Source organism: Stenotrophomonas sp. CASM114, assembly GCF_049384325.1.
GTDB lineage: Bacteria > Pseudomonadota > Gammaproteobacteria > Xanthomonadales > Xanthomonadaceae > Stenotrophomonas > Stenotrophomonas muris.
In genome coordinates, this window is record NZ_JBMRGJ010000001.1 from 114,463 (window position 1) to 170,899 (window position 56,437).

At 67.1% G+C, this 56,437-nt stretch carries 52 protein-coding genes and 1 pseudogene (1 of these 53 cut by a window edge); 31 read left to right on the top strand and 22 right to left on the bottom strand.

The genetic code is table 11. The annotated features are described in order from the left end of the window. On the top strand, positions 1–292 hold the 3' portion of the coding sequence (locus tag VG566_RS00485) for a hypothetical protein (RefSeq protein WP_005416760.1). It extends 38 nt beyond the left edge of the window; the window shows 292 of its 330 coding nt (coding positions 39–330); the start codon falls outside the window, past its left edge; the stop codon is at positions 290–292. Positions 293–335: 43 nt separating this feature from the next. Here the strand turns inward: VG566_RS00485 and VG566_RS00490 are convergent, their stop codons facing one another. The 4 genes from VG566_RS00490 to VG566_RS00505 form a co-directional block, all read right to left on the bottom strand. Then, positions 336–734: an OsmC family protein gene (locus VG566_RS00490; RefSeq protein WP_049440054.1), complete on the bottom strand. Its 399-nt coding sequence runs from the start codon at positions 732–734 to the stop codon at positions 336–338. Between the two features lie 83 nt (positions 735–817). Beyond that, a complete protein-coding gene (locus tag VG566_RS00495) occupies positions 818–1,459 on the bottom strand; it encodes a hydrolase (RefSeq protein WP_423172641.1) in 642 nt (213 codons plus the stop codon). Positions 1,460–1,512: 53 nt separating this feature from the next. Continuing rightward, complete coding sequence (locus tag VG566_RS00500) at positions 1,513–2,193, bottom strand: hydrolase (protein WP_099495272.1); 681 nt, start codon at positions 2,191–2,193, stop codon at positions 1,513–1,515. Between the two features lie 72 nt (positions 2,194–2,265). After that, positions 2,266–3,132, bottom strand: a complete 867-nt coding sequence (locus tag VG566_RS00505) for a pirin family protein (protein WP_241883957.1) — start codon at positions 3,130–3,132, stop codon at positions 2,266–2,268. A 149-nt stretch (positions 3,133–3,281) separates the two neighbouring features. Between VG566_RS00505 and VG566_RS00510 the strand changes: the two genes are divergently transcribed. From VG566_RS00510 to VG566_RS00555, 10 genes are all read left to right on the top strand, one after another. Then, the gene (locus VG566_RS00510; protein ID WP_241883956.1) at positions 3,282–4,208 is read left to right on the top strand and encodes a LysR family transcriptional regulator; all 927 of its coding nucleotides are present in this window, start codon (positions 3,282–3,284) and stop codon (positions 4,206–4,208) included. A 130-nt stretch (positions 4,209–4,338) separates the two neighbouring features. Next, on the top strand, positions 4,339–4,842 hold the full coding sequence (locus VG566_RS00515) for an RNA polymerase sigma factor (protein ID WP_014647349.1): 504 nt from the start codon (positions 4,339–4,341) through the stop codon (positions 4,840–4,842). A gap of 82 nt (positions 4,843–4,924) precedes the next feature. Next, entirely contained in the window at positions 4,925–5,881 is a 957-nt protein-coding gene (locus tag VG566_RS00520) for a FecR family protein (protein WP_046430938.1), read from the top strand. Positions 5,882–6,065: 184 nt separating this feature from the next. Beyond that, a complete protein-coding gene (locus VG566_RS00525) occupies positions 6,066–9,182 on the top strand; it encodes a TonB-dependent receptor (protein WP_241883955.1) in 3,117 nt (1,038 codons plus the stop codon). A 52-nt stretch (positions 9,183–9,234) separates the two neighbouring features. Then, on the top strand, positions 9,235–9,999 hold the full coding sequence (locus tag VG566_RS00530; RefSeq protein WP_423172642.1) for a Slam-dependent surface lipoprotein: 765 nt from the start codon (positions 9,235–9,237) through the stop codon (positions 9,997–9,999). 89 nt (positions 10,000–10,088) lie between these two features. Further along, positions 10,089–11,543: a porin family protein gene (locus VG566_RS00535; protein WP_241883953.1), complete on the top strand. Its 1,455-nt coding sequence runs from the start codon at positions 10,089–10,091 to the stop codon at positions 11,541–11,543. Positions 11,544–11,679: 136 nt separating this feature from the next. Beyond that, a complete protein-coding gene (locus tag VG566_RS00540; protein WP_032962593.1) occupies positions 11,680–12,084 on the top strand; it encodes a response regulator in 405 nt (134 codons plus the stop codon). Between the two features lie 9 nt (positions 12,085–12,093). Continuing rightward, positions 12,094–13,680, top strand: a complete 1,587-nt coding sequence (locus VG566_RS00545) for a PAS domain-containing protein (protein ID WP_241883952.1) — start codon at positions 12,094–12,096, stop codon at positions 13,678–13,680. Between the two features lie 70 nt (positions 13,681–13,750). Further along, positions 13,751–14,092: a type II toxin-antitoxin system prevent-host-death family antitoxin gene (locus tag VG566_RS00550; protein WP_014647343.1), complete on the top strand. Its 342-nt coding sequence runs from the start codon at positions 13,751–13,753 to the stop codon at positions 14,090–14,092. 3 nt (positions 14,093–14,095) lie between these two features. Further along, a complete protein-coding gene (locus tag VG566_RS00555; protein ID WP_014647342.1) occupies positions 14,096–14,725 on the top strand; it encodes a hypothetical protein in 630 nt (209 codons plus the stop codon). A gap of 72 nt (positions 14,726–14,797) precedes the next feature. Here VG566_RS00555 and proP read toward each other — a convergent pair whose 3' ends face one another. After that, complete coding sequence (gene proP, locus VG566_RS00560) at positions 14,798–16,288, bottom strand: glycine betaine/L-proline transporter ProP (RefSeq protein WP_100450152.1); 1,491 nt, start codon at positions 16,286–16,288, stop codon at positions 14,798–14,800. Positions 16,289–16,857: 569 nt separating this feature from the next. Between proP and VG566_RS00565 the strand changes: the two genes are divergently transcribed. Beyond that, a complete protein-coding gene (locus VG566_RS00565) occupies positions 16,858–17,274 on the top strand; it encodes a host attachment family protein (protein ID WP_014037377.1) in 417 nt (138 codons plus the stop codon). Positions 17,275–17,279: 5 nt separating this feature from the next. After that, positions 17,280–17,603 carry a thioredoxin family protein gene (locus tag VG566_RS00570; RefSeq protein ID WP_423172643.1) on the top strand — a complete coding sequence of 108 codons (324 nt, stop codon included), beginning with the start codon at positions 17,280–17,282 and terminating at the stop codon, positions 17,601–17,603. A 59-nt stretch (positions 17,604–17,662) separates the two neighbouring features. On the opposite strand, the gene VG566_RS00575 is transcribed toward VG566_RS00570, so the two are convergent. Together VG566_RS00575 and VG566_RS00580 are read right to left on the bottom strand one after the other, a co-directional pair. Continuing rightward, positions 17,663–17,905 carry a hypothetical protein gene (locus tag VG566_RS00575; protein ID WP_032962604.1) on the bottom strand — a complete coding sequence of 81 codons (243 nt, stop codon included), beginning with the start codon at positions 17,903–17,905 and terminating at the stop codon, positions 17,663–17,665. A gap of 417 nt (positions 17,906–18,322) precedes the next feature. Then, positions 18,323–20,077: an autotransporter outer membrane beta-barrel domain-containing protein gene (locus VG566_RS00580; RefSeq protein ID WP_241883951.1), complete on the bottom strand. Its 1,755-nt coding sequence runs from the start codon at positions 20,075–20,077 to the stop codon at positions 18,323–18,325. Positions 20,078–20,980: 903 nt separating this feature from the next. On the opposite strand from VG566_RS00580, the gene VG566_RS00585 reads away from it, so the two are divergent. Then, positions 20,981–23,332 carry a GH92 family glycosyl hydrolase gene (locus VG566_RS00585; RefSeq protein WP_241883950.1) on the top strand — a complete coding sequence of 784 codons (2,352 nt, stop codon included), beginning with the start codon at positions 20,981–20,983 and terminating at the stop codon, positions 23,330–23,332. A 431-nt stretch (positions 23,333–23,763) separates the two neighbouring features. Here VG566_RS00585 and VG566_RS00590 read toward each other — a convergent pair whose 3' ends face one another. Then, positions 23,764–25,194, bottom strand: a complete 1,431-nt coding sequence (locus tag VG566_RS00590; protein ID WP_241883949.1) for a sensor histidine kinase — start codon at positions 25,192–25,194, stop codon at positions 23,764–23,766. Continuing rightward, positions 25,187–25,861 (bottom strand): response regulator, encoded by a 675-nt coding sequence (locus VG566_RS00595; protein ID WP_180844443.1) that lies wholly within the window; start codon positions 25,859–25,861, stop codon positions 25,187–25,189. Before VG566_RS00595 ends, VG566_RS00590 begins: the two co-directional genes overlap by 8 nt. Positions 25,862–25,923: 62 nt before the next feature. On the opposite strand from VG566_RS00595, the gene VG566_RS00600 reads away from it, so the two are divergent. Genes VG566_RS00600 through VG566_RS00610 form a run of 3 tightly spaced genes read left to right on the top strand, consistent with a single transcriptional unit; the run spans position 25,924 to position 31,414 of the window. Further along, entirely contained in the window at positions 25,924–27,171 is a 1,248-nt protein-coding gene (locus tag VG566_RS00600) for a TolC family protein (RefSeq protein ID WP_241883948.1), read from the top strand. Beyond that, positions 27,168–28,340: an efflux RND transporter periplasmic adaptor subunit gene (locus tag VG566_RS00605; RefSeq protein ID WP_164110028.1), complete on the top strand. Its 1,173-nt coding sequence runs from the start codon at positions 27,168–27,170 to the stop codon at positions 28,338–28,340. The genes VG566_RS00600 and VG566_RS00605 overlap by 4 nt, the downstream gene beginning before the upstream one ends. Beyond that, positions 28,337–31,414 carry a CusA/CzcA family heavy metal efflux RND transporter gene (locus VG566_RS00610; RefSeq protein WP_241883947.1) on the top strand — a complete coding sequence of 1,026 codons (3,078 nt, stop codon included), beginning with the start codon at positions 28,337–28,339 and terminating at the stop codon, positions 31,412–31,414. The genes VG566_RS00605 and VG566_RS00610 overlap by 4 nt, the downstream gene beginning before the upstream one ends. Before the next feature lie 100 nt (positions 31,415–31,514). On the opposite strand, the gene VG566_RS00615 is transcribed toward VG566_RS00610, so the two are convergent. Further along, the gene (locus VG566_RS00615) at positions 31,515–32,258 is read right to left on the bottom strand and encodes an SDR family oxidoreductase (RefSeq protein WP_032962618.1); all 744 of its coding nucleotides are present in this window, start codon (positions 32,256–32,258) and stop codon (positions 31,515–31,517) included. A gap of 106 nt (positions 32,259–32,364) precedes the next feature. Between VG566_RS00615 and VG566_RS00620 the strand changes: the two genes are divergently transcribed. After that, positions 32,365–33,318, top strand: a complete 954-nt coding sequence (locus VG566_RS00620; protein ID WP_241883946.1) for a LysR family transcriptional regulator — start codon at positions 32,365–32,367, stop codon at positions 33,316–33,318. A 67-nt stretch (positions 33,319–33,385) separates the two neighbouring features. Here VG566_RS00620 and VG566_RS00625 read toward each other — a convergent pair whose 3' ends face one another. From VG566_RS00625 to dkgB, 8 genes are all read right to left on the bottom strand, one after another. Further along, positions 33,386–34,753: a heavy metal sensor histidine kinase gene (locus VG566_RS00625; protein WP_241883945.1), complete on the bottom strand. Its 1,368-nt coding sequence runs from the start codon at positions 34,751–34,753 to the stop codon at positions 33,386–33,388. Beyond that, on the bottom strand, positions 34,750–35,448 hold the full coding sequence (locus tag VG566_RS00630; RefSeq protein ID WP_053495177.1) for a heavy metal response regulator transcription factor: 699 nt from the start codon (positions 35,446–35,448) through the stop codon (positions 34,750–34,752). Before VG566_RS00630 ends, VG566_RS00625 begins: the two co-directional genes overlap by 4 nt. Before the next feature lie 45 nt (positions 35,449–35,493). Continuing rightward, on the bottom strand, positions 35,494–36,378 hold the full coding sequence (gene copD, locus VG566_RS00635; protein WP_241883944.1) for a copper homeostasis membrane protein CopD: 885 nt from the start codon (positions 36,376–36,378) through the stop codon (positions 35,494–35,496). 10 nt (positions 36,379–36,388) lie between these two features. Beyond that, on the bottom strand, positions 36,389–36,766 hold the full coding sequence (gene copC, locus VG566_RS00640) for a copper homeostasis periplasmic binding protein CopC (protein WP_069116614.1): 378 nt from the start codon (positions 36,764–36,766) through the stop codon (positions 36,389–36,391). Positions 36,767–36,879: 113 nt separating this feature from the next. Continuing rightward, positions 36,880–37,203 carry a MoaF-related domain-containing protein gene (locus VG566_RS00645; RefSeq protein ID WP_032962628.1) on the bottom strand — a complete coding sequence of 108 codons (324 nt, stop codon included), beginning with the start codon at positions 37,201–37,203 and terminating at the stop codon, positions 36,880–36,882. Further along, positions 37,200–38,138 (bottom strand): cyclase family protein, encoded by a 939-nt coding sequence (locus VG566_RS00650; RefSeq protein ID WP_241883943.1) that lies wholly within the window; start codon positions 38,136–38,138, stop codon positions 37,200–37,202. The genes VG566_RS00645 and VG566_RS00650 overlap by 4 nt, the downstream gene beginning before the upstream one ends. A gap of 19 nt (positions 38,139–38,157) precedes the next feature. After that, positions 38,158–39,105, bottom strand: a complete 948-nt coding sequence (locus VG566_RS00655; RefSeq protein WP_241883942.1) for a TIGR03571 family LLM class oxidoreductase — start codon at positions 39,103–39,105, stop codon at positions 38,158–38,160. Between the two features lie 11 nt (positions 39,106–39,116). Next, positions 39,117–39,920 (bottom strand): 2,5-didehydrogluconate reductase DkgB, encoded by an 804-nt coding sequence (gene dkgB, locus VG566_RS00660; RefSeq protein ID WP_032962635.1) that lies wholly within the window; start codon positions 39,918–39,920, stop codon positions 39,117–39,119. A 118-nt stretch (positions 39,921–40,038) separates the two neighbouring features. On the opposite strand from dkgB, the gene VG566_RS00665 reads away from it, so the two are divergent. Further along, positions 40,039–40,941, top strand: coding sequence for a LysR substrate-binding domain-containing protein (locus tag VG566_RS00665; RefSeq protein WP_164110011.1), 903 nt, complete (start codon positions 40,039–40,041; stop codon positions 40,939–40,941). A 110-nt stretch (positions 40,942–41,051) separates the two neighbouring features. Here VG566_RS00665 and VG566_RS00670 read toward each other — a convergent pair whose 3' ends face one another. Next, the gene (locus tag VG566_RS00670) at positions 41,052–41,528 is read right to left on the bottom strand and encodes a MerC domain-containing protein (RefSeq protein ID WP_197561775.1); all 477 of its coding nucleotides are present in this window, start codon (positions 41,526–41,528) and stop codon (positions 41,052–41,054) included. Between the two features lie 32 nt (positions 41,529–41,560). On the opposite strand from VG566_RS00670, the gene VG566_RS00675 reads away from it, so the two are divergent. The 8 genes and pseudogenes from VG566_RS00675 to VG566_RS00710 all read left to right on the top strand — a co-directional run bounded on the left by VG566_RS00675 (position 41,561) and on the right by VG566_RS00710 (position 48,203). After that, a complete protein-coding gene (locus VG566_RS00675) occupies positions 41,561–42,094 on the top strand; it encodes a ZrgA family zinc uptake protein (protein ID WP_053495169.1) in 534 nt (177 codons plus the stop codon). Further along, positions 42,091–42,786 (top strand): annotated as a pseudogene (locus tag VG566_RS00680) (ATP-binding cassette domain-containing protein). Before VG566_RS00675 ends, VG566_RS00680 begins: the two are co-directional and overlap by 4 nt. Next, a complete protein-coding gene (locus VG566_RS00685) occupies positions 42,779–44,032 on the top strand; it encodes an ABC transporter permease (protein ID WP_169411106.1) in 1,254 nt (417 codons plus the stop codon). Before VG566_RS00680 ends, VG566_RS00685 begins: the two are co-directional and overlap by 8 nt. Positions 44,033–44,034: 2 nt before the next feature. Then, the gene (locus tag VG566_RS00690; protein WP_241883940.1) at positions 44,035–44,604 is read left to right on the top strand and encodes a DUF3299 domain-containing protein; all 570 of its coding nucleotides are present in this window, start codon (positions 44,035–44,037) and stop codon (positions 44,602–44,604) included. Then, entirely contained in the window at positions 44,594–45,211 is a 618-nt protein-coding gene (locus tag VG566_RS00695; RefSeq protein WP_241883939.1) for a DUF3299 domain-containing protein, read from the top strand. Before VG566_RS00690 ends, VG566_RS00695 begins: the two co-directional genes overlap by 11 nt. After that, complete coding sequence (locus VG566_RS00700) at positions 45,211–45,957, top strand: hypothetical protein (protein ID WP_241883938.1); 747 nt, start codon at positions 45,211–45,213, stop codon at positions 45,955–45,957. Before VG566_RS00695 ends, VG566_RS00700 begins: the two co-directional genes overlap by 1 nt. 151 nt (positions 45,958–46,108) lie before the next feature. Then, positions 46,109–47,641, top strand: coding sequence for an MFS transporter (locus VG566_RS00705; RefSeq protein WP_241883937.1), 1,533 nt, complete (start codon positions 46,109–46,111; stop codon positions 47,639–47,641). Between the two features lie 4 nt (positions 47,642–47,645). Next, positions 47,646–48,203 (top strand): TetR/AcrR family transcriptional regulator, encoded by a 558-nt coding sequence (locus tag VG566_RS00710; RefSeq protein ID WP_032962647.1) that lies wholly within the window; start codon positions 47,646–47,648, stop codon positions 48,201–48,203. A 679-nt stretch (positions 48,204–48,882) separates the two neighbouring features. Here VG566_RS00710 and VG566_RS00715 read toward each other — a convergent pair. After that, on the bottom strand, positions 48,883–49,764 hold the full coding sequence (locus VG566_RS00715) for an AraC family transcriptional regulator (RefSeq protein ID WP_241883936.1): 882 nt from the start codon (positions 49,762–49,764) through the stop codon (positions 48,883–48,885). Between the two features lie 106 nt (positions 49,765–49,870). Between VG566_RS00715 and VG566_RS00720 the strand changes: the two genes are divergently transcribed. Further along, positions 49,871–50,407: a peroxidase-related enzyme gene (locus VG566_RS00720; RefSeq protein WP_241883935.1), complete on the top strand. Its 537-nt coding sequence runs from the start codon at positions 49,871–49,873 to the stop codon at positions 50,405–50,407. A gap of 60 nt (positions 50,408–50,467) precedes the next feature. On the opposite strand, the gene VG566_RS00725 is transcribed toward VG566_RS00720, so the two are convergent. Next, a complete protein-coding gene (locus VG566_RS00725; RefSeq protein WP_241883934.1) occupies positions 50,468–51,916 on the bottom strand; it encodes a toll/interleukin-1 receptor domain-containing protein in 1,449 nt (482 codons plus the stop codon). Between the two features lie 56 nt (positions 51,917–51,972). Continuing rightward, complete coding sequence (fdhD, locus tag VG566_RS00730; RefSeq protein ID WP_241883933.1) at positions 51,973–52,824, bottom strand: formate dehydrogenase accessory sulfurtransferase FdhD; 852 nt, start codon at positions 52,822–52,824, stop codon at positions 51,973–51,975. A 244-nt stretch (positions 52,825–53,068) separates the two neighbouring features. Between fdhD and VG566_RS00735 the strand changes: the two genes are divergently transcribed. The 3 genes from VG566_RS00735 to VG566_RS00745 all read left to right on the top strand — a co-directional run bounded on the left by VG566_RS00735 (position 53,069) and on the right by VG566_RS00745 (position 56,375). Continuing rightward, entirely contained in the window at positions 53,069–55,354 is a 2,286-nt protein-coding gene (locus VG566_RS00735; protein ID WP_423172645.1) for an FdhF/YdeP family oxidoreductase, read from the top strand. 23 nt (positions 55,355–55,377) lie between these two features. Beyond that, a complete protein-coding gene (locus VG566_RS00740) occupies positions 55,378–55,719 on the top strand; it encodes a hypothetical protein (protein ID WP_046430909.1) in 342 nt (113 codons plus the stop codon). Positions 55,720–55,835: 116 nt separating this feature from the next. Beyond that, a complete protein-coding gene (locus VG566_RS00745; protein WP_014647305.1) occupies positions 55,836–56,375 on the top strand; it encodes a DUF411 domain-containing protein in 540 nt (179 codons plus the stop codon). The last annotated feature ends 62 nt before the right edge of the window (positions 56,376–56,437 follow it).

A 56,437-nucleotide genomic window follows, 5' to 3' on the forward strand; every position in this document is an offset into this window, starting at 1 on the left:
CAGTCGATCGCTGGGCATCGGGCCGGCCTATGTCTCGGTGGAGGGGCTGCGCCAGCACCTGGCGGAGTTCCTGCTGTATGCAGGCCGGCCGGTGGTGATCATGCGCGGGCGCAGCGAAGTGGGTTACTTCCTGCCGGCGCGCTGCTGGCGCCAGCGTGACGACGATCCGCTGGCGGCGGCCGCCGCCGACCAGCTGCTGGACGCGGCCGGGTTCCAGGCCGAGGATATCCAGCAGGTGGAGCAGGAATTCAACGCGATGCGCCAGCGCACCGTGCTGCATTCACGGCGCTGACCGGCGAGCGTCGTCTGTAGATCCACGCCATGCATGGATGGGGTTACGCCGCGGCCCCGCGCTCACTGGTGATGCGTGCACCTTCGCGCATCACCAGGGTCACCGGGGTCTTCTCCACCACCTCCAGCAACCGCTGCCACTGCGCATCACTCAGCTCGGCGCTGGCATGCAGCACGCGGTGCACGTGGAAACGTCCATCCTCGTCACGTTCCGAGCGCAGCTCGGCATGGAACTCGCCCAGCTCCCAGCCCTTGCGCTGCGCATACATGCGCAGGGTGATGGCGGTACACGCCGCCAGCGAGGCCAGGTACAGATCGAACGGTGCGAAGCCCTTGCCCTGGCCGCCCAGCGAGGCGGGCTCGTCCGCATCCACATCGAAGCTGCCGTTGCTGATGTGGTGCAGATAGTTGTCAGCGGTCGAAACAATGCGTGCGTAGGCCATCACGTTCTCCATCTGTCTGCGGCGTCAGCCATGCTCGACTGCGCCAAAAGGCGGCGCCGGCCAGGACCGGCGCCGCCACCCAATCACTCGGTACGATCGTACGAGAACTGGATGCCCGCGGTACCACCGGTTTCAATGAAGAGATTCATGAAGGCCGGCACCGTTGCCGAGCGGGCCCAGTCGCGCTGCAGTTCGCAGAACAGCTGCGGCACGCTGATCAGCTGGCCACCGGCCTGTTCGATGCGGCGCAGTGCGGCATCGTGCGCGGCCAGCGAGGTGCCGCCAACGGCGTCGACCACCACATACACCTCATAGCCTTCCTTCAACGCATCCAGGGCCGGGAAAGTCAGGCACGCCTCGGTCCACAGCGCGGTCATGATCAGCTTGCGGCGGCCGGTGGCTTCCACCGCCCTGCGGAACTCGACGTCCTCCCAGGAATTGATGGTGGTGCGGTCGTAGGTGGGGTAGTCGCCCAGCACCTTGCGCAGCTGTGGAATCGGCGGCTTGTTCAGGCCGGTCTTGACGTTGACCGTCGAATGCACGATCGACAGACCGTAAGCCACTGCGGCCCTGGCGGTGCCGACAATGTTGTTGACCAGCAACTGGCGGTCCATCGAGGCGATGGAGTTCACCTGCACCGGCTGGTAGTCGATGATGATGAAGGCGGAGTTCTGCGGGGTCAGCAGATGATCGCTGGCCGGGTCGCGGATCGGTTCACTGGACATGATGGATCTCCTGTTCAGGGGGGGAGCCGGCGGCTGGCCGGCACGAGGGCCACTCAACTGCGCTGCGAATCCAGCGGTTCATGGTTCTTCTGCACGTCCCGGGCCTTCAGGTAGCTTTCGATCAGCAGCTGGTAGTTCGGGAAGATCTTGGTGTAGACCTCGGCCCACTGCTCGGCATCGTCGCGGTTCCAGCTGCGCTGGATCTCCGAGGCGACCGCAGCGGTGTCCATCGGCACCACGCCGGCCTGCACCACGCGGGCCAGGGTGATCTCCTCGGCCATCTTCGAGTAGGTACCCGACGCGTCGATGACCGCGAACACCTGGTAGCCATCGGCAACGGCGGCAATCGACGGGAAGGCCATGCACACGCTGGTGATGGTGCCGGCAATGATCAGCTGCCTGCGGCCGGTGGCTTTCACCGCAGCAACGAAGTCCGGGTTGTCCCAGGCGTTGATCTCGCCCTTGCGTGCCACGTACTGGGCATGCGGGGCCGCGTCGTGGATCTCCGGGATCAGCGGGCCGTTCGGGCCCTGCGGCACCGAGGCGGTGGTGATCACCGGCATCTTTGCCAGCGTGGCGATCTTCGCCAGCGCGATCGCATGCGCGCGCACCGAAGTGAACGGCATGTCACCAATGGTCTGGAACAGGCCGCTCTGGTGATCGATCAGCAGCATCGCGGCGTTGTCTGGATCGATCACCGGACGGGCACCGTTGAAGTTGGCGGGGGTACTCATGGTCAGTCTCCTGGGGAGGTTGGGCGATGGCGCGATGGCTGTGGCGGGCCGCAGCCCGCCGCGTTGAAGTGTTCAGTGCGCGATCCGGCCGAAGCGACCGCTGTTGAAGTCGTTGACCGCCTGCGCGATCTCGGCCTGGCTGTTCATCACGAACGGGCCGTAGCCGACCACCGGTTCGTCGATCGGTTCGCCGCTGAGCAGCAGCACAGTGGCGTCACTGTCGGCATCGACGAACACGTCTTCGCCACTGCGGTCGAAGGTGACCAGTTGCGCCTCGCCGACCGGCGGACCGCCGTTGATCCGCACCGTACCCCTCAGCACCACCAGCGCCAGCGTGCGGCCCTCGGCGACCGGCAGGTCGGTGTGGTGGCCCTGCTGCAGGCGGATGTCCCAGACATCCATCGGCGTGTGGGTGCGCGCCGGGCCGGCATGACCGTGGAAGCGGCCGGCAATGACCCGCACGCGGCCGGCGCCATCGGGCAGATCCACCGAGGGAATCTCTGCGTCGAGCAGGGTCTGGTAGCCCGGTGCGCCCATCTTGTCGCGCGCCGGCAGGTTCACCCACAGCTGGACCATGTCCAGCGTGCCGCCGCGCCTGCTGAATTCCGGCGTGTGGAATTCCTCGTGGAGGATGCCGGAGGCAGCCGTCATCCACTGCACGTCACCCGGGCCGATGGTGCCGCCGGCCCCGGTCGAATCGCGGTGGGCGACCTCACCCTCATAGACGATGGTGACGGTCTCGAATCCGCGATGCGGATGCTGGCCGACGCCACGCGGCGTATTGCTGGGGGCGAAGGTGTACGGGCCGGCGTAATCCAGCAGCAGGAACGGGCTGAGGTGCTGGCCGTGGGTGTTGTAGGAAAACATAGAGCGGGCGGGGAATCCGTCGCCCACCCAGTGCGGGCGGGGGGCGCTGTAGGTACCGGTGACACGCTTCATGGCGATCTCCTGGCCGGGGCTGCCGGCCGCTGTTCTTCGTTGCGAAGACGATATCGCCGTGACAATAAGGCCGGTAGACGCCAATATTTGCCGTCATAGTCCTATCTGGTGAACAATGTCTGCAGGCCGTGGCCGCAGGAGATCGCCCCGTGTTCATCGCAGATATCCGCCGTTGTGACCTCAACGACCTGTTCTACTTCGCCATGGTGGTCGAGCATGGCGGCTTCTCGCAGGCCGGCCGGGCGCTGGCGATGCCGAAGTCGAAACTGAGCCGGCGCATCGCGCTGCTGGAGGAACGGTTGGGCGTGCGCCTGATCCAGCGTTCGACCCGGCGTTTCTCGGTCACCGAGGTCGGCCAGGACTACTACCGCCACTGCAAGGCCATGCTGGTCGAAGCCGAAGCGGCCGAGGAAGCCATTGCGATGTCACGTGCCGAGCCGCGCGGCACCATCCGCCTGGCGTGCCCGATCGCGATCCTGCACGCGCGCATTGGCACGATGCTGGCCGATTTCCTGGCCCTGCACCCGCAGGTGACGGTACAGCTGGACGCCACCAACCGGCGCGTCGATGTGGTGGGCGAGGGTATGGACGTGGCGATCCGCGTGCGGCCGCCGCCGCTGGAGGACAGTGACCTGGTGGTACGCGTGCTGGCGCGCCGGGTCTGGTGCACCAGTGCCAGCCCGGCGCTGCTGCAGCGGCTGGGCACGCCGCAGGTGCCGGCCGACCTGGCGATGATGCCGACCGTGGATCTGGCATCGCCCAGCCAGCAGCATGCCTGGGAATACACCGGGCCGGACGATGTGCTGGCCAGCGTGCACCACCGCCCACGGCTGGTCAGCGATGACATGATCGCGCTGCGTACCGCCGCGGTGGCCGGGGTGGGCCTGCTGATGCTGCCGCGGATGATGATCAGCGACGAGCTGGCCCGTGGCGCGCTGGTGCCGGTGCTGCCGGAGTGGGTGCCCAAGCACGGCATCGTGCACGCGGTGTTCCCGTCGCGACGCGGCCTGTTGCCTGCGGTGCGTGCGCTGATCGACTACCTCGCCGAACGCTTCGAGGCGCTGGAGGAACCGTAGATCCTCCATCCACGCCATGCGTCGATGATGCTTTCGTGGCGCGGCTTGCCGCCTGCGGCCCCGCAGCCCACAATCCACGTCCGGACCGTCGCCATCACGCCCATCATTCCCCGGTCCGGCCTTGGCACCTATGTCTCCCAATGCCCTGGCGCTGGTCGAGCTGCTGATCCGCGAGCGCCGTGCGTTGTCCCGCTTCGTCGCGCGCTACCTCGACCCGGCCAGCACCGAGGACACCCTGCAGAACCTCTACCTGAAGGCCAGCAGCGTGCCCGGTGATCCACCGATCCTGGAGCCGCGCGGTTATCTGTACCGGATGGCCTACCACCACGCGCTCAACCGCAGCCAGGCCGACGCCCGCGAGCGGCGCGCGATGGCCGAGTACGCCACCGGCATGGCCGAGGCAGGCCACGACGGCGAGGCGCAGGCGCTGGACCAGGCGCAGCTGCGCGAGATCACCCAGACCATCCTGGCCCTGCCGGCCCAGGTACGCGAGTGCTTCGTGCTCAACCGCTACCTGGGCCTGAGCGAACGCGAGATTGCCGCGCGCCTGGGGATCTCCAAGAGCCTGGTCGGCAAGCATGTGCTGCGCGCAGCGTTGCTGATCCAGCAACAGCAGCGGGGAATGGGCCGATGAGCGGCGATTGCCGTGGGCAGATCGTGCCCGCCGTTGTCACAACAGGAAAGCGCACCCATTCGCGGTGCGGCAGGCCACAACCATGACTACGTCCGAACCCTCGCCGCGTCAGGCCAGGCAGGCGTTGCGCTGGGTGATACGGTGCAGTGCAGGCCCGTTGCCGGAACGCCAGCAACGCACCCTGCAGCGCTGGCTGCAGTCCGATCCGCGCCATGCGCTGGCCTGGCGCCAGCAGCAGGCCTTCTGGCAGCGGTTGGACGCTGCTGGGCCCGAGGTGCTGGCCGCGCTGCCCGAGCTGACCGCCGACCGCCAGGGGCTGCGTCCGATCGCACCGCGCCGTCGCCTGCCGTGGCTGCTGGCATCGGCTGCGGCCGTGGTGCTGATGGTCGCGGCCGCTCCGCATGCGTTGCTGCTGGCGCGCAGTGATGTGCGCAGCAGCGATGCGCCACGAGTGGTGCAGCTGGCCGATGGCAGCACGGCGGTACTCGATGCCGGCACCGCGCTGGCACTTTCGTTCGATGACCGGCAGCGCCACCTGCGCCTGCTGCGCGGCCAGGCCTGGTTCCAAGTAGCGCACGAGGCTCGCCCGTTCCAGGTCGAGGCAGCGGGCGGCCTGGTCCGTGACATCGGCACTGCCTTCAGCGTGTCGATGCTGGATACCACGGTCACCACCCAGGTCAGCGCGGGTGTGGTCGATGTACGCCCGGGCGATGGCAGCGTGCAGCGTCTGCATGCCGGACAGGCACGCGCGTTCCGTGACGGGCACTGGCTGCAGCCGGTGCAGCTGGAAGATCCGGAGAGCATGGCGCCGTGGCGGCGTGGCGAGGTAGTGATCGATGATCGGCCGGCCGCGCAGGCCATCGCCGACCTGGCGCGCTACCGTCGTGGCCCGGTCTGGGTACTGGGCGGGCAGGGCGCACGCGTACGGGTTAGTGGCCTGTTCCACCTGCAGCAACCGGACACGGCCATCGTCGCCGTGGCCGCGCAGGCGGGACTGCGCGTGCAGCGCTTGCCCGGTGGTGCGTTGCTGCTGTGGTGAAGCACCCTCGGAACATGGACGAACCGGTCGCATGAAAAAAAACATGAAAAAACCGTGGGCAGTCGTCGCAGCCCGCTGTCTATAGAGGTATAGCCAGAGCGAAACAGCGTTTCTTCTCAAGCCAGACACACCACCGGGCACCGGACGTGTCCGTTGTCCCGCCCCGCTTGAGGAGTTCCTGTCCATGCCGTCCACGGCATCCGCCTGTCATCGTCGCGCCACCGCTCTGGCCCTGGCTGTTTCCACCGCATTGCTGCAGTTGGCCTGGGTGCCGGCCGGGCAGGCGCAACCGGCGGTCGTCGCGCCGCTGCGCCAGTACGCCATTCCGGAACAGCCCCTGGCCGACGCCGTGCGTGCCTTTGGCCGCCAGGCCGATGTGCAGGTGGTGTTCCGCAGTGACCTGGTGGAAGGCCGTCGCTCCAGCGCGGTGAGCGGCGAGTACAGCCAGATGCAGGCCCTGCAGCTGCTGCTGCGTGGCAGCGGCGTGCGCGCGCAGCGTGGCATGGACGGCACCTGGAGCCTGCGTGCCGTAGCGGAGGCGGGTGAAGGGGAAGGGGTGCGGGTGACCGAGACACTGGACGTGGCCGGTCGCCTGCAGTCGGAAGGGGGCGAGGCCCGCGATCGGCGCGGCTACGATGATGTGTTCGCGCTGGACATGGCCACGGCGTATTCGGGGCGCGACCGGGTGGAGCGCTACCGCGGCTCCAATCCGGCCGACGTGGTCAAGGATCTGGTCGGTGTGTTCAGCGGCGATGCGCGCAACAGTGGCGCGCTGGACATCAACATCCGCGGCATCCAGGGGCCGGGGCGGGTGCCGGTCAGCATCGACGGCGGCGAGCAGGCACTTACGGTCTGGCGCGGCTACAACGGCGTCAGCAACCGCAACTACATCGATCCCAACCTGATAGGTGGCATCCAGGTCATCAAGGGGCCGGGGCTGGTGCGCGATGTGCACAGCGGGATCGGTGGCGCGCTGGTGATCAAGACCATCGACGTCGATGACATCGTGGAAGCGGGTGAGCGCTTCGGCGGGGAGCTGAAGATCGAAGGCAGCAGCAATGCGGTGGCGCCACGCCTGCCGCGGCTGCATACCGGCGAGGACTACCGCACGGTGCCCGGGTTCCCGCAGGGCTCGCCCTCGGCACCGTATGCCGACAGCACGCTGCTGGTGCCGGTGAAGTCGCGCGGTTCGGAAGCCAATGTGTTCGCCGGCGAGGACCAGGCCTGGCGGCTGGCGCTGGGCCTGCGCGGCGAGCACGTGGACCTGATGGCCGCGTATGCCTGGCGCAAGCGCGGCAACTACTTCTCCGGCACCCAGGGCACGGCGTACTACGACCAGGACCCGCGCGAGCAGTTCGAGTACAAGGGCCTGGACTACATCACCACGCTGGCGCGCTACTTCAAGCCCGGCGACGAGGTGCCCAACACCTCCAGCGAGCAGGAATCGTGGCTGCTGAAGGCGAGCTGGCAGATCAACGATGACCAGCAGCTGCGCGCCACCTGGCGGCGTACGCTCTCCCACTACGGCGAGATCATGCCCTCGCGCATCCTGTCCGCGCCCGACTACGGTCGCATCCAGTGGCCGCTCAGCCGCGTCGATGCCGATGCCTGGAACCTGGAATACCACTGGCAGCCTGCCGGCAGCCGCTGGCTGGACCTGCGTGCCAACCTGTGGCGCACCGAAACCACCAGCGATACCTACACCGCTGGCGGCTTCCCCAATTTTGCCAGCAACCCCGACTGGAAACCCGGCAGCAGCCCGATCCTGCGCAATACCGCGCTGGCCAATGCCCGCAACGACCGCACCGGCCTGACCCTGAGCAACCGCTTCGCGTTGCATTCCACCCTGGACCTGACGGTGGGCGGCAACTGGCAGTTCGAGAAACTGCGCTCGGCGGACCCGTACTTTGGCGTCAGCGATGGCTGGCGCATGTACCCGCGCGCCGGGCGCCGCCAGGAAGGCGAGGGCTATCTGGTGCTGGACTGGCGGCCGGTGGATTTCCTCTCCCTGAGCGCCGGGGTGCGCTACGCGCGCTATTGGGCCATCGATGATTTCCTGCAGGAACACCCGGAGCTGATGACCACCTCTGTATTCCCCAAAGAGGCCCGCTACCGGGTCAACGAACTGCCCGAACGCCCGGCCAGCCTGCAGGGCGAGATCGACGCCATCGAGTCGCAGCGCGCGTTCTGGGACAGCATCGGCATGGGCTTCATCGTCGATGATCTGCTGAAGGGCCTGCTGAGCAGGTACGAGACGCCGGTGGCGGTGGAGCACAGCATTCCGTGGCTGCCGGATGCGGACGGCAACTACAGCCGTGCCAGCAACCCGTGCCTGAATGGTCAGGTGGCGGCCATTCCCGGGCTGTTGCCGGTGCAGGGCGCGCAGATCCTGTGCAGCATCCAGAGCGGGCGGTCGCAGACGGTGGCCGGCCGCAACGAGCGCAGGCGCGACCATGCCTGGCTGCCGACCTTCTCGGCCACCGCGCATTTCTCGCCCAATGCGCGCGCCTATGTGCGTTACAGCGAGGCGGTGCGTTTCCCCAGCATGTTCGAGAGCACCATCGCGTTCTCCAGCAGCCTGAACCCGCTGTACCCGCTCAAGCCCGAGCACGCCTATAACTACGAAGTGGGCTATGTGTACAACCTGTCCGCACTGTTCGGCAACACCGCCGATGCCGACGTGAAGCTGGCCTACTACGTGCACAAGACCCGCAACGTGATCGAGCGCGACGGCAATTTCCTGTTCGACAACCTGGACAAGCAGCGCATCCGCGGCGTGGAGTTGCAGGCGCGGTTCGACAACCGGCGCTTCTTCACCGACCTGGGCATCACCCGTACGCTGGAAAACAAGGTCTGCGACGAAAGCATGGCGGTGCAGCTCGATGCGCTGGCCGGCAAGGTGCCCAACTGCGTGCAGGACGGCTTCGTCAGTGGCTACCTGCTGACCCAGGCCATTCCCCGGTTGTCGGTGAACGTGTCGCTGGGCACCCGGCTGTTCGATGAGCGCCTGGAGCTGGGCAGCCGCATCGTGCATTACCAGCGCCACCAGAACCCGGACCTGCAGGCCTACCGTGACCGACTGTACGCCGGCAGCGGTGGCCTGATCTGGCAGAACGTGCCGTTCACCTGGGGAAACATCACCACCGTCGATGCCTACGCGCGCTGGCGCTTCAATGACCACGCCAGCGTCGAGCTGGTCGGCACCAACCTCGGCAACCGCTACTACGTCGACCCGGCCACGCGCTCCACGCTGCCGGCGCCGGGGCGCACGCTGAAGCTCGGTGTCACTGCACGCTTCTGATGACCTGCCTCGTTGTTGTACCCGTTGTTCCCTCAACCCAAGGAGTAGTTCCATGAAGATGATCTCCCGTTCCGTACTGGCCATGGCCGCCACCTTCGCCCTGGCCGGTGCCGCCCAGGCCGCCGACATCATCGGTGCGGCCAGCCCGGCCACCGATTCGCAGCTGTACGTCAAGGTCGGTGCCTCCGAAGTCAACGGCGGCCCGCACAGCGCAGGCAAGGCCGGCATCGGCGTCGGCACCGTCTCCAACGGCAAGCCGGTCGACTTCCAGGGGCTGGCGGCCTACTCGGCCCCGACCACCGTCAACGGCGTTACCGTCCGTACCCTGGCCATGCCGATCACCGGTACGCCGGGCAGCCATTCCGGCATGGGCCACTTCAACTTCGTCAAGGTGGGCAGTGGCGATGTGTTGTTCGGCGAATGGTCCAAGGACGGCGCTGCGGGTGGCTTCAACAACCGCCAGGTGTACTTCGCTGGTGACCGCGCCGGCACCACCCTGCCCAGCGGTACCGCCACCTACGCGGTGGCCGGCCTGAACAGGTTCAATGGCAGCAACCTGCTCAGCGGTACCTTCGCGGCGAACTTCGGCACTGGCAAGCTGACCGGCGGCCTGACCGGTGGTGGCCAGACCCTGGCGATCAGCGCCAACATCAACAGCGCCGATGCATCCTTCGCCGGCACCGCCGTGGCCAACGGCTCGGTCACCGGCAACAGCCAGGGCCAGTTCTTCGGCGCCAACGCGGCCACGCTCGCCGGTATCGCCACGTTCGCCGGCAACAGCCAGTACGACACCGCCTTCGGCGGCAGCAAGAACTGATCGCCACGCCCCTGACGGGGCAGGGCAGGGACAAGCCGCGATCCGCCAGTCCCTGCTTCGGCCGCTGCATGCACCACCACGGATCGACCATGCGCCATTCCACCTTCCTTGTCGTACTGCTGTTGGCTGCCGCTGATGTGCGCGCCCAGCAGGACGATCTGCGCCGCGTGCTTGAACAGGGCAGCGAACTGCGCCACCAGCAGCAGGACCGGCAGCGCCTGCAACAGGTCGAGTCGGAGCGGCCGACCATCACCATCGACGGCAGGACGCTGCGCGTGGAGCGCAGCGTCGACGATCTCGGCCAGGCCCTCTACCTGTCACTGCAGCATCAGCAATGGCGGGCCGCCGCGGCGTTCCTCGAGGAGTACATCGAACTGCCGGGGCATGACCCGCTGCTGCGCCATTACGCGCAGGGGGCGTTGGCCCGCGTGGCCGGCGACCATCGTCGCGCGGCGAAGGAGTACGAAGCGCTGCTGGCGGCGCAGCCGGATTTCCTGCCGGCCCGACTCGAGCTGGCACGTGTCTATGCGGAAGACCAGCGTGATCGCGATGCGGTCGCGCTGTTCACGGCCATCGCTGCAGGCATCAATGCTGATGATCCGGCCACGGCCGGCGTCCGCGCGCGCGTGGACGGTTACCTGGGTGCCCTGCAGGCGCGCCAGCGCTGGAAAGGCGCGCTGTCCGCCGGCCCCGCATGGAGTGACAACATCAACCGCAGCTCGGCCAGCCGCACCTGCCTGTTCGGCGTAGGCGACGCCTGCATCATCGAACGGAAACTGCCCGACGCCCAGCGCGCAGGGGGCCTCGACTACGACGCCAGCCTGGAACGGCGCTGGGTCCTCGACGGGCATCATGGGCTGTACCTGCGCGGTCTCGCCTTCGGTCAGGCATGGCGCGGGCACCGTGCCTACAACGAGCTCAATGCCAATGTGCAGGCAGGTTACAGCTGGCGCAGTGCGCGGCAGACCGTGCTGCTTGCCCCCAGCTATGACGTCCAGGGCCTGGGCAACCATGCGCTGCAGGGCGGCAGTGGCGTGCACGGCGAATGGCAGTACGCCCTGGATGCACGCAGCCTGCTCAAGCTGGAGGCCGACTGGAAGCGCCAGCGGTATCGCCAGCAGGGCCTGGCCAGCAACTATGACGGCGAGCTGGCATCGGTGTATGCCACCTGGTTCCGTGCGCTCAGTCCGCGCTGGACGGTCTTCGCCGGGCTGGATGTCACCGTCAGCAGCGCTGCCGACCCGGCCAACGGCTACCGCCAGCGCGGCTTGCGGCTGGGCGCGGCGCGGCAGTGGAGCGGCACCACGGCCACGGTGTTCGTGTCGCTGCGCCGCCGCGACTACGACGCCTGGAGTCCATTGCTGGAGGCGCGCAGGCAGGACGACGAACAGAACCTGATCGCCATCGTGCGCAGCGAGCGGCTGGCGGTGGCCGGGCTGGTGCCCAGCCTGGGCCTGCGCTACGCCCGCATCGACAGCAACGTCGGCTGGCTGTACAGCCACGACCGCAGCCTGCTCAGCCTGAAATGGGAGCGTGCGTTCTGAACGCGCCGCTGCAATGCCTGGGTGAACGGTCCGTGGCGGCGATCTTCATCGATCATCACGCGCCCTTGTAGCCCGTTTCGCGCATCCTGCAGGCGTTGCGGCAGAGGTGCGCCGCGTGTATCGAGGAGCGCGGGTCGTGCTGGAAGCGGGCAACAAGCCAGAGGGCCTGAAAGGGCTGCGGGTGCTGGTGGCGGAAGATGAATTCGCCATCGCGATGTTCCTGGTGGACTATCTGGAACTGAAGGGGGCGCAGGTGGTGGGACCGGCCGGTGACCTGCAGGCGCTGGGGCGTCTGGTCGATGAGAACCCCATCGATGTCGCCCTGCTGGACATCAACCTGGGGGGTGAACTGGTCTACCCCTTGGCCGACCGCTTGGCGGACGCCGGCACGCCGTTCATGTTGACCTCCGGCTACGATGACAATCTGCCCAGCCGCTTCGCTGGCGCGCCCCGCTGTACCAAGCCCTATCACATCGAGGCACTGGTGCAGCAGCTGGCACGGCTGGTGGCAGGCCCGCAGGCTGCTGCGGACATCGCCTGATTGCGCGGCATGTCACACCGCATCGAAGGTCTCCCGGCCGTTGAGCGCCCGGCGGGCATGCCGCCGTCGCTGCAGGCGCATGCGCGCCATGACGGCATGGCCGCCCGTATTGCCCGCCACGACTGGTCACGCACGCCACTGGGTGCGATCGAGCGATGGCCGCCGCACCTGCGCGCCACTGTCGACCTGATGCTGGCCCACGGCTTCCCGATGATCGTGCTGTGGGGCGAGCAGCTGGTGCAGCTCTACAACGATGGCTATGCCGAGATCCTCGCCGACAAGCATCCGGGCGGGCTTGGCCAGCCCACCCGCGAGTGCTGGCCTGAGGTCTGGCACATCAACGGCCCGATCTACCAGCGGGTGTGGCAGGGCGAGACCATCACCTACGAGGACAAGCTCTATCCGCTGGCGCGGCGGGGGCGGCTGGAGGATGTCTGGTTCACCATCACCTACAGCCCCATCCGCGGTGAGGAAGGGCGCATCAACGGTGTGCTTGTCACCATGTTCGAAACGACGGCCGCGCATGTCGCGCAGGCGGCCCGCGAGCGCGAGGAGCAGAAGCGCCGTGAGAGCGACCGGCGCCTGGCGCTGGCATTCAAGGTGCTGCCGGTGGGCGTCTGCATTGTCGATGCCGAAGGCCGACTGCAACTGTCCAACGACCGGATGCGGACCTATCTGCCCACCGGCAAGGTGCCGTCCACTGATCGTCCCAACCACTACCGCTGGCAGGGATGGCACCCCGACGGCTCGCGCATCGAGCCCCATGATTTCGCCATCGCCCGCGCCCTGCGGGGGGAGACGGTGGTCCCCGGCCTGGAGTTCCAGTTCATCCATGACGACGGGCGCGCCCGCTGGACACGCGTCGCCGCTGCGCCGCTGCGCGATGCAGACGGCGAGGTGACCGGGGTGTTCGCCATCGCGGTGGATATCGACGACCTCAAGCGCGCCACCGAGCGCCAGGCGGTGCTGCTGGCCGAACTGCAGCACCGGGTCCGCAACATCATGTCCACCATCCATGCCCTTGCCTGGCGGACGCGCAGCACCGTGGCCAGCGTGGACGAGTACGCCGAGCGGCTGTGCGGGCGTTTGATGTCGCTGGCGCGCACGCAGAGCCTGCTGACCCGCGGCGGCAATGCCGGGGTCTGCCTGCGCGGGATGATCGAAGAGGAAGTGTCGGCGCAGATGCCGGGCACGGGCCTGTGCGAACTGCACGGTGAGGACGTGCTGCTGCCACCGAAAGCGGCCGAGGTGCTGTCGTTGGCCATCCATGAGCTGGCGAGCAATGCGCTGCGCTACGGCGCGGCCGCGCGCGAGGCGGGGCGGATCGAGGTGTCCTGGCATCTGCAGGTGCAGGACGCCGAACCGTGGCTGGGCCTGCACTGGTGCGAGCGCCATGCCGACGTGGAGGGCTGGGAAATGCCACGCCAGCGCGGCCTGGGCCGGGCGCTGATCGAGCAGCGCGTGCCCTACGAGCTGGCTGGCAGCGGCGAGCTGCACTTTGGCCCACAGGGGCTGGATGCGTGGATCCGCTTCCCGCTGCGCGAACGCGACAGCCTGCTGCAGACCGACGCTCCGGACACCGCGCCCCTGCGGTAAAAGGGGATTTATCCCCAATTTGGCCAAATTGGGTATAGTGTCGCTCATCCCCCCCGCCTGGAGCCGTGCCATGACCCTGCCGCTGGATCTGCCTGGCCTTGAAAAGGCCCCGGCCTCGTCGGTGAAGACCCGGGGCTGGCCGAGCCTGATGCGCACCGTGCGCGAAAAGCAGGCGCTGGTCATCACCAACCACAACCACCCGGAAGCGGTGATCGTGGACATCCGCACCTACCAGGAACTGCTGGCCAAGGCCGCTGGCGGTGATGCCGGTGAGCGCAGCGAGGAGCTGCAGCGCCTGCGCAGCGAGTTCGACCAGACCCTGGCCGGGCTGCAGCGCGGGGAAGGGCTGGGCAAGGTGCTGGGCCAGCCGATCCGGCGCGGCCGCAAGGTCACCCTTGGCCGTCCGCTCTGATCGATGGGACGCATCCTGGCGTTGGCCGGTGTCAATGGCGCCGGCAAGAGTTCGCTGCTGGGCACCTGGCTGGACGCCGAAGGGCTGAGCTGGTTCAACCCGGACTCGTTCACCCGCCGCCTGGTCGACGCCGGCTGGCCGCTGCCGGACGCCAATGCCGAGGCCTGGCAGGAAGGCACCCGCCGCCTGCGCCAGGCCATGGCCGATGGCACCGACTTCGCCTTCGAGACCACGCTCGGTGGCAACACCATTCCGCGTCTGCTGCGTGAGGCCTGCGAGCGGCACCAGGTGGCGATCTGGTTCTGTGGGCTGGCCGATGTCGGGCTGCACGTCGCCCGTGTGGCCGCGCGGGTGGCCGCCGGTGGCCACGATATTCCGGTGGAGAAGATCCACGCGCGTTTCGATTCGGCGCGCGCGAACCTGCTGGAGCTGCTGCCGCACCTGGCCGAGCTGCATGTCTACGACAACAGCGCGCCGGCCGATGCCGACGGCTGCGTGGTGCCGCTGCCGGTATTGGCCATGGCTGCAGGCCAGCTGCATTACCCGGTCGCAGTGGCCGACCTGTTGCACACGCCGGGCTGGGCCAAGCCCATCGTGATGCGCGCGATGGAATTGGACACCCCGGGTGATTGATGCCGCACGGGGTGCGGAGTCGAACCCATGCTCGGCTGATCCCCTGGAAGTCAGCCGAGCGCGGGCTCGGCTCTACAACGCCGGCTTCGCCTGCTCGGGCTCGGCAACGTCCGGCAGCGGCGGCAAGGTCGGGTCCACCGTCACCGGCACATCGCTCTTCAACAGCGCGGCTGCTTCCTTGTCGCTGCCAACCGCTGGCGGTGAACCGCGCAGCGGCAGGCCGGCGGTTTCCTTCACGAACAGCATGGTTACCAGGCCGATCACCGCCGCGCCCATCAGGTAATAGGCCGGCACCAGCGGGTCGTCGGTACGCTCCACCAGCCACGCGGTCACCAGCGGCGTGGTGCCACCGAACAGCGACACCGACACATTGAAGGCGATCGACAGCGCGCTGTAGCGCACCGGGGTGTAGAACAGCGCCGGCAGCGTGGACGGCATCGAGCTGGTGAAGCACACCAGCGCCAGCCCCAGCAGCATCAGGCCGAGGAAGATCAGCCCGTCGTTGCCGCTACCGACCAGCAGCAGGCACGGAATGGCCAGCACCAGCAGCGCGATGCACGCACCGATGATCATCGGGCGCCGGCCCAGCCGGTCACTGAACAACCCGCCGACGATGTTCAGCGGCATCATCACCAGCATCACGATGATGATCAGCAGCAGGCCCTTGCTCTCGGCATAGCCCATCGTGACGCTGAGGTAGCTGGGCATGTAGGTCAGCAGCATGTAATCGGTCACGTTGAACACCAGCACCAGACCCATGCACACCAGCAGCTGGCGGCCATGCACCTGGAACAGCGCGCCCAGCCCCGGCCGCTCGTGCTCACGCTTCTCGGCTTCCTCGGCGAAGGCGCGGAACGCCGGGGTTTCCTCCAGCTTCATGCGCATGTACAGGCCGAGCAGGCCCAGCGGGCCGGCCACCAGGAACGGAATGCGCCAGCCCCAGTCCAGCATCTGCTCGCTGCTCAGCAGCATGTGCAGCGCGGTGACGGTGCCGGCGCCGGCGATGTAGCCGCCCAGCGTGCCGAACTCCAGCCAGCTGCCCATCAGGCCGCGGTTGCGGTCGGTGGAATACTCGGCGATGAAGGTGGCCGCGCCCCCGTATTCGCCGCCGGTGGAGAAGCCCTGCACCACGCGCGCCAGCAGCAACAGCACCGGTGCCCAGATGCCGATGCGCTCGTAGGCGGGAATCAGGCCGATGGCAAACGTGCCCAGCGCCATCAGGATCATGGTGAACGCCAGCACTTTCTGGCGGCCGTAGCGATCACCCAGGGGGCCGAATACCAGGCCGCCCAGTGGCCGCACCAGGAACGCCACGGTGAAGGTGGCGAACGCAGCGATCACCTGCGCGGTGGGGTTGCTGGAGGGGAAGAACACCTGGCCGATGGTGACGGCCAGATAGCCGTAGACACCGAAGTCGAACCACTCCATGGCATTGCCGAGTGCGGCCGCGCCGACGGCGCGCTTGAGCATGGGCTTGTCGACGACGGTGATCTCATCGACCTTCAGGTGGCGGCGGCGTTTGAACCAGCCGAAATGGGCATGTGCATCGGGGGTGTCCTGCATGGGGGCTCCCTTGTAGGCAGAAGAGGGGAAATGAGCGGTGAGGTAGGTCCCGGAAATCGGAAACGGCGATGCAGGCGCAGGTGGCGCAGGGGCATCGGTGAGTGGGGTGGGGGCCGGGGAATGTGTGCAGGCACGGCGCCATGCGCACGGCAAAGCACCGCCGCAACGGCGGAAACGCAGCAACGGGATCACAGCGCTCGCGCAATCAGCGGCCGGCGGTCACAGCAGCGTGGGGAGTGCAGGCCGAGGGCCTGCGGGCGTCATCCGCCAGGATCCAGCGCGAGGCGGTGGAACGGCAGGGCGGGAGCCATCGTGGCAAGCGAAGCGCCGGTCGGCAGTGCTTCCCACGTAACAGGTGCGCCCGTCACGTAGTGGGTCGTGTCGATCATCCGTTCATCATAGCGGCATCGGCGTGAGCATGCAGCGAAGCGGACTGATCTGCACGCTGTGTTCCATCGCGCCTGTTCATCCGCGCGCCATGCAATGACAAGTGTTGAACGAACTCTGGCCGCGGCGCTCACGCGACGCTGTCTACGGTAGCGCTGAACGCAATCGAGAAGGAGCATTGCATGACCCGTCGCATTCCCGAAGGCACGTTGATCATCGTCGCCGATGGCGGTTCGGCCCGCGTGTTCACCAACGTCGGCAGCGAACATCAGCTGGCGTTGAAGCAGGAAGGTGAGCTGCGCCTGCAGGACATCAGCGAGCAGGGCGTCTCCGGTCAGGGCCCGGCTGGCGCGGTGCCGAAGGACATGTCCATTTCGCAGCTCAACGAGGCGACGTTTGCCAAGCAGGTAGCGGAGCAGTTGAACGAAGATGCGCTCAACAACCGCTATGCACACCTGGTGCTGGTGGCAGACCCGACCACGCTGGGCCGTATCCGCCCGCTGCTGCACAAGGAGGTCCAGGCGCGCCTGCTGGGCGATATCGCCAAGGACCTGACCAACGCCCCGCTGGCGGATATCCAGAAAGCGCTGGCGGCGTAACCGGCATGCCGTTCATGCGTGACTACCCGGCGGCGGAGCCTGCGGGCGCGGACGTGGAAGCTCAGGCGGGCTGGCAGCTGCTGGAGTTCGGTGCACCCTGGTGTGGCCATTGCCAGGCTGCGCAGCCCGCACTCCAGGCGTTTGTGGACGCCCACGATCTTGTGCATTGGAAGATCGTGGATGGCAAGGGAAAGCCGCTGGGGCGTGCGTTCAAGGTAAAACTGTGGCCCACCGTGGTGCTGCTGCATGACGGCCAGGAAGTGGCGCGCGTGGTGAGGCCGGTCGACAGCGCCGACCTCGCCACCTTGCAGGGCGCATTGCCAGATTGAGGGCAGCGATCGCTGCGTGCGGTGCGCACGGCGTCGAGCAGGCTCGGCTGCATCGCGGTCTAGTGATAGGTCACCTTCTCCGCTTCCGCACGCAGCTTCTGCAACAGGCACCGCCCATGCTGGCTCAGCATGACCATCGCGTTGGCGATCTCTTTGGCGTTGTAGCCCATCGGTGCGGGCGGCTTCGGCTCGGGGCCGTACTGTTCGCCGATGAGGATGGCCATGCCTTCGGCGCTGTTGAGGGCGTGTTCGATGCGCTGGAAGAGCGACTCCATGGCCGGACTGAGTGGACGTTGGGTCATGCGGGAACTCCTTGGGAAGCGAGGGCCACCGCAAGGGTGGCGGGCGGTGCGAGGTTGGAACTTCGGCTGAGCTACGAGAAAAGCCGGAGGGCCATGCGGCCGCCGCACACCGCCCGCCGTAGTTACGGCAAGCAAATCTCGTAGCTCAAAACGGGGTTCCAATCCCGGCAGCGGGATGTCCGCTGCGGCGCCATCTTGTACGGGTCACGACGTGGAATGCTCATTGATGCTTTCTGCCAAACGGGCAGAATCGAAAGGTCACGTCACTCACCGCTGCAGATCCCGGCAAACAAGTGTCTGACGCGACAACCCCTGTCGCGCCCTTCACGCCGTGGCCGCGAACCCCAGTCCGGCAGCCACACCTCCCGCCTTGATATCAACCCGCAATCGAATCGATCGCGGGCTGAAGGCGACCGATTACCAGCTGTAACTGACACCCACCTGCGCACTGGTCTGGTGATAGCCACTGGCCTTCTGCAGCGACAGCCCGCCCCAGGCGCCGATGCCGTTGCTGAACTTCACCGACGCGCCGCCACTGAACTCGCCACGGCTGCGCGGCACGCGCGCATCGGCGATCTCGTCATCCATGCGGATCTGCGATTCGGCGCGGGTGTGCAGCCAGTTGGCGGCCAGGTACGGCTGCACCTCCGCCGCGCCATTGCCCCAGCGGGTCACGCCGGACAGGCGCAGGCCTGCACGCCCGAACACGCCATTGGCATTCTCGGTGCTCACCACCGTGCCGTTGGCCTCGGTGTGGCGGTTGCTGTCCCAGCGGCTGTAGCCCACCTGCAGCTGCGGCTCCAGGTAGATGCCGCCGTTGCTGGCACCGCCCACACGGAACGCGTAGCCGGTTTCCACCGCACCCTGCCAGGCACGGCTGTCGTAGCGTTCCGCGTCCAGGCCGATGCCTTGCACGCGGTTGCGGAACTGCGCGCGCTGCACCGAGCCGTCCACATAGAAGCCTGCATACGGGTCGGCACCGTTGCCGCCGCGCCAGGTGGCGTAGATGCCCAGCGCTTCGCCCTTCACCTTGCCGCGGGCGTAGTAGCCGGTCAGCGCGTTGGTGGAGGTGCTGCTGGCGTTGCCGCTGGACAGCATCACGCCCACGCTGCTGCCCGAATCGTGACGCCACAGATCGGCACCGACGGTCAGTGCCTGGCTGTTGCCACGGATGTCGAGCTGGCGGCTGATGGCATCGAAGCCGTTGCGCGAGCCATCCACGCGCGCCCAGGCGCGGCCGGCATTCTGGCCGGCATGGCGATCGTGGTAACCCAGCCGGAACATCGTCTGCGCGGCCTGCAGGTTGGCCAGGTAGGCGCCGGGCTCGGGGCGCAGCACCGGCTCCGGATCGACCGGATTGCACTCGGGCAGGCTCGGATTGACCACGCACGGGTCCGGCTGGGTCGGCAGCTGCGAGCGCAGGTACCAGTTGCCGTCGGCGCCGGTGCCTTTGTGCAGGAAGTACTCGTACTGGCCACCCACCGCACGCCCGGCCAGGTTGAACTGCCCGTTGGAAGCGCCGCCGACGGAGATCAGCTCGATGCCCTTGTCGGTCTGCGCCCCCGCGCCGCCGACATTGTTGACGCGCACGTTGGCGCTGCCGCTGGTGTCACCGCCGATGATCAGCTTGTCGGTGGCGGCGTCGTCGCCGGCCAGTACGGTGTTGAAGATGATCGTGCCATCGGCGCCGCTGAAGTTGCCGGCCACGTTGAGAGTGTGGAAGGCGGAGCCGTCGCCGAGGGAGATGGTGCCGTTACCGAGGCTTAGCGCACCGATCGTGGAATTGCCGGTCATGTTCCAGCTGGCCGAGTCCAGCGTGGCGCTGGTGACGTTGGTCATGACGCCGGTCAGTACCGCGCCATTGGAAAGCTTGGCGTGCAGCTGCGAGGTTGCATCGGCACGAAGCGTACCCTGCAGTTGTGACGCGCCGACGTTCAGATTCAGCGTACCGCCATCGACGGCTTCAGCAATCACGCCATTGCCGCCGCTTACAGTGCTGCCGTTTAGAACGTTGACAGTGGTTGGGGCGATGATCCCTGCACCACTGACAACAATGCCTGAGCCGTTTCGGCCGGAGACGCGCGACTTGTCGATGGTGAGTACGTTGTCACTGATTGGACTGGTGGGAGTTCCTCCGATGTCCTTCACAACGATGCCGTTCTCATCCCCCATGACGGAAGATCCGTTGGTGATGTTGACGCTTGAGTTCGAGAAGACTGCCAGACCGGACGAGATTTCGGACGGTAGGAGGCCGGCTCCGATGCCGGTTCCATCAATCGTCGTGTTGCTCAGGGTCAGTACGCCACCTTGAACATAGCCTCCGATTCCTTGGCCGATGATGCTCGAGTCAGTGACAGTTGCAGTGCCTGCAGCGCCACCAGAGATGCCATTGGTTACCGCCAATCCCGCGGCGCGGCTGTTCTGTATCCGGGTGCTGGCGATCGTTGCGCTGGAGGAGGCAATCTGGACGGCGGCAAACGGATCGGTGGCGGTGGCTGCTGCCCCCGTCATGGCAAGCGTGGATCCGTCGCTGATGCCTACGGATGTGGCGGCGCTGCCGGTGTTGAACGTCAGTGTGGCGCCGTGGGCAGACCAGCCTTCAATGGGGTCTCCGGCATTGACTGTTGCGCTTTCACCCGGGTTGAGGGTGCCGGCCTGGCTGGGACCGGCAACGGCAAGGCCGGCGGCAATGGCCAGCGCAAGGGAACGGCGAACAGCGATCTTCATGACGTACTCCTGTTGGAATCAGAACCTCAGGAAAGGGGACCGCGTTCACTCGTCAGCGTTAATGAGACGCCGAGATGTTGTGAAGCCCAGGTGATACCCGTGCCCTTTTCCGGCCCGCCCGACGCAAACTGCGCGAGAGATCACACAACGGCAGGAAATGTCGTCACTCGCTTTGCCGCGCCGTTTTGGGCACGGGGACAGTGTGGTGAAGGGGGATGGATCGATCCATGCAATTAATTGCAGTCTTCATTCGCCATAGGCTGTGTGATTGGAACCGTTCAGCCGCACCGCAACATGCGGTGCCAGAACGCGGGTGCTAGGATCTGACCACCACCTGAATCGATCCAAATGCCGATGCCCACGCTGGACCGTCGTCTCCTGATCGCTTTCGCCGCGACCGCCATGCTTGCCTCCGGGGCGGTGCTGGCGGCTCCGTCGACATCCGCCGCCGAACGCGCCTATGGCTCGGTCGACCCGTTCATCGGTACCGGCGGGGAAGGCCATACCTACCCGGGGGCGACGGTGCCGTTCGGCATGGTCCAGCTCAGCCCGGATACGCGTATCCAGCCGCGGGAAAAGGCCTATGGCTGGGCAGCGGGCTACCGTTACGACGACAGCAGCATCGTCGGTTTCTCGCACACGCATTTTTCCGGCACCGGGCATTCGGACCTGGGCGACATCCTGCTGATGCCGTTCACCGGCAGTCCCGGCCTGGAGCGTGGCGATCCCGAGAAGCCGCGCAGCGGCTATGCCTCCCGCTTCCGCCATGATGACGAGAAAGCGGAGCCGGGCTACTACGCGGTCACGTTGGACGATTACAAGGTGCGTGCCGAGCTGACCACCAGTAGCCGCGTGGGCGTGCATCGCTATGCGTTCCCCAAGGGCACCGACGCCAAGGTGCTGCTGGACATGCGCACCAGCATGTACGACTACCCGGGCAAGGTGTTGTGGTCGCGGGTGCGGGTGCGCGCCGACGGCACGGTGACCGGCTTCCGCGAGACGCGCGGCTGGGCGCCGGGCCGCCAGCTGTATTTCGCGATGCGCTTCTCGCGCCCGCTGGCCGGCCATGAGCTGCACAACACCGAGCAGGACATCGTCTACAAGGGCTTCCCGCCGCCGGGCGAGAAGGATCCGGCGCAGCGCGCACAGATCGAAGGCCGGCAGCTGGTCGGCACCTTCAACTTCGGCAAGCTGGACGCACCGCTGGTGGTGAAGGTAGCCATCTCGCCGGTCAGCGAGGCCGGCGCCATTGCCAACCTCGACGCGGAAGTGGCCAACTTCGATTTCGATCGCGTGCGTGCACAGGCGAAGCAGGACTGGACGCAGGCGCTGTCGGTACTCGATATCGATGCCCCCGAGCATGCGCGGCGCAGTGCCTATACCGCGCTGTACCACACGATGCTGGGGCCGACGCTGTTCATGGACGCCGATGGCCAGTACCGCGGTTCGGACAACGCGGTGCACAAGGCCGACGGCTTCACGCACTATTCGACGTTCTCGCTGTGGGACACCTACCGCGCGCTGCACCCGTTGCTGACGCTGGTGCAGCCTGAGAAGCGCAACAGCGACTTCGTCAATTCGATGCTGGCCCACCATGAGCACAGTCCGTACGGCATGCTGCCGGTGTGGTCGTTCCATGGCCTGGAAGACTGGTGCATGATCGGCTACCACGCCGTGCCGGTGATCGCCGATGCCTACGTGAAGGGCATTCGTGGCTTCGACGCCGACAAGGCATTGAAGGCGATGGTCGAGACCGCCAACTACGGCCCGTATGACGGTATCGCGCAGTACCGTGAGCTGGGCTATGTGCCGATCGACGAGGAAGGCGAAGCGGCCAGCAAGACGCTGGAGTACGCCTTTGATGACTGGACCATCGCACGCATGGCGCAGGCGATGGGCAAGGCCGATATCGCGGCCACCTTCGACAAACGCGCGGGTAACTGGCGCAACGCGTTCGACAAGGACACCGGCTTCATGCGCGCGCGCAAGCGCGATGGCAGCTTCCGTACGCCGTTCGACCCCAGCGCCAGCGGCTACGGCACCGACTACACCGAGGGCAACGCCTGGCAGTACTCGTGGTACGTGCCGCAGGACGTTGCCGGCCTGGCGGCAGCCCACGGTGGCAGCGACAAGCTGCTCGCGCGCCTGGACGAGGTGTTCAACGCCAAGGTGGATCCGTCCATCTTCGAGCACATGGAAGACATCACCGGGCTGATCGGCTGGTATGCACATGGCAACGAACCCAGCCACCATGTGGCCTACCTGTACTCGTACGCTGGCCAGCCGTGGCGCACCCAGGCGCGCCTGAAGCAGATCATGGACACCCAGTACGCCGACCGTCCGGATGGCCTGGCCGGCAACGATGACGTCGGCCAGATGTCGGCGTGGTATGTGTTCACCGCGCTGGGCTTCTACCCGGTGGCACCGGGCTCGGGCGAGTACATCCTCGGCCGCCCGTTCCTGCCGAAGACCGCGATGCGCCTGCCCAACGGCAAGACGTTCACCATCGTGGCCGATGGCCTGGATGACAGGCACACCTATGTGGGCAGCGTGAGCCTCAACGGCAAGCCGCTGCAGCGCACCTTCCTGCGCCATGACGAGATCCTGGCTGGCGGCGAACTGCGCTTCAGCATGCAGGCCGAGCCGAACAAGGACTGGCCGGGGCAGGGCGCGCAGGCGCCGTACTCGATGAGCCGGTGATGCCGGGCGGCACCGCATTGCCGCCGTCATTGCCCCGCACCTGGTAGGCGCTAACCGTGGTTGGCACGCGGAAGATCAACGGCGCCCACCAAGGTGGGCGTCTACCGGAATCCGTGGGTCGCGGTGCTTTTGGTAGGTGCCAACCTTGGTTGGCACGCAGGACGTCAACGGCGCCCACCAAGGTGGGCCTCTACCGGAACGCGTGGGTCGCGGTGCTTTTGGTAGGTGCCAACCTTGGTTGGCACGCAGGACGTCAACGGCGCCCACCAAGGTGGGCGTCTACCGGAACGCGTGGGTCGCGGCGCTTTTGGTAGGTGCCAACCTTGGTTGGCACGCGGGACATCAACGGCGCCCACCAAGGTGGGCGTCTACCGGAATGCGTGGGTCGCGGTGCTTTTGGTAGGTGCCAACCTTGGTTGGCACGCGGGACATCAACGGCGCCCACCAAGGTGGGCGTCTACCGGAATCCGTGGGTCGGGGTGCTTTCGCGAACGGAAACGCAACCCCACGCGCGCGCCACCGAGCGGCGCCGTTTCGATCATCAATATCGCGCCATGCCGCTGCGCGATCTCGGCCACGATCGCCAGCCCCAGCCCGCAGCCATCTCCCTCGCTGCTGGCCCGGTAGAACCGTTCCGTGACGCGCGCGCGCTCGGCTTCGGCGATACCTGTACCGTCATCGTCCACCCACACCTGCACGCCCTCGGCATCCCGCTGTAGTCCCAGGGTGATCACACCGGGCACGGCACCGTAGCGCAGCGCGTTGTCCAGCAGGTTGCCCAACGCTTCGCGCAGCAGCTGCGGATCGCCCTGCACCTGCACGCCGTCGTCTGGCCCCTCGTAGCCCAGGTCAACGCCCGCCGCCAACGCACGGTCGGCGTAGCGCTCCACCACCCCGCGTGCCAACGCAGCCAGGTCCACCGGTTGCAGTGGCAGTGCACTGCCATGCGGATCTTCCGAGCGGCTGAGCATCAGCAGCTGGTTGACCAGATGCTGCAAGCGGGCCAGCCCGGCCAGCGTGCCGGACAGCGCCAGCTGCTGGGCCTGCGGGTCGTGCTGGCGCAATGAACTCTCCAGTTCCACCTGCATCGCCGCCAAGGGCGTGCGCAGCTGGTGCGCGGCATTGCTGACAAAGCGCCGCTGCGCATCCTGCATCGCGTCCAGACGCTGCAGCAGCGCGTTGTAGGCCTCCACCGCCGGCCACAGTTCGCGCGGTGCCTCCTGCGCGGGGTCCAACGGTGCCAACGGATCCGGCCGCGGGCTGGCCAGCTTCCGCGCAACCAGGTTGGCATGGCGAGCGGCAGCGCCTGTACCGGACCAGGCCAGCCACGCCGCCAGTGCCAGGATCGCGGCCTGGAAGGGAACGCTGGTCAGCAGCAGCTTGCGCTCCAGCCGGTGGCGTTTGCGAAGCGTCTCAGCCACGCGCAGCCGGATGTCATGGCCCGGTCCGGCGCTGACCACCACCTCGACCATGCGCACGGCCTGACCACGCAGCCGCGCATCATAGTAGACCGCGTCGTCACTGTTGGCGGACGTCGCCGGGCGTGGCAGGGCTTCGGGCAGGTCGCCATACAGACGCCCACCCTCGGCATCGACTACCTCGCCATGCACTTCGTCGGCGGTGTCCCAGCTGAACATGCGCGAGACGGCTGGGGTGATCTCGATCGAAGCACGACCATCCTGCACCGTCACCAGCTCGGACAACGACATCGCCGAATCCAGCAGCCAGCGGTCGTAGACCTGGCCGGCATAGAACCGGGCCAGCGCAAATGAACCCACTGCGCTGCACAGCAGCAGTACCAGCAGCGGTAGCCAAAGGCGCCTGAGCAGCAGGCCACGCAGGCTGTGAACGCGCTCAGTCACCCACGGCCTCCAGCCGGTATCCAAGCCCACGCAGCATGCGGATGCCGACGCCGGCGCGCGCCTGTTCCAGTTTGCGGCGCAGGCGGCTGACATGCACCTCGATCACCGACAGGTTGGCCTCGTGGTCCCAGCTGTACAGCGCATCGAACAAGCGCTGCTTGGTGACGGTGCGACCGGGATGCTGCATCAGTGCCTCGACCAGCGACAGCTCGCGCGCGGTCAACTCGATGCGCTGGCCTTCAACCTGCACTTCATTGCGGATGCTGTCGAAGCACAACCGGCCCAATCGCTTCTGCGCCGGTGCATCGCTGCGGCGGCGCGACAGTGCACGCAGGCGGGCTTCCAGCTCACCGAGTGCGAACGGCTTGGCCAGGTAATCGTCGCCACCGCGGTCGAGGCCGAGGATGCGGTCCTCCACACCATCGCGTGCGGTCAGGATCAGCACCGGCAGGGTGACGCCGTCGTTGCGCAGGCGCGAGAGCAGGTCCAGGCCATCGACGTCGGGCAATGAAAGGTCCAGCACCATCACGTCATACGGTGCGCTGGCCAATGCCGCCGGCGCGTGCAGTCCACGCGAGAGGTGGTCGCACAGATGACCGGCACCCTGCAGGGCGCGGATCAGTCCATCGGCCAGAGCGGCGTCGTCTTCGATCAGCAGGATTCGCATTGCAAGCTTCGTGCAAGGTTGGGGCAAGTTTGGCGCAAGTGCATCACCTTACCGTGACGTGCATGAATTTCTCCTCTCGTCTTGCGGCCGTGCTGGCCACGCTTCTGTGCGCGCCTGCGGCTTCGGCGCTGTCCCTGCAGGAAGCGCAGCGCGCAATGGAAGCACACAACCCGGACCTGCGCGCGGCGGCACTGGAGCTGCGCGGTGTGCAGGGCGATGCGCAGACGGCGGCATTGCGCCCGGCCACCGAGCTGTCGATCGGCACCAGCAAGATCAGCCCCAAGCATGGTATCGGCCCTGGGCGCTGGCAGGACAAGCGGGTGGACAGCACGCTGGGCCTGGGCTGGACCTGGGAACGTGGTGGCAAGCGCGCACTGCGCATCCGCCAGGCCGACGCGCTGCTGGAAGTGGCCGGGCTGGAGATGTTCGATGCGCGGCGCCGCCAGCACGTGGCGCTGCATGAAGCCTATTTCGGCCTGAAGGGCGCGCAGGAGCGGGCGCAGATTGCCGACGCCAACCGGCAGACTTCGGCCGAGCAGATGGCGGCGGCGGACAAGCAGGTCGCGACAGGGGCGATGGCACCGGTGGATCGCGCGCGGCTGGCGGTGGACGATCTCGCCGTAGCCGACGCGGCGCGCGAGGCGGCCCTGGATCTGCGCGATGCACGGCATGCGCTGGGGCTGCTGCTCGGCCGCGACGACAGCCATGACCTCAGCGCCGATGATCCGTGGCCAGACCCCGCGGGCAGGGTGGATACGGGTGCGTTCGACCCGCAGCAGCGTGCCGATCTGCGCGCGGCACGCTCGCGCCTGGCCGCCGCCGACGCTGGCGTGGCCCTGGCACGTAGCGAGCGCCACCGCGACATCCAGCTGGGTGTGGAGGCCGAGCGCGAGCCCACCGATATCAGCGGTGTCACCTGGGGCGTGTCGTTGACCATTCCGCTGGGCGGCCCGTCGCGCGCACGCGGCGCGATCCAGCGTGCCGAGGCCGACCGGGACAGCGCCGCGCTGGAACTGCAGCTGCTGCAGCGCGAAGCACACGCTGAACTGGACCAGCTGCAGGCCAGCGCGCAGTCCGCCGCACAGCGCCGCAGCGACTACGAGGGGCTGCAGGCCGACGCTGCGCGCAAGGCGGTAGAGGGCATCGAACTGGCCTATCGCCGTGGCGCCGCCAGCCTGACCGATCTGCTCGACGCGCGCCGCAGCTGGCGCGAGTTCGAGGCCGCGCTGATTGATGCGCGTGCCGACCATGCCATTGCCCTGGCGCGCTGGGAAGCGGCCACATCCGTTGCTGAAGGAGAGTCCCGATGAAGTCCACCGTCGCCCATCGCCCGCGGGCGCGACATGCCATGCTGCCGGCCCTGCTGGCGCTGGCCCTCCTCGGCGGCTGCGGTCGCGAACCGGCGTCGTATACCGAGGATGCGCCGCAGGTCAGTGCCGGCCAGATCCTGTTTCCGGCCGGCAGCCGCCAGCTGGATGTACTGCGCAGCGAGCTGGTGACCGCCGGTGCCAGCGCCAGCCTGCAGCTGCCGGGCCGGGTGGTCTGGGACGAGACCCGCTCCAGCGCGCTGCGCACCCCGCTGGCGGGGCAGGTGGCGCGCATCGAGGCACAACCGGGGCAGAAGGTGAAGGCCGGCCAGGTGATTGCCTGGATCACCTCGCCCGAGTTCGGCCAGGCCCAGGCGGAGGGCGTGCGTGGCCGCGCCGAGCTGCAGCAGGCGCGCAAGGAGCTGGAGCGCACCCGCGAGCTGCATGCGGCGGGTGTGGCGTCGGGCCGCGAACTGGACGAGGCCGAGGCCAACTTCGCCGGCAGCCAGGCCGATCATGCGCGTGCAACCGCCTTCGCCAAGGCATATGGCAATGGCCAGCGCGTCGACCAGCGCCTGCCGCTGCGCGCGCCGATCGATGGCGTGCTGGTGGAGCGACGGATGAGCCCGGGCATGGCGGTCAGCCCGGACAGCGAACAGCCGTTGGCGGTGATTGGTGATCCGGACCGCCTGTGGTTGCTGCTGGATGTACCGGAGAGCCTGGCCGGACGCCTGAAGGCGGGCATGCAGGTGAGCGTGCCCGGCGCCGATGGACAGCCGCAGCAGGCGACCCTGCAGCACGTGGATGACTTCGTCGACAGCGAGCGCCGCGTGGTGCAGGCGCGCGCCGAACTGGACAACCGTGCGCGCGGTTTCAAGGCGGGCCAGTACGTGCGTGCGCAGGTGGCAGTGCCGGCCGAGGGCGGTGTCTCGCTGCCCGATGCTGCGGTACTGCTGATCGACGGCAAGCAGGTGGTGTTCGTGGAGGAGGCCAAGGGCCGCTTCGCGCGCCGGGCCGTGCGTGCCGAGGAGCTAGGTGATGGCCGCCTGTGGGTGCGCGAGGGCCTGGCCCAGGGCGCCAGGGTGGTGGTCGAAGGGGGCCTGTTGCTGCAGCAGCTGGTCGACAGTGCGCCCGCTGCCGCCAGCACCGGGACGGGGCATGCCGCGCCATGATCGATCGCCTGATTGCCTATTGCCTGCGCCAGCCGCTGATGGTGATGCTGGCGCTGCTGCTGTTCATCGGCGCTGGCATTGCCGCGTTCCGCGTGCTGCCGGTGGAAGCCTTTCCGGATGTGTCCGACACCCAGGTGACGGTGGTATCGCTGCACCCGGGCCGGGCCGCCGAAGAGGTGGAGCGCGAGGTGACGATGCCGCTGGAAGTGGCACTGTCCGGCATCCCGCATTCGGTGCGGGTGTTCTCGCATACGCAGTTCGGCCTGTCGATGATCATCCTGACCTTCGATGACAAGGCCGATGATTACTTCGCGCGGCAGCAGGTGCTGGAACGCCTGCAGGGCGTGGAGCTGCCCGAAGGGGTGACGCCGGAGCTGGAGGCGATGAGCTCGGCGGTGGGCGAAATCTACCGGTACGTGCTGAAAGGCCCGCACCTGACGCCGACCCAGCTGCGCACCGTGCAGGAATGGACGATGGAGCGCAGCCTGCGCACCGTGCCGGGCGTAGCCGATGTGATCAGTTTCGGTGGCTTCGCGCGTACTTTCCAGGTCAAGCCGGACCTGGACAAGCTGCGTGACCGCGGCATCAGCCTGGCTGAGTTCGCCGAGGCGCTGGAGAAGGGCAGCTCGAACGCAGGCGGCGGCTACGTGGAACGTGGCCAGCAGCAGTTTCTGATCCGCGGCGTGGGACTGATGCGTTCGCCGGCCGACATCGGCAACGTGGTGGTCGCGCAGCGCAGTGGCACGCCGATCCTGGTGCGCGACCTGGCCGGCATCGCCGATACCGGCCTGCCCCGGCAGGGCCTGGTCGGCCAGGATGAAAACGACGATGCGGTGTTCGGCATGGTGCTGATGCGCAAGGGCGAGAACCCGTCCGACGTGCTCGACGCCCTGCATGCGCGCATCGCCGAGATCGAAGCGAACCAGCTGCCGGCCGGGGTCAGCATCGAGCCGTTCTACGACCGCTCGTGGTTGGTCTCGACCACGCTGAAAACCGTCTTCAGCAACCTGCTGGAAGGCGCGGTGCTGGTGTTCCTGGTGCTGTGGCTGTTCCTGTACAACGCCCGTGCCGCGCTGATCGTGGCGGCGATGATGCCGCTTGCGCTGCTGTCGACCTTCCTTGGCCTGCATCTGTGGGGCGTGCCGGCCAACCTGCTGTCGTTGGGTGCGATGGACTTCGGCATCATCATCGATGGCGCGGTGATCGTGACCGAGCACATCGTCTCGCGATTGTCGAAGCTGCCACCTGCGGCCGATCGTAAGACACGGTTCTCGACCATTCTTTCGGCAGCGTCGGAAGTGGGCCGGCCGACGTTCTTCTCGATGCTGATCATCATCGCCGCGCACATCCCGATCTTCACCCTGCAGCGCCAGGAAGGCCGCATGTTCGCGCCGATGGCGTACTCGGTGACCTCGGCATTGATCGGCGCGCTGATCCTGGCGCTGACCGTGGTGCCGTTGTTCTGCTACTGGTGGCTGCGGCGCGACCGCATGCGCGACGGCAATCCGCTGATGGACCGCCTGACCGGCTGGTACCGGCCGGTCCTGGAGCGCGCACTGGCCCGCCCGCGTGCGGTAGTGCTGACCGCGGTTGCGCTGCTGGTCGGCACGCTGGCATTGGGCACGCGGCTGGGTTCGGAGTTCCTGCCCGAGCTGGACGAAGGATCGATCTGGCTGACGGCCACGCTCGACCCGAGCACCAGCCTAGGCGAAGCGCAGCAGCAGTCGCGGCGCATCCGTGAGCTGGTCGGCAGCTTTCCGCAGGTATCGACGGTGGTGGCCAAGCTGGGACGCCCGGAAGACGGCTCCGATGCCAAGGGCGCCAACCAGATCGAGGCGCTGGTGGCGTTGAAGCCGGAGAAGGAATGGCCGAAAGGCGTGGACAAGCGACAGCTGGTGAGCGATCTGCAGCGCACGCTGGAGCAGCGCATTCCGGGCCCCGAGTTCTCGATTTCGCAGCCGGTGCGCGACAACATCCTGGAGAGCATCTCGCAGATCAAGGGCCAGGTGGTGATCAAGGTCAGCGGCTCGGATCTGGACGTATTGAACCAGCAGGCGCAGGCGATCCTCGGCCAGGTACGCGGCGTGGAGGGCGTGGAGAGCGCCTTCATCGACCGCGACGGGTCATTGCCGCAGCTGCAGATCGAGATCGACCGCGACCGCGCCGCGCGCTATGGCCTGAACGTACGCGACGTCGACGAAGTGATCGAGACCGCACTGGGCGGGCGCCAGGTCGGCGAGTTGTGGGAGGGTGACCGCAGGTTCCCGATCACGCTGCGCTTGGACGATGCCGACCGCGACCTGCAACGGCTGCGCACGGTGCCGGTCGGCATCGGCGATGGCCACACGGTGACGTTGTCCGAGGTGGCCGACTTCCGCATGGCCAGCGGCGCGATCAACATCTCGCGCGAGAACGCACAGCGGGTGAAGGCGGTGAGCATCTTCATCGCCGGCCGCGACATGGGCAGCGTGGTGGCTGACATGCGCAAGCGCGTGGATGCCAGCGTACAGCTGCCGGAAGGCTATCGGCTGGAGTGGTCCGGCGAGTTCGAGAACCAGCAGCGTGCGATGAAGCGGCTGGGCTGGGTGATTCCGCTGTCGGTGCTGATCATCTTCGTGCTGCTGTTCGATGCCTTCAAGGACATCAGCAGCGCCGCGCTGATCCTGGCCAACGTGCCACTGGCGATGATCGGCGGCATCCTGGCCCTGTGGCTGACCGGCATTCCGCTGTCGGTGTCGGCGGCAATCGGTTTCATTGCATTGTTCGGGCAGGCGGTCTTGAACGGGGTGGTCATGCTCAGTCGCTTCGCGCAGCTGCGCGAGCAGGGCATGGACCTGCTGCAGTCGGTGGTGCAGGGCTCGCTGCAACGCCTGCGCACGGTGCTGATGACCGCACTGCTGGCGATGTTCGGCCTGCTGCCGATGGCGACCTCGCATGCCATTGGCGCCGAGACCCAGAAGCCGCTGGCGGTGGTGGTGATCGGTGGCCTGCTGTCGGCGATGCTGCTGACCCTGCTGGTACTGCCCACGCTGTACTACTGGGTGCATCACCGCCGCGAGGCCCGCACGGGCTGACGGCGATATCCGGCTCTCCGCCCGGTAGAGGCCAACCTTGGTTGGCAGACGGCGAAGCGCCCACCAAGGTGGGCGACTACCGGTGTGCGATGGCCGCGGCCTACACCATTCCGCCGTTGGCGCGCAGCACCTGGCCGTTGATCCATCCGCCATCGGCACCTGCCAGGAACCCCACCGCGCCGGCGATGTCCTCCGGCGTACCCAGCCGCTCCAGGGGGTTCATCTTCGCCAACCGCTCGATCAGCTCGGGCGATTTTCCATCCAGGAACAGATCGGTGGCGGTCGGGCCCGGCGCCACGGCGTTCACGGTGATATTGCGTCCGCGCAGCTCCTTGCTGAGGATTGCGCCCATCGTCTCCACCGCCGCCTTGCTGGCCGCATACACGCTGTAGTTCTCCAGCCGGATGCCGACCACGCTGGTGGACAGGGTGATCAGGCGGCCACCGTCGCGCACCCGTCGCGCGCTTTCGCGCAGCACGTTGAAGGCGCCCCTGAGGTTGATGCCGATCACCCGCTCGAACAGGGCGTCGTCGGTATCGGCCAGTGGTGCCAGCTGCAGCACTCCGGCGCTGTTGACCACCACGTCGATGCCGCCGAAACGGGCTTCGATGGCGTCGAAGAGCTGGCGCACCGCCTGCGGATCGGACACATCGGCCTGCAGCGCGATGGCCTGCGCGCCGGCGGCGCTGAGTTCGGCCGCCAATGCATCGGCGTCGTCGCGGCGGCCCGCATAGTTGATCGCGACCGCGTGGCCTTCAGCGGCCAGGCGGCGGGAGATGGCGGCGCCGATGCCACGGGAGCCGCCGGTGACCAGGGCGACAGAGCGGGCGGGGGAGAGGGTCATGGTGGCTTCCACTGGGGCGCGCCGAAGTGGCGCAGGGCCATCTTCGCGAGATTGTCCTTTCGAATAATCCTGCATAATCCGTCAACATCATCCGGAGAGCCGAACAATGGATCGTTTCACGGCCATGCGCGCCTTCGTCCGTATCGTCGAGCGCCGCAGCTTCACCCGGGCCTCCGAGGACCTGGGCCTGCCGCGGGCCACGGTGACCGACGCGATCAAGGCGCTGGAACAGCGGCTGGGCGTGCGCCTGCTGCACCGGACCACGCGGCTGGTGGTGCCGACGCTGGAAGGCGAGGCCTTCTATGGCCGTTGCCTGCGCCTGATCGCCGACATGGACGACGCCGAGGCCGCGTTCCGTGATGCCCCGCCACGCGGGCCGCTGCGCATTGAAGTACATGGCACGCTGGGCCGGCACCTGCTGTTTCCGCACCTGCCGGAATTCCTGCAGCGCTACCCGGAGATCGAGCTGGACGTCAGTGAAGGCGACCGCTATGTCGACCTGCTGCGCGAAGGCGTGGATGCGGCGCTGCGGGTGGGGACGCTGGCCGACAGCGATCTGGCGGCGCGCCGGTTGACGATGCTGCGCGAGGTCACGGTGGCCGCGCCGGGTTATGTGCAGGCGCACGGCCTGCCCGATACCATTGAATCGCTGGAGCAAGGCCATCAGATGATCGGCTACCGCTCCAGCGCCACCGGCCAGCTGATCCCCCTGGAGTTCCAGCAGGCGGGACAGGTGCGCTACGTGCCGCTGCAGGCGCGGGTGCGTGTTTCCGGCGCGGATGCATTCCTTGGGGCCGCGTTGGCGGGCCTGGGCATCATCCAGGCACCGCGCTACCGGATGGACCCGTATATCGCGCGCGGGCAGCTGGTCGAGCTGTTGCCTGAGACGCCGCCGACGGCAAGCCCGTTGAGCCTGGTCTACCCGCGCAACCGCACGCCGTCGCCACGCTTGCGGGTGTTCATCGACTGGGTGGCCGGGGTGTTCGAGCAGGCCGCGGTTGCCGGCCAGCGGCCGGCACTACCGAAGCAGCACGCGAAGCTGTCCGACCGCAGGGGGTAGTGCTGGCCGCTGGCCGGCAACCGCAATGCGCTTGATGTACCCCGGGGGGGCCGGCCAGCGGCCGGCACTACCGGGCGGCGGCGCCCGGCAGCACCAGCTCGAACACGGTGCCGGTGTCATCGGACGCAACACTCACGCTGCCGCCATGCGCCTGTGCAATCGCGCGGGTGATCGCCAGCCCCAGCCCCGCACCTTCGTGGCGGCCACGCTCGCCGCGGTAGAAACGATCGAACAGGCGCGGCAGCGCTTCGGCGGAAATCGGCGTGCCGACGTTGTGCACGCTGACCCTGCACACGCCATCGGCCTCGGCCAGCCGTACCCGCACCTCGCTGCTGGCAGTGGCGTGCTTCAACGCGTTCGACAGCAGGTTGGCGATCGCCCGGTGCAGCATCAGGCGGTTGCCTTCCACGCTCGCCACGCCTTCGCGATGCAGGGTCAACTGCCGGTCCTCGGCCAACAGCTCGTAGAACTCCAACAGTGAATCCACCACCCCATGCAGCGCCACCGGCTCGCGCGAAGGCAGCGCGCCCGGTGCTTCGGCCTGCGCCAGGTACAGCAGGTCGCCCACGGTCTGTGCCAGCTGCTGCAGTTCCTCGGCACACGACGCCAGCGTCTCGCGGTAGGCCTCGTTGCTGCGCGGGTGCGCCAGCACCACCTGCACCTGGGTGAGCATATTGGTGATGGGCGTGCGCAGCTCGTGGGCGAGATCACCGGAGAATTCGGTCAGCCGCGCGAAGTCCTGCTGCAGGCGTGCCAGCATGCCGTTGAGGGTCTGCGCCAGCTGCTCCAGTTCGGTCGGTGCACTGCGCGCGCTCAGGCGGCGCTGCAGCCGACCGGCGGTGATCTGCCTGGCCTCATCGGCCAGCGTGCGCAGCGGCCGCAGCGTGCGCCGCACCACGTAGCCGCCGAGCAGGCTGCTGGCCACCGCGGCGCCGATGATGGCGATTGCCAGCAGGTGGCGGAAGCGCTCCAGGAAGTCGGCGTGACGGTTGTCATCAATGGCCAGCAGGGTCACCAGCTGGCTGCCGTCGGCCAGCGTCTGGCGCAGGTGCAGGGCATGCATGCAGCGACCATCGGTGAGGATCCAGTCGTGCCGCCGTGGCGCGGTGTCGATGGGCTGGCTGCGTGCATGCTCGCGCAGCAGTGCCGGCGCAGTGGAGAACAGTACGGTTCCGCTCCCATCAACAATGTGGAAGGCGATATCCGGATGATGGCCGAGCGCCTCTGCCAACCGCGGTCCGCGCGCGGCGGCAGGCCCATTGTCAGCGAGGTCGCGGATCAACGCGACCTTGTTTTCCAGTTCGATGAAGTCCTGGGCAACAAGATCATGGCGGGCGCTGACATAGATCGCCACGCCCAATGCGGCCAGCACCAGCGTGGCCACGATGGCGAACAGCAGTGTCAGCCGTACCGCGATGGAACGACGCAGGCTCATCCGCTGTGCACGGCACCGTCGTCCGGCGCCTCCAGCACATAGCCCATGCCGCGCACGGTGACGATCAGCTTGGCATCGAAGTCATCGTCGATCTTCGCGCGCAGGCGGCGGATCGCCACGTCGATCACATTGGTGTCGCTGTCGAAGTTCATGTCCCACACCTGCGAGGCGATCAGCGAGCGTGGCAGCACTTCGCCCTGGCGACGCGCCAGCAGCTCCAGCAGGGTGTATTCCTTCTGGCTGAGGGCGATGCGCTGGCCGCCGCGTTCGACCCGGCGGCGCAGGGTATCCACCACCAGGTCGGCGATGATGATGCGCTCGGCCTGCGGCTGTGCCTGGCCGCGACGCAGCAGGGTGCGTACCCGCGCCAGCAGCTCGGCGAAGGCGAACGGCTTGGCCAGGTAGTCATCGGCGCCCAGTTCCAGGCCCTGCACGCGGTCGGCGATGCTGCTGCGCGCAGTCAGGAACAGCACCGGCACCTGCCATCCGGCGGCGCGCAGCCGCGACAGCACGTTCCATCCGTCCATGCCGGGCAGCATCACATCGAGAATGACCAGTTGGTACTCGCCGCTGCCGGCCAGGTGCAGCCCGTCCACGCCGTTGCAGGCGAGATCGACCACGTAGCCGGCCTCGATCAGGCCCTGGCGCAGGTAGTTGCCGGTCTTGGGTTCGTCTTCGACGATCAGCAGTTTCATGATGCGCCCATCATCGCAGCTTGCACGTGGGCTGGCTGCGCAGGCTCACGCCAACGGGTCCAGCGTACCAAGCACCGCCACGCAGGCCAGCACCAGCACGGCCAGCACCGACTCGCAGGCCAGGCTGTGGCGCAGGGAACGCAGCGGCCGCGGTTGCCAGCCGTCGCGGATGGAGGTGGCCAAGGCCGGCACCAATCGCCAGCGATGCAGCGCCGCCAACCCCAGCATGCCGACCACCAGGGCCAGCTTGAGCAGCAGCCAGCGCCCATGCGCGGTACCGGTCAGGGTCTGCACGGAACCGCCGAGATCGACATAGGTATAGGTGCCGGTCATTGCCAGCAGGGCGACGATGACCGTGCCCGGCAGGGCGAAGCTGTGCGCGGCCCGCCACAACTCGTAGGTGCGCTCGCGCAGGCGCAGGCCCTGTGGACGCAGCGCCAACTGCAGGATGGCGGCGATCGCGCCGACCCAGGCACCGGCGGCCAGCAGGTGCACGATGCCGGCCAGCAGCCGCAAGGTGCCGCCGAACCCATCGCCCGCAGCGGCGTGGCCGTTCCAGGACAGGCTGGCCAACGCCGTGGCAGACAAAGCGAGCAGGGCCACGCGGCGCAGGCCCTGCAGCGGCGTGGCGAATGCCAGCAGGGGCAGCATCGCCAGCACCGCCACGGTACGCAGCAGGCCGGCTTTACCCACCGGCGTACCGGTGAGGAACCAGTGCGCCGTTGCAGGGTCGATGTCGGCCGGCGCGATGCCGAGCACACCGGTCAAGCGGGTGATGGCATCGGTGGCCACCACGGCCAACGCGATCAGGGCGAGCGCCAGCGAGACGCCGCGCGGCAGCCCCGGACGGACGAACAGCATCCGCCCGAACAGCAGCATCAGCACCAGGTACAGTTCCAGCCGCAGCGCATACGGCGAGAGCTCGGCCACGACGGCAGCCTTACTTCACGGTGAAGCGGTAGCTGCCGGTGATCGGGTGGCTGTCCTGGCCCACCGCGCGCCACTGCAGTGCGTAGCTGCCTGCCGGCAAGGGCTTGGCGAAGCGTGCCCGCAGGGTGTGGCCATCTTCGGAGAGCTCCTGCGCAGTGGTGGGCATGGCCATCTTCATGCGGCCATGGTCCATGCTCAGTTCGATGCGGGTGGCACGCGGCATCACCTTCTCGCTGAACTGCAGCTCGATCTGGCTGGCCGGCGCCACGGTCGCGTCGGCGGCCGGCGTCGAGCGCACCAGGCTGGGATGGGCCAGGGCCAGCGGCGCAACCGCGAGGCCGGAAACGAGGACAACAAGGGCGGTGGAGCGGAGCAGGGGACGGGCCATGCGTGGGACACCTGTGGAAGACATGGCCCACAGGGTGGAGGGCAGCGCCTTTCGCTGCCCTGACCCCTGCATTACCGATCTGTAATGTTTCGTCCGCCGGCCGCTGGCCCGCATCACAGCGCGTGCAGCGGCCCCTGCATGCGATGGAAACTGCCATCGGTGGCGGTGAACCAGGCCAGCGAATGCCCGCCCGCGAAGTCATCGACATGCACGACCGTAGCGCCATCGGCTTCCTGCCACGAAATGGCATAGACCCCGTCGCTGATCCGCTGCCACTCACAGGCGGCTTCGCCCCGCGCACCGGCATAGGCGCCAGAGACGATGGCGTACTGCACGTGGCGGCCATCGGCGCTGTAGACATTGTCGGCGGCCAGGCCGTCATAGCTGACGCGGAAGCGGCGGCCGGCGAACACGGGAAGGTCAGCGGCGGTGTTCATCGGATTGCCACCGGGTTGATGTTGACCTGGGTCGAACCGACGTACAGCGGCTGGCCGAGCACGAACAGGAATTCCCAGGCCTTGTCGCGCACCAGGGCACGGCTGTCGATCAGCTCCAGGTTGTAGATGCCACGCTTGGCCAGCATGTACTGGTTGATCGGGAACTCCTCGGCACCGTTCGGGTTCGGGTAGACCTCCGAGGCCCAGGTGTCGCCACCGAAGGCGACGATGCCCTGGTCGGCCAGCCACTTCGCGGCCTCCATGCCGATACCCGGCTCCACTTCCAGGAACTGCGTGTTGTCCTTGCCGATCAGTTCCAGCCAACCGGTGTTGAACAGCACCACGTCGCCCTTGCGCAGGCTCAGTCCCTGCTTCTTCAGCACGGCCTGGATGTCGGCCACGGTGAACTCGGTGCCGCCGGGCACGATCGCCTTGCCGTAGTACGCGGTCATGTCCAGCACGACGCCACGGGTGACCATCGGCGGCACCTTCTCGACGCCGAGCTTGCGCACCCCGTCCACGGTGACGAAGTCGGCGGCCTTGTTGCCGTTGTAGTAGACGTTGTCGATGCCGATATGGCCGATGCCGTTGAGCTGGGTGCCAACGCCGGTCCAGGCGTTCACCAGTTCATCGTTGAAGGTGAACCTGTTGGGGCCCAGCGACTTGCCAGCCTGCTGGCCGACCTGCACGTTGTACAGGCGGAAGCTGCGGTGGCGGAACGCGGGCAGGTTCTTGTCCACCGGCACCGCCAGCGGATAGGTCTTGCCGGTCCTGACCAGCGAGACCGCGTGCTTGACCACGTCAGCGGTGAGCAGGTTGGCCGCGCCGATCTCGTCGTTGGCGCCGTAGGCAGAGGGATACCAGTCCTCGGCGGTGGCCTGGAAGGACAGCGGCAGGGTGGCCAGCGCTAGCGCGGCCAGGGTCTTCATCTTCATGGCAAAGCTCCGGTAACTGTCAGGCCGTCGCGGCGGCGCCGGCGTGGGCCGGGAAGTGCGGCAGCACGTACTCGGCGATTTCGTGGAAGGTTTCGGCCAACGGCCGTTCGTTGCGGCGGAACTGCAGACCGATGTGGTCGACACCGGCCGCCTGCATGGCGTGCAGCTCGGCCAGCAGGGCGTTGCGGCCGCCGCGCAGGCCGAAGCGCCAGCGCTGCAGAGGAGCATCGGCATCGGCCACCAGGTCCAGGTGGATGAAGCTGGCATAGGGCTTGTTGCCGGCCACGGCGCGCCAGGCCGCCACGCGTTGTACATGGTCCTGCGGCGTGCCCGGGTAGGCCAGGCAGCCATCCATGTGCTGGCCGATCCACGCCGGTTGCTGCTGGGCCAGGCCGGCCACGAACAGCGGCAGGGCCGGGCCATCCGCGGGCAGCACGTCCAGGCCCTGCGGCAGGTGCGCGGCAGCGCCTTCGCGCAGCAGTGCGATGTGCTCGCGGAAGCGGCTGCCACGGCTGTCGAAGTCGCGGCCGAACAGCGGGTACTCCACCGGGCGGTCGCCACTGGCCACGCCCAGCAGCAGGCGGTCACCGCTCAGCCGCTGCACGCTGCGTGCCGACTTCAGGGTCAGCAACGGCTCGCGGATCGGCAGCACCACCGCGCCGGTACCCAGCAGGATGTGCTCGGTGATGCCGGCCAGGTAGCCGAGGTAACTGAACACCTCGAACACCTGTGCGGCATCGCCGAAGGCCGGGTCGTACACCGGCACGTCGCGTACCCACAGCGCACGGAAGCCAAGGCGGTCGGCCAACCGTGCCAGCTCCGCATGGCGCTGCAGGTCCGGTTCGCCGGGCAGGCGTCGCGCGGCGTGTCGTGCCTGTTCGCCCAGCGGCGTCCAGTCGTTGTCCAGCGGTGCTTCGATGCCGATGCTGAAACCACCGGCCTGCAGCCGCGTCAACGCACTGCCCATGGCGAGGCTCCTCAGTCCCAGGCCGGGGCCAGGCCGGGCGGATCGACTTCGCGGCCGTTGCGGTCAAGCGCGGCGATCGCGGCCATGTCATCGGCATCCAGGTGCAGGTCCTGGGCAAGCAGGTTGCTGGCCAGGTTCTCGCGCTTGGTCGAGGACGGGATGACCGAGTAACCCCGCTGCAGCGCCCACGCCAGCGCGACCTGGGCGACGGTGGCCTGGTGCTTGTCGGCGATGGCGGCCAGCACCGGGTCCTTCAGCACCTTGCCGTAGGCCAGGGTCATGTAGGAGGTGACGGTGATGCCTTGTTCCTGCAGGAAGGCAGTCAGTGCCGGGTTCTGCAGGTAGGGGCTCAGTTCGATCTGGTTGGTGGCGATCTCGCCGGCGCCGACCACCTCGATGGCCTGCCGGGTCAGTTCGATGTTGAAGTTGGACACACCGATCTGACGGGTCAGGCCCAGCGATTTGGCTTCGGCCAGCGCGGTCATGTACTCGCGCAGTTCAACGCCATTGCCCGGCGCCGGCCAGTGGATCAGCAGCAGGTCGACGTACCCGGTGCGCAGCTTGGCCAGGCTGTCGCGCAGGCTCGGGATCAGCTTGTCGGCGGCGTAGTTGTCCACCCAGATCTTGGTGGTCAGGAACAGCTCGTCGCGCGGGACGCCGGATTCGGCGATGGCCTGGCCGACCTCGGCTTCGTTGCCGTAGATCTGCGCGGTATCGACCGCACGGTAGCCGACGTCGAGGGCGTTGCGCACCGAATCGATGACGGTCTGGCCGGTCAGGCGGAAGGTGCCGACGCCAAAGGAAGGAACGCTCATGATGGACTCCAGGGACTTCGTTGAGAGCCGGTGGGCTCGGGACAGGGCGAAGTGTGGGCGCTTTACATTTGTTGATTAAGCCGTGTATACGGGAAATGCTTTTGCGCCGAGGTAAAAAATGAAAACCACCCTGGATGAGCTGAAGGCCTTCGTGGCCGTGGTCGACAGCGGTTCGATCACTGCCGCGGCCGAAGAGCTGGAGCTCACCATCTCCGCCACCAGCCGCACCTTGGCGCGGCTGGAGGACAAGCTGCAGACCACGCTGCTGCGGCGGACCACGCGGCGGCTGGAGCTGACCGAGGAGGGAGCCGCATTCCTGGAGTACGCGCGCACGATCCTGGCCACGGTGGACGAGGCCGAGGAACAGATGGCCGCGCGGCGGCTGCAGCCGGTCGGGCGCCTGCGCGTAGACGCCGCCACGCCGTTCATGCTGCACGTCATCGTGCCGTTGCTGGAGGGCTTCCGCGAGCGCTACCCGCAGGTGGAGCTGGAGCTGAATTCCAATGAAGGCATCACCGACCTGATCGAGAAGCGCACCGACGTAGCATTCCGCATTGGCGTGCTGCGCGACTCGACCCTGCATGCGCGGCCGATCGGCCACAGCCGCATCCGCGTGGTGGCCAGCCCCGAGTACCTGCGACGGCACGGCACGCCCACGCGCGTGGAGCAGCTGCACGAACATGACCTTCTGGGCTTCACCCAGCCCAGTTCATTGAACGAATGGCCGCTGCAGGATGTTGATGGTGGGCCTTTCGTGATCGAGCCGGCGATCGCTTCATCCAGTGGCGAGACACTGCGGCAGATGGCGGTGGCCGGGCTGGGCATCGCCTGCCTGTCCGACTTCCTGACCCGCCAGGACCGGCGTGATGGCCGCCTGGTGCAGCTGTTCGCGAAGCAGACGCAGGAGGTGCGCCAGCCGATCAACGCGGTGTACTACCGCAATACCGCGCTGGCCGCGCGCATTACCTGTTTCGTCGACCACGTGACGCAGACGCTGGGGCAGCGTCCGTTCGACGAATAAGGAGGGGTAGAGCCGGCCGCTGGCCGGCTTTTGCCCTCTGCGGGATCACCGCAGCTGCCGGCCAGCGGCCGGCACTACGATGGCGCTTACCAGCCGGCCAGCGGCCGGCACTACCGGCGGTTACGCAACGCCCGCCGGTTGCCGATGTGAGCGAAAGCCAGCAGCACGCCACCACATGTCGTCGCTATGCCATGCCAGAGCAGCGATTCCTTCAGCGGCAGGTACAGCGAGGCCGACAGCAGCAGAATCGCGCCGGTGCAGGCCAGCTGCACAGGCCGCCAGCGCCCGTGCCGGTGCACCCCGGCCGAGGTACTCGCCAAGGCCAGCGACGAGGCCAGCAGCGCGAACAGCCATTCCCAGCGCGACATCATCAGCAGCAGTGTCATCGCGCCATGGCCGGGATGCTGGAACGAGCGCAGCGCCATCATCGCAGCCGGCACGAAGGCCAGCAGCAGGGGCAGGGCAATGCAGTGGGCGGCGCAGGCCAGGGACAGCCAGGCCCCGGCAAGATCGAAGCGGGGGTGCCAGCGTGCCGAAGTTGGCGGCTGGGCCAGGGCCCTTGCGGGCGTCGTGGGGATGTGGTCCATAATGTTACATAGTAACAATTGGAGCCTCCCCCATGAAGCGTTCTGCTGCTCTTTTCCTGCTGCTGGCTGCCAGTGCCGCGCAGGCCCATGACATCCGCCAGCACGCACCGCACGTGCACGGCCAGGCCACCGTCGATCTTGCGCTTGACCAGCAGACGCTGGAATTCGCCCTGCAGGCACCCGGCATCGGCATCCTTGATTACGAGCGACCGCCGGCCAATGCAGCCGAGCAGGCCGCGCTGACACGGGCTACGACAGTGCTGAAGGGCGGCAGCTGGGTCACCTTGCCCACCGCCGCGGGCTGCCGCCTTTCAGGCAACGATGCCAAGGCCGAGGGATTCGATGCGACGGCTGCCGCACCGCCATCAGGTGAGCACCGGCACGCGGGGTTCAGCGTAACGCTGCGGTACCAGTGCGCCAAGCCGGCCGAGTTGCGGGCCATCGTGGTGCGCTTGCCCGTGCTGTTCCCGGGCCTGCACGAAGTGATCGTCAACAGCGCCACCGCCCGAGGACAGAACCGCAGCGTGCTGACCCCGGACAACCTGCGCGTGGTGCTGGCACCGTGAGCATGCGACCGGTGATCGCGCTGGATGGCGTGCAGTTCGGCTATGGCCGGCGGCTGGTGCTGGACGTGCCGCGGTTGTGGATCGAGCAGGGCAGCAGCGTGCTGCTGCGCGGGATCAGTGGCGGTGGCAAGAGCACGTTGCTGGGCCTGCTGGCGGGCGTGCTGCTGCCTGGCAAGGGCCGCATCGAAGTCGCCGGCCACGCGCTGCAGGCGATGCGCGGTGCCGCGCGGGACCGCTTCCGCGCCGACCACCTGGGCGTGATCTTCCAGCAGTTCAACCTGCTGCCGTTTCTCAGCGTGCGCGACAACATCGCGCTGGGCCTGCGCTTCTCGCGCCTGCGCAGCGCACGCATCAGCGGCCCGCTGGATGCCGAGATCGCCCGCCTGGTGCAGGCCCTGCAGCTGGACCCCGGGCTGATGCAGCGCCGCGCCGGCACGCTCAGCGTTGGCCAGCAACAACGCGTGGCGGCGGCACGCGCCCTGATCGGTCGCCCCGCGCTGCTGCTGGCCGATGAGCCGACCTCATCGCTCGACCGCGACGCGGCGACCGCCTTCCTGTAGCTGATGTCCGCGCAATGCGAGGCGGCCGGCACCACGGTGCTGGTGGTCAGCCATGACGACAGCCTGCAGCCGTTGTTCGACCGCACGATTGCCCTGTCTCAGATCAACCAGGCAGGTGCCGGCCATGCTTGAGCTTGCCTGGGCCAGCCTGCGCAGCCGCGCGTTGAGCGTGGGCCTGACCGTGCTGGTCATCACCCTCAGCGTGGTGCTGTTGCTGGGGGTCGAGCGTGTGCGCACGCAGGCGCACGAAGGCTTCGCCAGCACGGTGTCGGGCACGGACCTGATTGTCGGTGCGCGTTCGGGGCCGGTGAACCTGCTGCTGTACGCGGTGTTCCATATCGGTGACCCCACCAACAACGTGTCCTGGCAGTCCTACCAGGCGCTGTCCGCAATGCCGCAGGTGAAGTGGGCGGTGCCGCTGTCGCTGGGCGATTCCTGGCGCGGCTACCGGGTAGTGGGTACCACTGGCGGCTACTTTGAACACTATCGTTATGGTTCCGGTCACGCGCTTGCTTTTGCACAGGGGCAGCCCTTTGATGATCTGTATGACGCGGTGATCGGTGCGGAGGTGGCACGCGCGCAGAAGGTCGGCCTCGGCGACGAGATCGTGCTGGCGCACGGCACCGGCGCGGTCACGCTGGCCACGCATGCCGACAAGCCGTTCCGGGTCTCCGGCATCCTGCAGCGCACCGGCACGCCAGTGGATTCGTCGCTGCTGGTCTCGCTGCCGGCGATCGAGGCCATCCACGTCGACTGGCGCTCGGGTGTGCAGCTGCGCAGCCAGAGCGTCAGTGCCGAGCAGGCGCGCCACCTCGATCTGACCCCGACCAGCATCACCGCTTTCATGCTCGGCCTGAACTCCCGCATCGCCACCTTTTCGGTGCAGCGCAGGATCAACGAGTATCCCGAAGAGGCGATGCTGGCGATCCTGCCCGGGGTGACGCTGCAGCAGCTGTGGCAGTCGCTGGGCACGGCCGAGCGCGCACTGCAGCTGATCAGCGCGATGGTGGTGTTGCTGGGCATGGTCTCGCTGGTGGCGTTGCTGGTCTCGACGCTGCAGCAGCGGCGGCGCGAGATGGCGATCCTGCGTGCGACCGGCGCGCGGCCGGGTTACATCGCCGGCCTGCTGGTAGTGGAAGCGGTGGCAACCAGTGCCGTGGCCTGCGTGCTGGCGTTGGGGCTGCTGGTGGCCGCCAGCATGGCCGGACGCGGCTGGGCCCTGGCCACGTTCGGCCTGTCCATCACCCATGTCTGGCCGGATGGCCGCGAGCTGGCCTGGGTGGCGGGTGTGTTGGCGATCAGCGCGGTGGCCGGACTGGTGCCGGCGTTGCTGGCCTACCGGCGCACCTTGGCCGATGGCCTGTCGCCGGGAGGCTGAGCATGCGCTGGATGCTGTCATTGCCGATGGTGCTGGCGCTGGCGCTGGTGCTGGCGCTGGCAGCCTGCGAGCGGCCGGTGGATACCGGTGTGCAGGCGTTGCCACCTTCGCCGGTTGTCGACCACGCTGGCGCTGTGGATGCGGCGGAGCAGGAACTGGACTGGTTGCAGATGATGCCCAAGGACGAGCTGGCCGCGCTGGAGCGCGGAGAGGGCCCGGAGGTGGAGCACAACGGCAACCGGCGCATGCCGCAGTTCGGCACGTTCCGTACCGTGGATACGGTGCTGCAGCGTCCGGTGCGCCTGCCCGGCTACGTGGTGCCGCTGGCCACTGCGCAGGACGGGCGCCTGACCGAATTCCTGTTCGTGCCGTACTACGGCGCCTGCATCCACGTACCACCGCCGCCACCGAACCAGATCGTGCACGTGGTGCTGCCGCGCCCGATCGCCATGCCGGACATGTACTCGCCCTTCTTCCTGGCCGGCACCCTGCGTGCCGAGCGGCTGGATGATGATCTGGCCGGTTCCGCCTACACCATGCGCGATGCCCAGCTGAGGCCCTATGAACCGTAGCGCTGTGTTGCTGCTTGGATGCGTCTGGTTGGCAGGCTGCACGTCATCGGGCGGTGATGCCGTGGTGGCCACGCCGCACGACAAGCCGTTGCCCTCCGCCGCGCCCGAAACGCCCATCGACCGCTGGGACGCGCTGCGGCCGGACGAAGTGACCTATCAGCGCCCGCCCCCACAGATCGGCTTGTCACGCAATGGCATGGATGGGGTGGGCGGCCTGATCGACGACACCGGCTCGGGCACGCCGCCGGGGCAGGAAATCGACCATTCCAGCCCCGACCGTGCCAAGCAGTTCGGCTCCTCGCGCGTGGTCGACGCTGTCGACGGTCGCGCGGTGGATCTGGATGGCTACGTGGTACCGCTGGGCACCAATGATGCCGGCCTGGTCGATGAGCTGCTGTTCGTGCCGTTCTACGGTGCGTGCATCCACGTGCCGCCGCCGCCACCGAACCAGATCATCCATGTGACCCTGGCCACGCCGATCGCGCTGGGCGATCTGTGGGACCCGTACCGGCTTGCCGGCCGCCTGCAGGTGAAGCGCTTCGATGCGGACATTGCCAGTGCGTCCTACGATGCCGCAGCGGCCACGCTGACGGCGATCCGCAACTGATGCGCCGGCGATGGCTCATGGCTGCCGGGATGCTGCTGGTCGCGGTGGTGCTGCTGGTGCGGTGGCAGCGGCAGCGCGCACCCACCGCGCCGCCGGCGGTCGCGTTCCCGGCGCCGGCGTCCGACGCCAGCCAGCGCATCGAACAGCGCCTGCGCGACGATCACGCGTTCCGCAACGACGTGCTGTTCCTGCTTGCGGCAACCGTGCGCGACCGCTGCCAGCCCGCGCAGGCGGGGCTGCTGGCGCGCATGGCCAATCGTGCATCGCTGCCGGTGCTGGCGGCAGTCAGCGCGGTGACCCAGCAGGAGCCATCGCTGGACCGGCCGATCTACCAGTACATCCAGCACCGCGCCGATGCGACGCAGTGCGGCCAGCCGTTGCAGATGCCGTTGGCCGCTGGGCGCAGCATGGCGGTGGACATCGAACAGTACGCGCGCACCTTCCCGGACAGCTACTTCGACCCGCAGCGCAGCAGTGAACCCCGGGATTTCGGTGGACGGTCGTTGCAGCAGCGCGCTGGCAACGCCTGCAACAGCGTGGTGTATTCGGTGTTGCCACTGGGTGGCACCGACTGGCGGTGCAGCAGCCTGCGCGCGAATGCCCGCGCGCGGGTGCGCGGCCTGTGCGAGGACGAGCTGCGGCGCCAGCACGGGGCAACGGGCGGGGAGCTGGACATGGCCGTGGGGCAGGGCATGCAGGCGGCGGTGGTAGCGGCGATTGCTGCGCTGCCGGAAGACTGCCGGTGATGATCCCGGACACCAGCCACGACCCGGCATGAGGGGCACGGCAACATGAACATTGGCCGGGCTCCAATCTGAACCGCTGTCGCTGTTTTCATAACTATACAGGACATCCTGTATAGTTATCGCCGTACTTCACGCCCGATCAGGTTCTCCCATGGCTTTGTCCCAGCCCTTGGCCGGTGCTCCGGCCCTGTCGCGTGCCCGTCGCTGGGCACTGTTGTTCACCGTCGCCGCCGGCCTGCTGCTGGTCACGCTCGACAACTCCGTGCTCTACACCGCCCTGCCCACGCTGACCGAAGAACTCTCGGCCAGTGCCGGCCAGGCGCTGTGGATCATCAACGCCTATCCGCTGGTGATGGCCGGCCTGCTGCTGGGTGCGGGTACGCTGGGCGACCGCATCGGGCACCGCCGCATGTTCCTGATCGGCCTGGTGGTGTTCGGCGTGGCATCGTTGGCAGCGGCGTTCGCCGACACCGCAGCGCAGCTGATTGCCGCGCGCGCCTTCCTGGCGGTCGGCGCGGCCGCGATGATGCCGGCCACGCTGGCGCTGATCGGCCTGAGCTTCCACGAAGCGCGCGAACGCAACATCGCCATCGCGATCTGGGGTTCGGTGGCCATCGTCGGCGCGGCACTCGGCCCGATCATTGGCGGCTGGCTGCTGCAGCATTTCTGGTGGGGCTCAGTGTTCCTGATCAACGTGCCGGTGGTCGTGGTCGCGTTCGTGGCCACGCTGCTGCTGGCGCCTGAAGGCCAGCGCGACACCTCGCGACCGTGGGACCTGGTTTCGTCGCTGCTGGCTCTGGCTGCACTGTCCGGCCTGGTGCTGGCGATCAAGTCACTGATCGCTACGCCGCCGTCGTATGCGCTGGGTGCAGGCGCGCTGCTGCTGGCCGCCATCAGTGGTGCGGCGTTCTCGCGCCGCCAGCAGCAGCTGCCGTACCCGCTGCTGGACTTCGCGATCTTCCGCAACCCGGCGTTCCTGGCCGGCACGCTGTCGGCGGTGTTCACCCTGTTCGCGATGGCCGGCCTGCAGCTGGTCACCACCCAGCGCTTCCAGCTGGTGGCAGGCTTCACGCCGCTGCAGGCGGGCCTGCTGGTCTCGGTGGCGGCACTGGGCAGCCTTCCGAGCGCGCTGCTGGGCGGCAGCATCCTGCACCGGGTGGGCCTGCGCCCGCTGATCTGTGGTGGCCTGGCCGCAGGTGCGCTGGGCGTCGGCGTGGTGGCGTTCGGCTTCCCGCACGGCCTTGGCTGGGTGGTGGCTGGTATGGCCATCACCGGCTTCGGCATGGGTTCGGCCATCTCGGTGGCATCCACCGCCATCCTCAACAATGTGCCGGCACACCGCGTGGGCATGGCCTCGTCGGTGGAAGAAGTGTCCTATGAGTTCGGCGGCCTGCTGGCGGTGGCGATGCTGGGCAGCTTGAGCGCGGCGATGTATGGCGCATTCCTGCCGGTCTCGGCCGACATGCCCGCGCTTGCACGGGAAGGCTTCACCCAGGCGCTGCAAGTGGCACGTGAAAGCGGGCAGGGCGAGTGGTTCGCACTGGCCACGGCCGCGTATGACCGCGGCTACCAGATCGTGCTGCTGGTGATCACGGTGGTGCTGGCGCTGGGCGCGTCGATCATTGCGCGCCTGCTGCGCGGGCGCGTCGGCAGCCGCGAGGGTGCGGCCGATCGCGTAAAATGACGCGATGAGAACCAGCAAGCGCGACCGCATCCTCGACGCCGCCGTCAACGTGATCAATCGTGATGGCGTGCGCGCAGTGACCTTCGAGTCGGTGGCGGCCGAGGCCAAGCTGACCCGCGGCGGCCTGCTGTACCACTTCCCGTCACGCGAGGCGCTGCTGCGCGGCATCGACGAGCACCTGGTGCAGGCCTGGGAGACGTCGATGGAAACGCTGCTGGGCAAGCGTGCAGACGAAGCCTCGGCGCTGGAGCGTTACCAGACCTTCGTGCGCGTCTCGGCGCAGAGCGCTACCCGTGCCGAGCTGATGTTCATGCTCGAATCGGCCGACCCGGACGCCGATGAGCGCCCGTGGGGGCCGGCGGTACGGCGTTGGGCGCCGTTGCCGCCGTCGACCGGGCAGAGCGACCCGGCCGCGCTCGACAATTTCGTGGCACGGCTGGCCGCCGACGGCCTGTGGATCTACGAGGCGATGTACGAGGGGCAGCTGGATGAAAGCGTGCGCGCCCAGGTGGCCGAACGGATCGCCGGGCTGCTGGCGAAGCCCGATGGAACATCCAGTTGAGCGGCCAGCCGGCGCGCCGACCTCGCCCGTGGTAGAGCCGACCGCTGGTCGGCTGTCCTTCGGTCAGGCCACGGAAATGCCGCTTCGGTAGAGTCGACTGTCAGTCGACTGCCCTTCGGTCAGACAACGAAAACCCCGCGCTTCGCGCGATAGTCGGCCAGCGGCCGACTCTACCCCTCGCGCGTCTGCCCAGTCTGGCCGCCAGCCGCTTGCGGAACGCCTTCGACAGGAACGTCCAGTTGAGCGGCCGGCCGGCGCGCAGACATCGCCCGTGGTAGAGCCGACCGCTGGTCGGCTGCCCTTCGGTCAGGCCACGAAAATGCGCTTCGGTAGAGTCGACTGTCAGTCGACTGCTCTTCAATCAGACAGCGAAAACCCGCGCTTCGCGCGAAAGTCGACTGACGGTCGACTCTACCCCTCGCGCGTCTGCCCAGCCTGGCCCCCAACCGCTTGCGGAACGCCTTCGACAGCGAGAATGACGGAACGTCCAGTTGAGCGGCCCGCCGGCGCGCAGACATCGCCCGTGGTAGAGCCGACCGCTGGTCGGCTGCCCTTCGGTCAGGCCGCGAAAATGCGCTTCGGTAGAGTCGACTGTCAGTCGACTGCTCTTCGGTCAGACAACGAAAACCCCGCGCTTCGCGCGACAGTCGACTGACAGTCGACTCTACCCCTCGCGCGTCTACCCAGCCTGCGCGGCGCTCGCGACCAGCCACGCCCTCGGCGACGCTCCCAGCCGCTTGCGGAACGCCTTCGACAGGGAGGCGGTATCGGCAAACCCCACCTCGATCGCCACTTGCTTGACCGCCACGCCTGCCCGCAGCTGCGCGCAGGCCAGGCTCAGCCGCCAGTCCAGCAGATAAGCGGCCGGCGTTGCCTGCATCACCTCCTTGAAGACGGCCGCGAACGCGCTGCGCGACATGCCGGCAGTCGCAGCCATGCGCGGCAGCGTCCATTCGTCCTGCGGCGCCTGGTGCATCGCCACCAGCGTACGGGCCAGCCGCGCATCGGACAGCCCGCGCATCAGCCCATGGCTGACGCCCGCCGCATCCGGGTGGTCCACCACCCAGCGCAGGATCTGGATCAGCGCCACCTCGAACAGGCGGTTGGTCAGTAGCCGGGAACCGCAGCGCTGGCGATCGGCCTCGGCGAACAGCAGGTGCAGGGTGTCATCCAGTTCGCCGATCGCCGCCAGCGGCACCACCATCACCGGTGGCAGCGACTGCACGATCGGATTGCGCGCGCCGCCATCGAAGTCCAGCGTGGCGCAGGTGAAATCCGGGCCGTCCAGCGGTGCGTTGAAGAACACATGGTGCAGCGGCTGCGGATACAGCAGCAGGCTGGGTGTGTCGATCTTCAACCGGGGCAGCGCGATATCACCCCCGGGATGACGGACCTCCATTTCACCCTGGCGCAGGATGTGCAGGAAGGCACGACCGGGCTGCGGCTCGAAGACGTGGCGCCCGCACAGCGGACCACTGTGGAACAGCGCGGCCTGCACCCGGAAGCGTTCAAGCAGGGAGGAGAGGCGGTCGGGTGCGGAAGTGTCGGCGAACACGTTCATGGATGAATGGACAACATGTGTGGTCTATTGCGCCTGATTCGTCCGGGGAGTCTACCTAGGATGAGCGGGTCGTCCAATTCCGGGCGCTTTCCCAAGGAGATCCACCATGTCCCGTGTCCCACTGATCGATGCCGCCAACACCACCGCCGACCGTCAGGCCCTGCTGGGCCAGGTCCACGCCGCCTTCGGCGCCACCCCGGCCATGTTCCGTGCCGTAGCCAACTCGCCGGCCGCCCTGCAGAGCATGTGGGGTGCGTTCGGCGCGCTGGGCGGCGGTCGACTGTCGCCGCTGCTGGGCGAGCAGATCGCCGTGGCCATCGCCAACCGCAACGCCTGCGAGTACTGCCTGGCCGCGCACACCGCGCTGGGCCGCAAGGCCGGTGCCAGCAGCGAGCAGATGGCCGCCGCGCAGATCGGCCAGTCCAGCGATCCGGCCACCTCGGCGGCATTGGACTTCGCGCTGAAGGTGGTCGAGCAGCGTGCGCAGATTGCCGATGGCGATGTGCAGGCGCTGCGTGCGGCTGGCTTCGATGATGAGCAGATCGTTGAGATCCTCGCCCACGTGGCGCTCAACCTGTTCACCAACTACGTCAACGTAGCGTTTGACGTGCCGGTGGACTTCCCGAAGGTCGCGCTGCGCTGAGGTTGAATGAAGCTGGCCCAGCTCAAAACTGGGCCAAGCTTCGCGAAGCCGATTTCATCTTTATTCCAATAGCAGCGTAGAAATCTCAGCTGCAATTTCGTCGACGGTATAGCTGGTCGTACTTCTAGCTACTTTGTCGGCGATAGATGGGCTGTAGTCGAGAACTTCTTGCTTGCTTATTTCGTGCCATATAGGAAGAAGGCGTTGTTGCCCCTCGATCGTTCTGGCCAATATTCCGTCGAGCTCATGATTGGTCCAATCCTTCTTCACAAAGGATGGGGATAATACAACCAAGCCAATCCTGCTACTTGCAATGCCTCGGTCGATCATCCTGCGCAGACTGTCTCCGATCTGGAGCGTGAACTCGTCGTACCACACTTTAAGGCCCCTATCTGCAAGGGCAATGGCCAGTGACTTGACAAATGGCTCTTTGTCCTCTGAGGCATGGGATATGAAGACATCATAGATCCCGTCGGATTTGAATTCCGATAGGTCCTTCTTCTCGCGAACTAGATTTGGCTCGCTTTTCAGTGAGCGTCCCAGGCCAAGCTCAGATTCGTCCAATTTAAAATCACTCATTATTCCAAGGCGCTTGAGAATTGCGGGGAGAACCTGATGGATTACACGCATTCCCACCAGGAGTTCATTTATGTAAATGTCCGGATGCAGCCTTGAGTCGTTGAATCCGAAACTCTCCGCCTCTGCTTGGTGTCCCAGGCTGTCATGCGAGTCGTAAACAAGATTGAGAACTTCGACTTTAACTGGATGCCCCGTTTGGAATGCACGCTGTCTTGCAATTGTAAGCCATTCCTCATACTTGCCCTTGATCTTACTCTGGAAAATCGCGAAGTCATTGGAGAGCTCAAGAGGTACTTCGACTTTGGCTAAGGCCAGTGAGATCAGGTTTGGCTCGATATTCTCTGCTGGGGTTTCCATTAACCCCATCTGCTCATCATCAATTAGTTCGGATATGTAGGCGGCGTAGAATCCGTATACGTCATTGAGGGATGAGTAAAGAGCCTGAATCAGGCTGGCGTGCATATTTCTTCTTCGTAAATCTCCTTGAGTTTCCCAGTCCTCTTCGCTGAGGTGTTCATCGGTTTCGGGAAAATCTATCTCTGCAGGGAAGGGTCTTGGAAGGGAAATTCCTGCTTCCATTAGTGCAAATGCAGTCATGTGGTGCAGAAGCGGGCGCTCAAACTCATCGCTGTTGAAATAGTAGGTGTTGTACCCAGTCTCCGCCTCCTCCCATGCGATGTCAGCGTAATGATTCATGAGGATAGCCCACTTCTCCGCATTGCGTATCCCGCCTGCCATTTTTACGAAATCGGGATCCATGTCTCCAATCCCTGCCAGCGACCTAAGTGCACGCTCGGTATCATTGGGCAGGTAATGCAGGGATGCCAGCTTGCGAAGCTGCTGGGTCGATATTCCTAGCGCCTTCGATATTCCCTTTCGTCCGAGCCCGCTGCCCGCTATCGCGAGGTCGATCAGTGAATTCGCATCCATATGAAGTTTTAAGAGGTTGTAAAGAGAATGGCGCGTCAGGCAATGGGGCGGACGACCTATGAGTGATTAGTGATATTTTCCGCCTGCAGCCGCTCGGGGTGCGTATACACATTGAACCCGCTTTCCCGCGCGAACCCGACCAGGCACAGGCCGGCGCTGCGGGCCAGATCGATCGCCAGCGCGGTCGGCGCGGACACTGCCGCCAGCACGCTGGCGCCGGCGCGCACTGCCTTGCTCACCATCTCGTAGCTGGCCCGGCTGGAAATCACCAGCAGGCCGCCTTCGATGGCGTGTTCGTTGTGGTGCAGGGCGCCGATCAGCTTGTCCAGTGCATTGTGGCGGCCGACGTCCTCGCGTACCCAGCCGATGCGCCCACTGGCGTCGGCCCAGGCCGCGGCATGGATCGAGCCGCTTGCCGCATTCATCGGCTGGTGCTGCGCCAGGCTGGCCAACGCCCGCTGCAGGGCGGTGGCGGAATAGCTGCGGCGTTCGCGGATCTGCGGCAGTGGGCGCAGCACTTCTTCCAGCTGGCGCGTGCCGCACAGGCCACAGCCACCACGGCCGGGCAGCAGGCGTCCCTTGTCGGGGTCGAGGTTTGCGCCGGGCGCAGCCTCGTCCACGGTCATCTGCAGCTCGATGCCTTCCAGCTGTGGGTGGATATCGATCGACAGCAGCTGCGAGGGCGCGCTGATCAGGCCTTCGCTGAGCGAAAATCCGAGTGCGAAGTCCTCCAGATCACAGGGTGTGGCCATCATCACGGCAAAGGCGGCATCGTTGTAGCGCAGCGCCACCGGCACTTCCTCGGCCACCACGTCGAGCTGCTGCTGTTGCGTGCCGCCGCGCCAGCGCTGCAACGGGCGTTGGGCGGTGCCGGCAGGCAGGGTGTGCGGCGGGATCGAATCAGGCATGCAGCGCGTCCGGACAAGGGAGAAACGCGGGCGGGCCACCGCCTGCGGTTTCGAGGATAGCGCAGTGGTCGCGCGCAGACGCGGCTGTAACCGTTGCCATGGCAGGTTGTGCTGAAATCAGCCTGTGCCCTCTGGCGAAGCGCCGTGGGCCGTGCTTGACTGTGCGGCTGGTCGTGCCACTGAATGCACCGCCGGACCGCGTTGTGCCGTTCGTTGTTGCGTTCCTACTGCCAGGTTCCCGAACATGTCCGAGCAGAAACCGCCGCGTTACAAGCCCTACAACCAGCCCGCCGGAGGCTGGGGTGCCGCCGGCGCCACGGCCAAGGTGCTGCTGCAGCAGAGTGTGATCGGCAAGGGATCGAAGGCATTGCTGGCGATGAACCAGCCCGGTGGCTTCAAGTGCCCCAGCTGCGCGTTCCCCGATGCCGACGAACGCAAGAAGCTGGAGTTCTGCGAGAACGGCGCGAAGGCACTGGCCTGGGAAGCCACCCAGTTCCGCGCCGGCCGCGAACTGTTCGCCCGGTACACCGTGACCGAGCTGATGGCGCAGACCGACTACTGGCTGGAGATGCAGGGCCGGCTGACCGAGCCGATGCGCTACGACGCGGCCACCGATCACTACGTGCCGTGCAGCTGGGACGATGCCTTCGCGCTGATCGGCCGCCACCTGCAGGCGCTGGACAGCCCGCACCAGGCCGAGTTCTACACCTCCGGCCGCACGCCCAATGAAGCCGCGTTCCTGTATTCGATCTTCGTGCGCGAGTTCGGCACCAATAATTTCCCGGACTGCTCGAACATGTGCCACGAGCCGACCAGCCGTGGCCTGCCGCCGGCCATCGGGGTGGGCAAGGGCACCATCGTGCTGCAGGATTTCGAGCATGCCGAGGCGATCTTCGTGATCGGCCAGAACACCGGTACCAATTCACCGCGGATGATGAGCAACCTGGTCGAGGCGCGTAAACGCGGCATCCCGATCGTGGCGGTCAATCCGATGCCCGAGCGTGCGCTGATCCGCTTCGCCGAGCCGCAGGACGTGGTGCAGATGGCCACGTTCGGTTCGACCGAGATCACCAGCGAGTTCGTGCATATCCGCATCGGCGGCGACCTGGCCCTGATCAAGGGCATGATGAAGGTGATGATCGAGCGTGAGGCACAGGGCGAGCGCGTGCTCGACCATGATTTCCTGTCGGAACACACGGTGGGCCTGGAGGCGCTGCGCGAAGACGTGATGGCGCAGGACTGGGACCAGATCGTGCAGGTGTCCGGCATTTCGCAGGCGCAGATCCGCCGCTGTGCGGAGATCTACATCCGTTCCAAGGCCACCGTGATCTGCTACGGCATGGGGCTGACCCAGCACCAGTACGGCTCGCGCCTGCTGCAGCAGGTCGCCAACCTGCTGTTGCTGCGTGGCAACTTCGGCAAGCCCGGTGCCGGCATCGGACCGATCCGTGGGCATTCCAATGTGCAGGGCGACCGCACCGTCGGCATCGACGAGAAGCCCAAGCCGGCCTATCTGGACCGCGTGCAGCAGGTGTTCGGCTTCGACCCGCCGCGCGAGCATGGCCACCATGTGGTCGAATCCATCGAGGCGATGCTGGACGGCAGCGCCAAGGTGTTCATCGGCCTGGGTGGCAACTTCATCCATGCCGTGCCCGATACGCCGCGTGCGTATGAGGCAATGCGTGGCCTGGAGCTCACCGTGGGCATTGCCACCAAGCTCAACCGCGGGCACCTGGTCCATGGCCGCGATGCACTGATCCTGCCGGTGGTGGCGCGCTCGGAGCGCATCGTTACGCCGGCCGGCGAGCAGTTCGTCACCATCGAAGACGCGATGTCGAATGTCACCGCGTCGCGCGGGGTACTGGAGCCGGTCAGTGCCGAGGTGTTGCCCGAGGTCGAGATCGTCTGCCGCATGGCACTGGCCACGCTGCCGGACAGCAGGGTTGACTGGGCCGGCTGCATGCACGACTACGCGCCCATCCGCGAGCTGATTGCCGCGGTGTATCCGGAGATCTACACCGGCTTCAACGAGCGCATCCAGCAGCCACACGGTTTCCATCTGGACATTCCGCCGCGCCGCCGCGTGTGGCCCACGCCCAATGGCAAGGCCAACATCCTGGTGATGCCTGGCCTGGACGTGGACGATCCGGTGCACGATCCGGACATGCTGCGGTTGGCCACGGTACGCTCGCATGATCAGTACAACACCACCATCTACAGCTACAACGACCGCTATCGCGGCGTGTACAACGATCGCATGGTGCTGTTCATGAACATCGAGGACCGGCTGGCGCGCGGGCTGGAGAAGGAGGCGCTGGTCAGCCTGGAGACGATCAGCGGCGATGGCGTGCAGCGCCGCATCGAGGGCCTGACGGTGCTGGACTACCCGATGCCGCGCGGCGCGCTGGCCGGTTACTACCCGGAACTGAACCCGTTGCTGCCGCTGGACTACTACGACCGGATCAGCGGCACACCCGCAGCGAAGTCGATCCCGGTGCGGATGCGGGCGATGGCGGCGGCGATTGCGTGACGCGCATCGGCTATCATCGGCGGGTGAACCTGCCTGGCCTGCTGCTGCGATGGATGCTGCTCGTTGCCCTGGTGCTGAATGCACCGGCGCTGGCGCTTGGCTCGTCTTCGTACGGCGGGTCGGCCAACCAGGATCACTGCGCTGCACCGCACGCGGCTGCGCTGGCCGCAGCCGGCTGCTGCGATGATGCGGCCCGGGCGGCCTGCCAGAGTGGTGAATGCGAATGCCCGCCAGCCTGCCTTGGCATGCTGGCCACGTTGAGTGGAACGCCCGCCTCGCCGTGGCGCGAGGCGCCTGTAGCTGCCCGTTCCCAGCAACGCGCATCGCCGCCGATGCCGGACCCGTTGCGTCCCCCCATCGTGTGATGTCCTGCAGGCGCTCAAGCGCCTGCCATGACTGTTCGACTCTTTCTCGCCTCTGCCTGCGCCTTCGATGCGCGGGCGGCGGGCCGCGTTGCCCGCTTCAGCAAAGGAATCACTCAATGAACCGTTCTCTCTCCCTCGGCCTGCTGCTGGGCACCGTGCTGGCCACCACCGCCTGTGCACGTGCCGCCGAAGAATCCGCCGCCGCACCGGTCGCCAGCAAGGCACCGGTGGCACCGATCCAGGCCAGCCCGGCCAAGGTTGATCCGGCCCTGCCGGTGGCCATCGTGCACAAGACCGCCAGCTGTGGCTGTTGCGGTATCTGGGTCGACCATCTGAAGGCCGCGGGCTTCCAGGTGGACGTGCGCGATACCGATGACATGAATCCGATCAAGGTCCGCCTGGGCGTGCCGGTCGGCAAGGCCTCCTGCCATACCGCCGAGATCGGCGGTTATGTGGTCGAAGGCCACATCCCGGCCGAGGACATCAAGCGCCTGCTGGCCGAACGCCCGGCCGCACGCGGGCTGGTGCTGCCCGGCATGCCGGCCGGTTCGCCGGGCATGGAAATGCCGGATGGTTACGTGCAGTCGTACACCGTCGAGCTGGTGCGGACCGACGGCAGCACCGAGCCGTTTGCCCAGCACGGGCAGGGTGGCTGATGGAAGGCGGGTGCCGGTCGTCCTGACCGGCACCCTTCGACGCGTCCTGTGTAGGGCTGAGC

What these genes read in the sequence shown, in the direction of transcription:
- VG566_RS00585 (WP_241883950.1), top strand. Translation starts at nt 20,981, where the DNA reads ATGCCGATGCCCACGCTGGACCGTCGTCTCCTGATCGCTTTCGCCGCG.
- VG566_RS00700 (WP_241883938.1), top strand. Translation starts at nt 45,211, where the DNA reads ATGCGCCGGCGATGGCTCATGGCTGCCGGGATGCTGCTGGTCGCGGTG.
- VG566_RS00735 (WP_423172645.1), top strand. Translation starts at nt 53,069, where the DNA reads ATGTCCGAGCAGAAACCGCCGCGTTACAAGCCCTACAACCAGCCCGCC.
- VG566_RS00595 (WP_180844443.1), bottom strand. Translation starts at nt 25,861, where the DNA reads ATGCGAATCCTGCTGATCGAAGACGACGCCGCTCTGGCCGATGGACTG.
- dkgB (WP_032962635.1), bottom strand. Translation starts at nt 39,920, where the DNA reads ATGAGCGTTCCTTCCTTTGGCGTCGGCACCTTCCGCCTGACCGGCCAG.
- VG566_RS00500 (WP_099495272.1), bottom strand. Translation starts at nt 2,193, where the DNA reads ATGAGTACCCCCGCCAACTTCAACGGTGCCCGTCCGGTGATCGATCCA.
- VG566_RS00745 (WP_014647305.1), top strand. Translation starts at nt 55,836, where the DNA reads ATGAACCGTTCTCTCTCCCTCGGCCTGCTGCTGGGCACCGTGCTGGCC.
- proP (WP_100450152.1), bottom strand. Translation starts at nt 16,288, where the DNA reads ATGCAGGACACCCCCGATGCACATGCCCATTTCGGCTGGTTCAAACGC.
- VG566_RS00695 (WP_241883939.1), top strand. Translation starts at nt 44,594, where the DNA reads ATGAACCGTAGCGCTGTGTTGCTGCTTGGATGCGTCTGGTTGGCAGGC.
- VG566_RS00505 (WP_241883957.1), bottom strand. Translation starts at nt 3,132, where the DNA reads ATGAAGCGTGTCACCGGTACCTACAGCGCCCCCCGCCCGCACTGGGTG.
- VG566_RS00675 (WP_053495169.1), top strand. Translation starts at nt 41,561, where the DNA reads ATGAAGCGTTCTGCTGCTCTTTTCCTGCTGCTGGCTGCCAGTGCCGCG.
- copC (WP_069116614.1), bottom strand. Translation starts at nt 36,766, where the DNA reads ATGGCCCGTCCCCTGCTCCGCTCCACCGCCCTTGTTGTCCTCGTTTCC.
- VG566_RS00720 (WP_241883935.1), top strand. Translation starts at nt 49,871, where the DNA reads ATGTCCCGTGTCCCACTGATCGATGCCGCCAACACCACCGCCGACCGT.
- VG566_RS00565 (WP_014037377.1), top strand. Translation starts at nt 16,858, where the DNA reads ATGACCCGTCGCATTCCCGAAGGCACGTTGATCATCGTCGCCGATGGC.
- VG566_RS00605 (WP_164110028.1), top strand. Translation starts at nt 27,168, where the DNA reads ATGAAGTCCACCGTCGCCCATCGCCCGCGGGCGCGACATGCCATGCTG.
- VG566_RS00725 (WP_241883934.1), bottom strand. Translation starts at nt 51,916, where the DNA reads ATGGATGCGAATTCACTGATCGACCTCGCGATAGCGGGCAGCGGGCTC.
- VG566_RS00670 (WP_197561775.1), bottom strand. Translation starts at nt 41,528, where the DNA reads ATGGACCACATCCCCACGACGCCCGCAAGGGCCCTGGCCCAGCCGCCA.
- fdhD (WP_241883933.1), bottom strand. Translation starts at nt 52,824, where the DNA reads ATGCCTGATTCGATCCCGCCGCACACCCTGCCTGCCGGCACCGCCCAA.
- VG566_RS00655 (WP_241883942.1), bottom strand. Translation starts at nt 39,105, where the DNA reads ATGGGCAGTGCGTTGACGCGGCTGCAGGCCGGTGGTTTCAGCATCGGC.
- VG566_RS00685 (WP_169411106.1), top strand. Translation starts at nt 42,779, where the DNA reads ATGCTTGAGCTTGCCTGGGCCAGCCTGCGCAGCCGCGCGTTGAGCGTG.
- VG566_RS00615 (WP_032962618.1), bottom strand. Translation starts at nt 32,258, where the DNA reads ATGACCCTCTCCCCCGCCCGCTCTGTCGCCCTGGTCACCGGCGGCTCC.
- VG566_RS00575 (WP_032962604.1), bottom strand. Translation starts at nt 17,905, where the DNA reads ATGACCCAACGTCCACTCAGTCCGGCCATGGAGTCGCTCTTCCAGCGC.
- VG566_RS00580 (WP_241883951.1), bottom strand. Translation starts at nt 20,077, where the DNA reads ATGGGGGATGAGAACGGCATCGTTGTGAAGGACATCGGAGGAACTCCC.
- VG566_RS00525 (WP_241883955.1), top strand. Translation starts at nt 6,066, where the DNA reads ATGCCGTCCACGGCATCCGCCTGTCATCGTCGCGCCACCGCTCTGGCC.
- VG566_RS00620 (WP_241883946.1), top strand. Translation starts at nt 32,365, where the DNA reads ATGGATCGTTTCACGGCCATGCGCGCCTTCGTCCGTATCGTCGAGCGC.
- VG566_RS00490 (WP_049440054.1), bottom strand. Translation starts at nt 734, where the DNA reads ATGGCCTACGCACGCATTGTTTCGACCGCTGACAACTATCTGCACCAC.
- VG566_RS00495 (WP_423172641.1), bottom strand. Translation starts at nt 1,459, where the DNA reads ATGTCCAGTGAACCGATCCGCGACCCGGCCAGCGATCATCTGCTGACC.
- VG566_RS00645 (WP_032962628.1), bottom strand. Translation starts at nt 37,203, where the DNA reads ATGAACACCGCCGCTGACCTTCCCGTGTTCGCCGGCCGCCGCTTCCGC.
- VG566_RS00665 (WP_164110011.1), top strand. Translation starts at nt 40,039, where the DNA reads ATGAAAACCACCCTGGATGAGCTGAAGGCCTTCGTGGCCGTGGTCGAC.
- VG566_RS00535 (WP_241883953.1), top strand. Translation starts at nt 10,089, where the DNA reads ATGCGCCATTCCACCTTCCTTGTCGTACTGCTGTTGGCTGCCGCTGAT.
- VG566_RS00710 (WP_032962647.1), top strand. Translation starts at nt 47,646, where the DNA reads ATGAGAACCAGCAAGCGCGACCGCATCCTCGACGCCGCCGTCAACGTG.
- VG566_RS00550 (WP_014647343.1), top strand. Translation starts at nt 13,751, where the DNA reads ATGACCCTGCCGCTGGATCTGCCTGGCCTTGAAAAGGCCCCGGCCTCG.
- VG566_RS00715 (WP_241883936.1), bottom strand. Translation starts at nt 49,764, where the DNA reads ATGAACGTGTTCGCCGACACTTCCGCACCCGACCGCCTCTCCTCCCTG.
- VG566_RS00610 (WP_241883947.1), top strand. Translation starts at nt 28,337, where the DNA reads ATGATCGATCGCCTGATTGCCTATTGCCTGCGCCAGCCGCTGATGGTG.
- VG566_RS00600 (WP_241883948.1), top strand. Translation starts at nt 25,924, where the DNA reads ATGAATTTCTCCTCTCGTCTTGCGGCCGTGCTGGCCACGCTTCTGTGC.
- VG566_RS00690 (WP_241883940.1), top strand. Translation starts at nt 44,035, where the DNA reads ATGCGCTGGATGCTGTCATTGCCGATGGTGCTGGCGCTGGCGCTGGTG.
- VG566_RS00530 (WP_423172642.1), top strand. Translation starts at nt 9,235, where the DNA reads ATGAAGATGATCTCCCGTTCCGTACTGGCCATGGCCGCCACCTTCGCC.
- VG566_RS00545 (WP_241883952.1), top strand. Translation starts at nt 12,094, where the DNA reads ATGTCACACCGCATCGAAGGTCTCCCGGCCGTTGAGCGCCCGGCGGGC.
- VG566_RS00515 (WP_014647349.1), top strand. Translation starts at nt 4,339, where the DNA reads ATGTCTCCCAATGCCCTGGCGCTGGTCGAGCTGCTGATCCGCGAGCGC.
- VG566_RS00570 (WP_423172643.1), top strand. Translation starts at nt 17,280, where the DNA reads ATGCCGTTCATGCGTGACTACCCGGCGGCGGAGCCTGCGGGCGCGGAC.
- VG566_RS00705 (WP_241883937.1), top strand. Translation starts at nt 46,109, where the DNA reads ATGGCTTTGTCCCAGCCCTTGGCCGGTGCTCCGGCCCTGTCGCGTGCC.
- VG566_RS00650 (WP_241883943.1), bottom strand. Translation starts at nt 38,138, where the DNA reads ATGAAGATGAAGACCCTGGCCGCGCTAGCGCTGGCCACCCTGCCGCTG.
- VG566_RS00630 (WP_053495177.1), bottom strand. Translation starts at nt 35,448, where the DNA reads ATGAAACTGCTGATCGTCGAAGACGAACCCAAGACCGGCAACTACCTG.
- VG566_RS00555 (WP_014647342.1), top strand. Translation starts at nt 14,096, where the DNA reads ATGGGACGCATCCTGGCGTTGGCCGGTGTCAATGGCGCCGGCAAGAGT.
- VG566_RS00520 (WP_046430938.1), top strand. Translation starts at nt 4,925, where the DNA reads ATGACTACGTCCGAACCCTCGCCGCGTCAGGCCAGGCAGGCGTTGCGC.
- VG566_RS00625 (WP_241883945.1), bottom strand. Translation starts at nt 34,753, where the DNA reads ATGAGCCTGCGTCGTTCCATCGCGGTACGGCTGACACTGCTGTTCGCC.